47 protein-coding genes and 1 riboswitch are annotated in these 56328 nt (G+C 60.3%); of the genes, 29 read left to right on the forward strand and 18 right to left on the reverse strand.

All coding sequences use genetic code 11. From position 1 onward, the window contains the following. Positions 1-116: 116 nt before the first annotated feature. The 3 genes from ACFC20_RS12610 to ACFC20_RS12620 all read left to right on the forward strand — a co-directional run bounded on the left by ACFC20_RS12610 (position 117) and on the right by ACFC20_RS12620 (position 2088). Positions 117-881: a porin gene (locus ACFC20_RS12610; RefSeq protein ID WP_375193311.1), complete on the forward strand. Its 765-nt coding sequence runs from the start codon at positions 117-119 to the stop codon at positions 879-881. A 28-nt stretch (positions 882-909) separates the two neighbouring features. Beyond that, positions 910-1131, forward strand: a complete 222-nt coding sequence (locus ACFC20_RS12615) for a hypothetical protein (protein ID WP_375193312.1) — start codon at positions 910-912, stop codon at positions 1129-1131. Between the two features lie 90 nt (positions 1132-1221). Further along, a complete protein-coding gene (locus tag ACFC20_RS12620; RefSeq protein ID WP_375193313.1) occupies positions 1222-2088 on the forward strand; it encodes a CYTH domain-containing protein in 867 nt (288 codons plus the stop codon). Here ACFC20_RS12620 and ACFC20_RS12625 read toward each other — a convergent pair. Continuing rightward, positions 2079-3245, reverse strand: a complete 1167-nt coding sequence (locus tag ACFC20_RS12625; protein ID WP_375193314.1) for a potassium channel family protein — start codon at positions 3243-3245, stop codon at positions 2079-2081. The genes ACFC20_RS12620 and ACFC20_RS12625 overlap by 10 nt on opposite strands. An 80-nt stretch (positions 3246-3325) precedes the next feature. Here ACFC20_RS12625 and glnE point away from each other — a divergent pair, with 80 nt between their 5' ends. From glnE to ACFC20_RS12640, 3 genes are all read left to right on the forward strand, one after another. Continuing rightward, the gene (gene glnE, locus ACFC20_RS12630; RefSeq protein WP_375193315.1) at positions 3326-6232 is read left to right on the forward strand and encodes a bifunctional [glutamate--ammonia ligase]-adenylyl-L-tyrosine phosphorylase/[glutamate--ammonia-ligase] adenylyltransferase; all 2907 of its coding nucleotides are present in this window, start codon (positions 3326-3328) and stop codon (positions 6230-6232) included. Between the two features lie 76 nt (positions 6233-6308). Continuing rightward, a complete protein-coding gene (locus ACFC20_RS12635; RefSeq protein WP_375193316.1) occupies positions 6309-7235 on the forward strand; it encodes a branched-chain amino acid transaminase in 927 nt (308 codons plus the stop codon). An 87-nt stretch (positions 7236-7322) separates the two neighbouring features. After that, a complete protein-coding gene (locus ACFC20_RS12640) occupies positions 7323-7730 on the forward strand; it encodes a DUF6165 family protein (RefSeq protein ID WP_375193317.1) in 408 nt (135 codons plus the stop codon). An 87-nt stretch (positions 7731-7817) separates the two neighbouring features. Here the strand turns inward: ACFC20_RS12640 and ACFC20_RS12645 are convergent, their stop codons facing one another. Next, the gene (locus ACFC20_RS12645; protein ID WP_375193318.1) at positions 7818-8882 is read right to left on the reverse strand and encodes a glycosyltransferase family 9 protein; all 1065 of its coding nucleotides are present in this window, start codon (positions 8880-8882) and stop codon (positions 7818-7820) included. A gap of 153 nt (positions 8883-9035) precedes the next feature. Between ACFC20_RS12645 and ACFC20_RS12650 the strand changes: the two genes are divergently transcribed. From ACFC20_RS12650 to ACFC20_RS12665, 4 genes are read left to right on the forward strand one after another with little or no spacing between them, the layout of a single operon-like run. After that, a complete protein-coding gene (locus tag ACFC20_RS12650) occupies positions 9036-9752 on the forward strand; it encodes a 3-deoxy-D-manno-octulosonic acid kinase (RefSeq protein ID WP_375193319.1) in 717 nt (238 codons plus the stop codon). Further along, positions 9749-10867 (forward strand): glycosyltransferase family 4 protein, encoded by a 1119-nt coding sequence (locus ACFC20_RS12655; RefSeq protein ID WP_375193320.1) that lies wholly within the window; start codon positions 9749-9751, stop codon positions 10865-10867. The genes ACFC20_RS12650 and ACFC20_RS12655 overlap by 4 nt, the downstream gene beginning before the upstream one ends. After that, positions 10868-11938, forward strand: coding sequence for a CDP-glycerol glycerophosphotransferase family protein (locus ACFC20_RS12660; RefSeq protein ID WP_375193321.1), 1071 nt, complete (start codon positions 10868-10870; stop codon positions 11936-11938). Positions 11939-11945: 7 nt separating this feature from the next. Then, positions 11946-12956 (forward strand): hypothetical protein, encoded by a 1011-nt coding sequence (locus ACFC20_RS12665; protein WP_375193322.1) that lies wholly within the window; start codon positions 11946-11948, stop codon positions 12954-12956. Here ACFC20_RS12665 and ACFC20_RS12670 read toward each other — a convergent pair. From ACFC20_RS12670 to ACFC20_RS12680, 3 genes are read right to left on the reverse strand one after another with little or no spacing between them, the layout of a single operon-like run. After that, positions 12953-14974 carry an O-antigen ligase family protein gene (locus ACFC20_RS12670; RefSeq protein ID WP_375193323.1) on the reverse strand — a complete coding sequence of 674 codons (2022 nt, stop codon included), beginning with the start codon at positions 14972-14974 and terminating at the stop codon, positions 12953-12955. The genes ACFC20_RS12665 and ACFC20_RS12670 overlap by 4 nt on opposite strands. Next, positions 14968-15873: a lysophospholipid acyltransferase family protein gene (locus tag ACFC20_RS12675; protein WP_375193324.1), complete on the reverse strand. Its 906-nt coding sequence runs from the start codon at positions 15871-15873 to the stop codon at positions 14968-14970. The genes ACFC20_RS12670 and ACFC20_RS12675 overlap by 7 nt, the downstream gene beginning before the upstream one ends. Then, a complete protein-coding gene (locus ACFC20_RS12680) occupies positions 15870-17291 on the reverse strand; it encodes a mannose-1-phosphate guanylyltransferase/mannose-6-phosphate isomerase (RefSeq protein WP_375193325.1) in 1422 nt (473 codons plus the stop codon). Before ACFC20_RS12680 ends, ACFC20_RS12675 begins: the two co-directional genes overlap by 4 nt. Positions 17292-17422: 131 nt before the next feature. Between ACFC20_RS12680 and ACFC20_RS12685 the strand changes: the two genes are divergently transcribed. Beyond that, entirely contained in the window at positions 17423-18220 is a 798-nt protein-coding gene (locus ACFC20_RS12685) for a glycosyltransferase family 2 protein (RefSeq protein WP_375193326.1), read from the forward strand. Between the two features lie 21 nt (positions 18221-18241). On the opposite strand, the gene ACFC20_RS12690 is transcribed toward ACFC20_RS12685, so the two are convergent. From ACFC20_RS12690 to lpxL, 4 genes are read right to left on the reverse strand one after another with little or no spacing between them, the layout of a single operon-like run. Then, on the reverse strand, positions 18242-19285 hold the full coding sequence (locus ACFC20_RS12690) for a glycosyltransferase (RefSeq protein WP_375193327.1): 1044 nt from the start codon (positions 19283-19285) through the stop codon (positions 18242-18244). Continuing rightward, on the reverse strand, positions 19282-20400 hold the full coding sequence (locus tag ACFC20_RS12695) for a glycosyltransferase family 4 protein (RefSeq protein WP_375193328.1): 1119 nt from the start codon (positions 20398-20400) through the stop codon (positions 19282-19284). Before ACFC20_RS12695 ends, ACFC20_RS12690 begins: the two co-directional genes overlap by 4 nt. After that, positions 20397-21401, reverse strand: a complete 1005-nt coding sequence (locus tag ACFC20_RS12700; RefSeq protein WP_375193329.1) for an ELM1/GtrOC1 family putative glycosyltransferase — start codon at positions 21399-21401, stop codon at positions 20397-20399. The genes ACFC20_RS12695 and ACFC20_RS12700 overlap by 4 nt, the downstream gene beginning before the upstream one ends. 9 nt (positions 21402-21410) lie before the next feature. Beyond that, positions 21411-22358, reverse strand: a complete 948-nt coding sequence (gene lpxL, locus ACFC20_RS12705; protein ID WP_375193330.1) for an LpxL/LpxP family Kdo(2)-lipid IV(A) lauroyl/palmitoleoyl acyltransferase — start codon at positions 22356-22358, stop codon at positions 21411-21413. Between the two features lie 122 nt (positions 22359-22480). On the opposite strand from lpxL, the gene waaA reads away from it, so the two are divergent. Continuing rightward, positions 22481-23734, forward strand: coding sequence for a lipid IV(A) 3-deoxy-D-manno-octulosonic acid transferase (gene waaA, locus ACFC20_RS12710; protein WP_375193331.1), 1254 nt, complete (start codon positions 22481-22483; stop codon positions 23732-23734). A gap of 51 nt (positions 23735-23785) precedes the next feature. Here waaA and ACFC20_RS12715 read toward each other — a convergent pair whose 3' ends face one another. Continuing rightward, positions 23786-25165: a TolC family outer membrane protein gene (locus tag ACFC20_RS12715; RefSeq protein ID WP_375193332.1), complete on the reverse strand. Its 1380-nt coding sequence runs from the start codon at positions 25163-25165 to the stop codon at positions 23786-23788. Positions 25166-25352: 187 nt separating this feature from the next. Further along, positions 25353-25475: riboswitch (TPP riboswitch) on the forward strand. Between the two features lie 88 nt (positions 25476-25563). On the opposite strand from ACFC20_RS12715, the gene thiC reads away from it, so the two are divergent. The 4 genes from thiC (at position 25564) to cpdA (ending at position 29676) form a co-directional block, all read left to right on the forward strand. Beyond that, on the forward strand, positions 25564-27441 hold the full coding sequence (gene thiC / locus ACFC20_RS12720; protein WP_375193333.1) for a phosphomethylpyrimidine synthase ThiC: 1878 nt from the start codon (positions 25564-25566) through the stop codon (positions 27439-27441). A 61-nt stretch (positions 27442-27502) separates the two neighbouring features. Continuing rightward, a complete protein-coding gene (locus tag ACFC20_RS12725; protein ID WP_375193334.1) occupies positions 27503-28120 on the forward strand; it encodes an NUDIX domain-containing protein in 618 nt (205 codons plus the stop codon). Then, on the forward strand, positions 28120-28605 hold the full coding sequence (locus ACFC20_RS12730; protein ID WP_091992269.1) for a DUF1249 domain-containing protein: 486 nt from the start codon (positions 28120-28122) through the stop codon (positions 28603-28605). Before ACFC20_RS12725 ends, ACFC20_RS12730 begins: the two co-directional genes overlap by 1 nt. A 264-nt stretch (positions 28606-28869) precedes the next feature. Next, positions 28870-29676 (forward strand): 3',5'-cyclic-AMP phosphodiesterase, encoded by an 807-nt coding sequence (gene cpdA, locus ACFC20_RS12735; protein WP_375193335.1) that lies wholly within the window; start codon positions 28870-28872, stop codon positions 29674-29676. Here cpdA and metE read toward each other — a convergent pair. Next, positions 29670-31949 carry a 5-methyltetrahydropteroyltriglutamate--homocysteine S-methyltransferase gene (gene metE, locus ACFC20_RS12740; protein ID WP_375193336.1) on the reverse strand — a complete coding sequence of 760 codons (2280 nt, stop codon included), beginning with the start codon at positions 31947-31949 and terminating at the stop codon, positions 29670-29672. The genes cpdA and metE overlap by 7 nt on opposite strands. A gap of 131 nt (positions 31950-32080) precedes the next feature. On the opposite strand from metE, the gene ACFC20_RS12745 reads away from it, so the two are divergent. The 3 genes from ACFC20_RS12745 to ACFC20_RS12755 all read left to right on the forward strand — a co-directional run bounded on the left by ACFC20_RS12745 (position 32081) and on the right by ACFC20_RS12755 (position 34823). Continuing rightward, positions 32081-32995, forward strand: a complete 915-nt coding sequence (locus ACFC20_RS12745; protein WP_375193337.1) for a LysR family transcriptional regulator — start codon at positions 32081-32083, stop codon at positions 32993-32995. 33 nt (positions 32996-33028) lie between these two features. Continuing rightward, positions 33029-33421, forward strand: coding sequence for a glycine cleavage system protein GcvH (gene gcvH / locus ACFC20_RS12750; protein ID WP_375193338.1), 393 nt, complete (start codon positions 33029-33031; stop codon positions 33419-33421). Between the two features lie 205 nt (positions 33422-33626). Then, the gene (locus tag ACFC20_RS12755; protein WP_375193339.1) at positions 33627-34823 is read left to right on the forward strand and encodes a class I SAM-dependent rRNA methyltransferase; all 1197 of its coding nucleotides are present in this window, start codon (positions 33627-33629) and stop codon (positions 34821-34823) included. A gap of 8 nt (positions 34824-34831) precedes the next feature. Here ACFC20_RS12755 and ACFC20_RS12760 read toward each other — a convergent pair whose 3' ends face one another. Continuing rightward, on the reverse strand, positions 34832-35488 hold the full coding sequence (locus ACFC20_RS12760) for an HAD family hydrolase (protein WP_375193340.1): 657 nt from the start codon (positions 35486-35488) through the stop codon (positions 34832-34834). Between the two features lie 172 nt (positions 35489-35660). Between ACFC20_RS12760 and ACFC20_RS12765 the strand changes: the two genes are divergently transcribed. From ACFC20_RS12765 to ACFC20_RS12775, 3 genes are all read left to right on the forward strand, one after another. Next, positions 35661-36191, forward strand: coding sequence for an RNA pyrophosphohydrolase (locus tag ACFC20_RS12765; protein WP_091992276.1), 531 nt, complete (start codon positions 35661-35663; stop codon positions 36189-36191). A 15-nt stretch (positions 36192-36206) separates the two neighbouring features. After that, complete coding sequence (ptsP, locus tag ACFC20_RS12770; RefSeq protein ID WP_375193341.1) at positions 36207-38513, forward strand: phosphoenolpyruvate--protein phosphotransferase; 2307 nt, start codon at positions 36207-36209, stop codon at positions 38511-38513. Positions 38514-38634: 121 nt separating this feature from the next. Then, positions 38635-39876 carry a patatin-like phospholipase family protein gene (locus ACFC20_RS12775; RefSeq protein ID WP_375193342.1) on the forward strand — a complete coding sequence of 414 codons (1242 nt, stop codon included), beginning with the start codon at positions 38635-38637 and terminating at the stop codon, positions 39874-39876. Between the two features lie 67 nt (positions 39877-39943). Here the strand turns inward: ACFC20_RS12775 and hslU are convergent, their stop codons facing one another. The 5 genes from hslU to ACFC20_RS12800 form a co-directional block, all read right to left on the reverse strand. Next, entirely contained in the window at positions 39944-41272 is a 1329-nt protein-coding gene (hslU, locus tag ACFC20_RS12780; protein WP_375193343.1) for an ATP-dependent protease ATPase subunit HslU, read from the reverse strand. A 12-nt stretch (positions 41273-41284) separates the two neighbouring features. Then, positions 41285-41815 (reverse strand): ATP-dependent protease subunit HslV, encoded by a 531-nt coding sequence (gene hslV / locus ACFC20_RS12785; RefSeq protein WP_091992280.1) that lies wholly within the window; start codon positions 41813-41815, stop codon positions 41285-41287. A 91-nt stretch (positions 41816-41906) separates the two neighbouring features. Then, positions 41907-42542 carry an SPOR domain-containing protein gene (locus tag ACFC20_RS12790; protein WP_375193344.1) on the reverse strand — a complete coding sequence of 212 codons (636 nt, stop codon included), beginning with the start codon at positions 42540-42542 and terminating at the stop codon, positions 41907-41909. Positions 42543-42548: 6 nt separating this feature from the next. After that, a complete protein-coding gene (argS, locus tag ACFC20_RS12795) occupies positions 42549-44234 on the reverse strand; it encodes an arginine--tRNA ligase (protein WP_375193345.1) in 1686 nt (561 codons plus the stop codon). Between the two features lie 129 nt (positions 44235-44363). Then, entirely contained in the window at positions 44364-46541 is a 2178-nt protein-coding gene (locus ACFC20_RS12800; protein WP_375193346.1) for a primosomal protein N', read from the reverse strand. A gap of 262 nt (positions 46542-46803) precedes the next feature. Here ACFC20_RS12800 and rpmE point away from each other — a divergent pair, with 262 nt between their 5' ends. Both rpmE and ACFC20_RS12810 read left to right on the forward strand, forming a co-directional pair. Next, positions 46804-47025, forward strand: coding sequence for a 50S ribosomal protein L31 (gene rpmE / locus ACFC20_RS12805; protein ID WP_091992284.1), 222 nt, complete (start codon positions 46804-46806; stop codon positions 47023-47025). 230 nt (positions 47026-47255) lie between these two features. After that, on the forward strand, positions 47256-48521 hold the full coding sequence (locus ACFC20_RS12810; protein ID WP_375193347.1) for a malic enzyme-like NAD(P)-binding protein: 1266 nt from the start codon (positions 47256-47258) through the stop codon (positions 48519-48521). Positions 48522-48587: 66 nt separating this feature from the next. On the opposite strand, the gene ACFC20_RS12815 is transcribed toward ACFC20_RS12810, so the two are convergent. Continuing rightward, positions 48588-51116 carry a penicillin-binding protein 1A gene (locus ACFC20_RS12815; RefSeq protein ID WP_375193348.1) on the reverse strand — a complete coding sequence of 843 codons (2529 nt, stop codon included), beginning with the start codon at positions 51114-51116 and terminating at the stop codon, positions 48588-48590. Positions 51117-51313: 197 nt separating this feature from the next. Between ACFC20_RS12815 and ACFC20_RS12820 the strand changes: the two genes are divergently transcribed. The 5 genes from ACFC20_RS12820 (at position 51314) to pilQ (ending at position 56238) form a co-directional block, all read left to right on the forward strand. After that, positions 51314-52378, forward strand: a complete 1065-nt coding sequence (locus ACFC20_RS12820; RefSeq protein WP_375193349.1) for a pilus assembly protein PilM — start codon at positions 51314-51316, stop codon at positions 52376-52378. Further along, the gene (locus ACFC20_RS12825) at positions 52378-52941 is read left to right on the forward strand and encodes a PilN domain-containing protein (protein WP_375193350.1); all 564 of its coding nucleotides are present in this window, start codon (positions 52378-52380) and stop codon (positions 52939-52941) included. The genes ACFC20_RS12820 and ACFC20_RS12825 overlap by 1 nt, the downstream gene beginning before the upstream one ends. After that, complete coding sequence (locus ACFC20_RS12830) at positions 52941-53552, forward strand: type 4a pilus biogenesis protein PilO (RefSeq protein ID WP_375193351.1); 612 nt, start codon at positions 52941-52943, stop codon at positions 53550-53552. The genes ACFC20_RS12825 and ACFC20_RS12830 overlap by 1 nt, the downstream gene beginning before the upstream one ends. Before the next feature lie 2 nt (positions 53553-53554). Then, positions 53555-54103 (forward strand): pilus assembly protein PilP, encoded by a 549-nt coding sequence (locus tag ACFC20_RS12835; protein ID WP_091992290.1) that lies wholly within the window; start codon positions 53555-53557, stop codon positions 54101-54103. Between the two features lie 65 nt (positions 54104-54168). After that, complete coding sequence (pilQ, locus tag ACFC20_RS12840) at positions 54169-56238, forward strand: type IV pilus secretin PilQ (RefSeq protein WP_375193352.1); 2070 nt, start codon at positions 54169-54171, stop codon at positions 56236-56238. The last annotated feature ends 90 nt before the right edge of the window (positions 56239-56328 follow it).

The following is a 56328-nucleotide window of genomic DNA, read 5'->3' on the forward strand; positions in this document are numbered from 1 at the left end:
ACTAACCGGTTTTACCGCCGTCTCCTACTTTTTCACGCTTATCTGCGAAGAACCTAAAAAATCGGGATAAGAACCCGTCGCTAAAACCTGAGTTAACTCAAAAAGGAAGACGCAACATGAAAAAAACGCTCATCGCATCTGCTATTGCAGCCGCTACCTTCTCAGGTGCCGCTGCTGCCCAGGCCAATCTCTCCGCTTCAGAGCTGGCTGCCAAGATGGACTCCATGCCGCAGATCTACGGCAACATCCAGTACGTTGTTTATCACGCTGACGTAAAGGGTGGCGAAAACGGTATTGAGCACGCCGACAACGGCTCAACTCTGGGTGTCAAGCACGACCACGAGATTGCTCCCGGGATCACTGGCTTCTTCAAGCTGGAACTGGAAGGTCTTGCCGCAGACGACAAAGACCGTGAAACCGGTCTGGAAGACGTTGATGAGGCTTACATCGGTGTCAAGGGCGACAGCTTTGGTCAGATCTGGGTTGGTTCTGATGATTCCACCTACGAGAGCGCCATTGACAAGATCGCGAACTTCTACGAGTTTGCTGCCTACAACTTTGGCGGTGGCTACGAAACTGGCGAAGGCGACCTGGTCCAGTACATGAGCCCGTCATTCGGTGGCCTGACTGTCGGAGCCGCTGTACAGATTAACGGCGATCTCGACGACGCGACCCTGCCAGACAAGAGCGGCCAAAAGTCTTACCCGTATCAGTTGGCTGCCACTTACGCTGTGGACAACTTTGAAGTTGCGGTTGCAATGGACTCCAACGACGGCGCCGGTGGCGCTAACAACGAGAACACCTATGGTCTGCGCGCAACAGTTGGCCTGGACGCTCTGAGCCTGACTGGTCAGTATTCAGACTCGCAAAGACGTAGGTGACCGTTACGGCATTCACGCTGTTTACACCATGGGCGCAAACCAGTTCGCTGCTACCTACGAGCTGGACGTTGCTGACGATGCAAACGACACAGAGCGTGACACCATCACTGTACAGGCTCTGCACAACCTGTCTGACCACATGTACGTATACGTGGAAGGCTACCTGGGCAATGGCGACGATGGCGTTTACGGTGTTGCCAACGAAAGCGAGCGCTCAGCTCTGGCAGTAGGCGGTGTTTACTACTTCTGATCAGCTAATCAGCTAGTCTGGTAGTATGAAAACCGGCGACCTTCGGGTCGCCGGTTTTTGCGTTTATAAAACCCGCAACAGGCTTTAGCGATGGCGACCGAACTGGAAATCAAACTGAGTGTCTCTGAGCATGCCCAGGAGCAGGCCGTTCAGTGGCTCACCGGGCGGCCGGACGTGCATTCCGGTAAAACCATGGATCTGGTCAATCGGTATTTCGATACACCGGACGGACTGCTCAACCGCTCGAAAGCGGCGTTGCGTATTCGTAAGGCCGGCGATGCCTTTATCCAGACCCTGAAAACCCGGGGCGAGTTTGTTAACGGTGCCCATGCCCGTGAGGAGTGGGAATGGCCGCTGGCTGGCCCGGATCTCGATCTTGATCTGCTGGCTGACACGCCTTTGCATCGAACGCTGGACCTCAGCGAATTGGGCGTGGTGTTTGAAACCAATTTCCAGCGCCGGATCTTCTGGCTACAACAGGGTGCTGCAACCATCGAAGTGGCAGTGGACTCCGGTGTCGTAAAAGCGGGTGACAAACGCCTGCCACTGAACGAAATCGAGTTTGAACTGACATCCGGGGCCCCTGAAAGCCTGGTGAATGCGGCCCTGGCACTGGCGGACGAGGTGCCCGTATTTCTTAATCTCGTCAGCAAGGCCGAGCAGGGTTACTGGCTGGGTGGTTTGTATCATCCCCAACTGGAGGCCGGGCACGAGAGACTGTCGGTCACCGCCTACCTCAAGACGCTCGGGCATGGCTGGTTGCTGGAAAAACCAGTGCCAATCCAGATGCTGGACCTGTCGCGGGTAGCGGGTGCGGCAGACGCCGCAGGCTGTTCGGAGCTATGGCGCCAGGTAAACGATGAACTCTCCCGCGGCGTTCTGGTTCGGGAGTTTGCCGAGCGCGCCACGCTGCTCGGACGGCTTCAGCTGCAGTTGGCCGCTGCGGGTCAGGTTTGAGCGCTTTCTTCGTCCGCGTCTTTTCCGGTGTCGCTGTGGGCTTGCCATTGTTTCAGGAAGGCGCGATGACGCTCCAGCGCCTCCTCGACCGCCTCCACGTCGGGCGTCTCCGAGGATTTCACCAGCACGATTAAGCCCTTGCCTTCAATTTCACGATCGGTCGGTGGATGACAGATGACCTCGTTATCGTCATCGATATACGCGAGGGCCGTGCCGATGCCGTGACGCACCAGTGCGCTGACAATGTCGGCCCAGTTAAGATCGTCGAGGGTGAGATCGTACCGGTGCGGATGATCGTGCTCGTAGTTGAACATGTCTTCCAGCACTTTCTCTGAACCGGGTGCCATCACCGAGCGAACCATGATTTCCGGGTAGGTGCGGACGGGGCGGATAATGGTTCGTACGCCCAGGGTCTTGAACCGTCCACGGTTCTCGTCGTTGACGCATTCCACGATGGTGCGGTTGCCCAGATTCAGCTCGGTGAGTCGGTGGGCGATGTCAAAGGTCAGGCTGTCTGAGTAGGGATCTGACTCGTCGGCGGCCAGAACAATCACGTGTCTTGCGCTGCCGGCGTGAACCGCCTTCAGCGACTCTGGTTCAAAGCCGGCACCGTGATAGTGCACAACGCCAATGTCTGAAAGTTCCGTCGGGAGGCCGTTCGGGAACTGGCGCGTCAGAATCATGATCGGGATGGTCTGGTAATCCGGAATCGAGCGAATCTGCGTGGCAAATCGCATGAAGTACTGCTCGCCGCCGCTTCTTGGCGTGTTGATGATCACGATATGGTCATTCATTTTGTAGATCCACTTGCCCATCAGAATGCGTTCCCGGCGATAGAACCGGTACTCGATAAAGTCGCTGACAATCAATGTCAGCAGGGTGATCGCGCCCACGAACATGATCAGTATGGTGCTCAGCCGGCCTACTGTGGTCTTGGGAGCGAAGTCGCCATAGCCCACCGTGGACACCGTGGTCATGGTGATCCACACCGATTCGAAAAGGCTCAGGTCCTCGACCGCCCAGATCACCAGTATCTGCAGGGTGAGCAGCCCGGCAAGCAGCAGGAACAGGCGCTTCATGCGTTCACGGATCAGGCTGCCCATGGGCAGATGAGAGCCCTGATGTTCCGGATTGAGGGGGCGGCGGTTTCGCTGCATCCGTCTGTTCAGCCTGTTCAGTTGCGGTAGAGTAGGGTATAGAGTACCGGAAATATAACAGAGGAACAGGGGGTTGCATTATGTCCGAGCCATGGCAGGGCTTGCCGGAACGACTTTCGGACGACGTTGCCGGATGCTGGCACTCGGTGTTTCCAGAGGGCGTTCCGGACTGGCTTGTCTCGCCCGAGGGTATGAGCGAGACGGTGATTGCCACTGCAATCTCCCGAAGCGTGTTTCTGCGCCAGACGCTGCAGCGCCACCCGGAGCAGGTCAGGGCGCTCCTTGACTCGCGTCCCCTGACCGAGCCTACCACCCCGGATTACCTCGACAGTCGCTGGCAGGAGTTCCTGGGCACGGTGGAAGGAGAACCGGCGCTGCACACAGCCCTGAGACAGTTCCGGATGGAATCGCAGTTCCGGATTATCTGGCGGGATCTGATGCGCTGGGCCGACCTGGCCGAAACCATGGCAGCCACAAGTGCCTTCGCCGATACCTGCATTGATGGCGCCCTGGACTGGCTGTATCGGGATTCCTGTGAGCAGTACGGCACCCCGCGGGGCGCCGATCCGATAACCGGGCAGGAATCCGACCAGAAAATGGTGGTGCTCGGAATGGGCAAGCTCGGCGGGCGGGAGCTGAATGTTTCCTCTGACATCGACCTGATTTTTGCTTTTCCGGGCAAGGGCGAAACCGTGGGCGGTCGTCGTTCCCTGGATAACCAGCAGTTTTTTGTGCGTCTTGGCCAGCGCCTGATTCAGGCCCTCGACCAGATAACCGCCGATGGCTTTGTGTTTCGCGTCGATATGCGCCTGCGCCCCTACGGCCAGAGCGGAGCCCTCGCCCTGAGCTTTGCCGCCCTCGAAACCTACTACCAGGACCAGGGCCGCGACTGGGAGCGCTACGCCATGGTCAAGGCCCGCGTGGTGGCCGGCGATCAACGGGCGGGGCAGGTGCTGATGGACAGCCTGCGGCCCTTCGTCTACCGCAAGTACATCGACTTCAGCGCCTTTGAATCCCTGCGCAGCATGAAGGCGATGATCAGCCGGGAAGTAAGGCGCCAGGGCATGGAAAACAACATCAAGCTCGGCAGCGGCGGTATTCGCGAGATCGAATTCGTGGTGCAGGCGTTCCAGCTGATTCGCGGCGGTCGCGACCGTGAGCTCCAGCAGCGGGAACTGCTGGTGATCCTCAAGGAGCTGGAGGCCCTGGAGCTGCTGCCATCGTCGGTGGTGCAGGAATTGCGGGAGGCTTACATATTCCTGAGGAACCTTGAGCACGCGCTGCAGGGCATGGAAGACAAACAGACCCAGCTGTTGCCGGAAGATGCGCTGGCCCGGGCGCGGGTCGCTGCGATCATGGGCTTTGACAGCTGGGATGACTGCGACCAGGCGCTCCAGGCCCACCGCAAGCGCGTCGCCACCCACTTCGCCAATATCATTGCCACCGAAGATGATGACCAGGAAGATCGGGACGCACCGGAAGAAGGCTGGCAGGAGATCTGGCTCGCCGAAATGGAGGACGCCGCTGCTCTGGGCTGGCTGAAAGACCGCGGCTACGAGCATCCCGAGACCACCTTGGCAGAGCTGGGCGAATTGCGCTCCAATCGTACCGTGCAAACCCTCCAGACCCAGGGCCGGCGGCGGCTCAACCAGTTCATGCCGATGCTTCTGGCCAGGCTCACGGAGGTGGAGAATCCGTCGGAAACCCTGTCCCGGGTGCTGCAACTGGTGGAAGCGATCCTGCGTCGAACCGCCTACATGGTGCTGCTGCTGGAAAATCCCGGGGCCTGCACCCAGCTGGTCCGGCTGTGCAGTGAGAGCCCGTGGATTGCCCGGCAACTGGCGGAAACACCGTTGCTGCTCGACGAGCTGCTGAACGCAGAGAGCCTGTACCATCCGCCGGCGAAAGCCGAGCTCCAGGATGACCTGCGCCAGCAGATGCTCAGGATTCCATTCGAGGATCTGGAAGAACAGATGGAATCCCTGCGTCACTTCAAGAAGGCCCATATCCTGCGCGTCGCCGCTTCCGAACTCAAAGGTACCCTGCCGCTGATGAAGGTGAGCGACTACCTGACCTGGATTGCCGAGGTGGTGCTGGACCATGTGGTGGAGGTGGCGTTCGCCAACCTGGTGAGTCGTCACGGCTATCCGCGCCGTGCCGATGGCTCGGCCTGCGAGACGGACTTCGCCATCATTGGTTATGGAAAACTGGGGGGCATCGAGCTGGGCTATACCTCCGACCTGGACCTTGTGTTTGTGCACAAGGCCGATCCGGAACAGGTCACCGATGGTGAAAAATCCATCGATAATGCGGTTTTCTACACCCGGCTGGGGCAGCGTATTGTCCATATCCTCAGTACCCAGACACCCTCCGGGCAGCTTTATGAAGTGGACATGCGGCTGCGGCCTTCCGGCAACTCCGGCCTGCTGGTAAGCACGCTCCAGGCGTTCGAGAAATACCAGCGCGAGGATGCCTGGACCTGGGAGCATCAGGCCCTGGCCCGTGCCCGGGGGGTGGCCGGTTGCAAGGACACCCTCGAAGCGTTCGAAACCATCCGGCACGACATCCTCTGCCAGTCCAGAGACCGCGCCAAGCTGCGCGATGAAGTGGTCGAGATGCGGGAGAAAATGCGCGCCAGTCTCGGCACCCCGGAAAGCCAGCAGTCGGAGGTGTTCCACATCAAGCACGACACCGGTGGCATCGTGGATATCGAATTCCTGGTGCAATATCTGATGCTGGCCTGGTGCTCGGAGCACCCGGAACTGACCCAGTGGTCGGACAATATCCGACAGATGGAAGAGTTGGGCCGGGCCGGCGTGCTGGCGGTTGAAGATGCCGAAAAACTTCGGGAAACGTTCATTGCCTTGCGCTCGACCATTCACCGTCGCGCCTTGCAGAACCTGAACAGCCAGGTCGCCGGAGATGCATTTCCCGAGGAGCGTGACTACGTCCGTGCCATGTGGAAAAAAGTGATGATTGAGACCTGAGGCAAATTCAATTCGGGCGGACTTTCCTGCTAGAATGCCGGTTCCCCGAAAACGGCTTTTTTAGGAGCAACGTAGCATGTCGATGGCTGATCGCGATGGCCTTATCTGGCTGGATGGTGAAATGGTTCCCTGGCGGGAAGCCAAAACCCACGTCCTGACCCACACCCTGCATTACGGCCTCGGCTGTTTCGAGGGCGTGCGTGCCTATAACACCGCGAACGGCCCGGCGATTTTCCGCCTGAAAGAGCACACTGACCGGCTGTTCCGTTCCGCCCACATCCTGAACATGAAGATGCCGTTCAGCAAAGAAGAACTGAACGAGGCCCAGCGCGCAGCGGTTCGCGAGAACAATCTGGACGAAGCCTACCTTCGCCCGATGGCGTTCCTGGGATCCGAGGGCATGGGGCTGCGGGCCGACAACCTGAAGGTGCACGTGATGGTGGCGGCCTGGAGCTGGCCTTCCTACATGTCGCCGGAAGCCAAGGAAATGGGGATCAAGGTGCGCACGTCTTCCTACACGCGTCACCACGTCAATATCACCATGTGCAAGGCCAAGGCCAACGGTAACTACATCAACTCGATGCTGGCCCTGAACGAAGCCATTTCGGGCGGTGCCGAGGAGGCCTTGCTGCTGGACAACGAGGGCTATGTGGCCGAAGGTTCCGGCGAGAACATCTTCATTGTGCGCGATGGCGTGCTGCACACCCCGGAGCTGACCTCCTGCCTGGAAGGCATCACCCGGGCCACCATTATCGATTTTGCCCGTGATCTCGGCCTGACTGTGAAAGAGCGTCGCATCACCCGGGATGAAGTCTATGTGGCGGAAGAGGCCTTCTTCACCGGCACGGCTGCCGAAGTACTGCCGATTCGCGAGCTGGACGGCCGGGTCATCGGCGCCGGTAAGCGGGGCCCGGTCACCGAGAAGCTCCAGGGCATGTACTTTGATGCGGTGAAGGGCAAGCTGGCTCAGCACAGCAACTGGCTGACCCACGTCAAGGGTTGATCATACCCGGTATCGCGAGCCGCCGTTGACTGATACAGCCCGGCGGCTTTGTTGTTTCAGAATTCCCTCGAAAAGGCAGGATAAGCCATGACAGACGTAATCAAGGTTCCGGTATCTTTCGGCGAGGTGCTGGACAAGATCACCATCCTCGAAATCAAGTCCGAGCGTATCAAGGACGAAGCCAAACTGAAGAACGTACGCCTGGAGCTGGATGAACTGAGCGCGACCTGGGATGAGGCGGTGAAGGACAAGGCCTCGGAGATTGCAGACCTGCGCCGGCAGCTCAAGGCTGTGAACGAAGAGCTGTGGGTCATCGAGGACGATATCCGGGACCAGGAAGCGGCGCAGGATTTCGGCCCCCGTTTTATCGAACTGGCCCGGGCCGTTTATGTCACCAATGACAAGCGTGCCGCCATCAAGAAAGAAGTGAACCTGGCGCTGGGCTCGCGTTTTGTGGAAGAGAAGTCCTACCAGGATTACACCGCCAGAAAGTGAGGGGGCCTTTCTCTCTCCTGCGGAAAAACGAGGCCGGTAGGTCGGATTGGCAAAGCGTAATCCGACAAAATCCCAACGGCGCCCGAGTCAGTCAGCTCGTGGCGCCGTTGTTGTTTTTGGCGCAGGGTGCGCCTCAACCCATCGGTCCAGCATTGCCGTGGCATCCGCCATTGTAATCAGTTCCATCGCTCCCTCGAATTCGGCCTTCGCGCCCCAGCGCGCCTGCTCCACCGACTTTCCGGTAAATTTCTGCAAAGCCTCCGGGTAGCGGTTCACGCACCACTCAAGGGAATTATAGGGGCCGGAGCGGTAGGGATTGCTGGCGGCAAACAATCCCAGAACATCGGTGCCAACGGCGCTGGCAATATGGGCAGGACCAGTGTCCGGGGCCACGACAAGGTCGGCCCGGGCCAACAGCGCAGTCAGCTGTTTCAGAGTGTCCTTGCCGCAGATATTGTGGGCCTCTTCCTTCATGGCGGCTTCAATGGCCGCGCAGTATGCGTTCTCGAAGGGGGCGGGGCTGCCGACCAGTATGACCTTCATGCCATGCTTCTGAACCGCATGGTCGGCCAGCTGTGCGTAGCGCTCTGCTGGCCAGTTGCGCAGGGCATGGCTGGCACAGGGGCTGATCACCAGGTTCCGGCGGTCGCTTGCCAGTTGTTCCGCCGCGAACGCGTTGTCCTCATCACTGAGCGGAATCTGCCAGCGGGGCGGGGCGGGCTCAAGTCCCAGGGGCTCGAGGAAGCTGGCGAGGCAGTCCCGCACGTGCTGCTCCGGCGCCGGCTTGATGCGGCGGTTGATAAAGAGGCTGTGCAGGTCCTTGCTCCTGGCCCTGTCGTACCCGACTCTCAGCCTGGCTGGAATACAGGCCGACGCCAGATTGGCCCGAAACGCCACCTGCATGTGTAGCAGTGCGTCGAACCGCCGGCCTTTCAGTTTCTGGCGCAACTCGGCATAGCCCTTGCGACCGGATTTCTTGTCGAAAACGATGAATTCGACACCCGGCAGATCACCGATCAGTTTTGCCTCGATCTTGCCGATCACCCAGGTGATTGTAACGCCGGGGATTTGCTCCTGAAGGCTCAAGACAACCGGAATCACGTGGGTAACATCGCCGATGGCGGACAGGCGCAGAATGCAGATGGACTTCATCAGAACAGTATCCGTTTCAGGGTGGTGCCCGGTGCTGTGGAGCTTTGCTGGCAATCATTGCTAAACTGGCGCCATTCTATCGCACTCGTGCCCACGCGTCTCAATGGTGGGGCGCGTGTTTCCGTCATTATTCCGAGGATCGGGTAGCCCTTCATGGTGGAGTCTGAAATCTGTCTCCGGAACAAAGGCTCGGCCATGCTGGTTCATCCAGACTACCGGGGCCGGGTCAGCGAGGACTGGTTTCAGCCGGCATTCTGGGGCGACATGGCCAGGCCGGTCAGCAGTGGTGGCCGGGGCGCGGCCTGGTTTGTTGAAGCCGGGGACAACCGGCTGGTGCTTCGGGAGTACCGCCGGGGCGGTTTGATGGCGAAGCTGGCCAGGCACACCTACCTGTTCAGTCGCGAATCAGAGGTTCGGTCGTTTGCAGAGTTCAGGCTGCTGTACCAGCTTGAGGCCATGTCGCTGCCCGTACCCCGACCGGTGGCCGCCTGGTACCACAAGCAGTCACCCATCCAGTATCGGGCGGCAATTCTGATTGAACGGTTGCAAGGGGTGGTCCCGCTGGCGGACCAAATCGCCGAGACATCACCCGAGGGTTGGAAGCAGCTCGGGGCGACCATCCGTCGGTTTCACGATGCCGGTGTCATGCATGCCGACCTCAACTGTTACAACGTGCTGGTGCGCGATGATCAGTATTTCCTGATCGATTTCGACAAGAGCCGCCTGATGGGCCAGGGCAGTCCGGCCAGTTGGCAGCAGGCGAACCTCGACCGCTTTGCCCGCTCGCTGGTGAAGGTCGCCGGCGAGGAAACCCGCAGGCGGGTCTGGGATTCATTCATGAACGGTTACAACAAGGGAAAGGCCTCTTGACCAATCCACAGCCAGACGGATCGCTTCCGTCCATACTCTGTCTCACCGACGCCTGCGATCGTCCCGAGACTGAACTGTTTATCGGCCTGCGGAATGCGGGCTTCAACGTTGATGTCATGTGTAACCCCAAGGGCCGGAATTATCAGCGCCTGCTGGATGAGGGCATGGTCGCCAGACCCATGGCGCTCAGGAACCGGTTCGACAAGGAAGGCACTGCGGCGATTCGTGAGCAACTATCCCAGAAAGCCTACGATGTGATTCACGCCTACAACCCGCGAGCCCTGGCCTGTGGCCTGCGAGCCTCCCGGGGCACCGACATCAAGGTGGTGGCCTATCGGGGCGTGATCGGCAACATCAGTTTTTTCAATCCGGAATCCTGGATTACCTTCCTGCACCCGCGGGTAAGCCGCATTGTCTGCGTGGCCGACGCCATCAAAGATTATCTCGCGGGTCTGCGATGCCTGTGGATGCGCATTCCCGATCACAAGCTCCAACGCATCTACAAGGGCCATGATCTGGCGTGGTATCAGGCCGAGCCTGCGGATCTTGCCGAATTCGATGTTCCCGAGGGTGCTTTCGTGGTCTGCTGTACCGGCCGCAACAGCCCTCGAAAGGGTTTTGATGTACTGATCCGCGCCATGGACGAGTTGCCGGACGATATCGAGGCGCATCTGCTGCTTGTGGGCGACGTGGACAAGAACGAGGAACTCAGGTCCCTGGCCGGCCAGACCGCCCACCCCGAAAGGATTCACTTCACCGGATTCCGGACGGACGCGCCGGCCATCGCCGCGGCCAGCAGCGTTTTCGTATTGCCGTCTACGGTGCGCGAAGGCCTGCCCCGCGCTGTTATAGAGGCCATGGTTTACGGAGTGCCACCGGTGGTGACCCGGGTTGGAGGTATGCCCGAGCTCGTCGAGGAAGGTGTCAGTGGTCTTGTAGTGGCGCCCAAGAGCACCGGTGAGTTGGCATCTGCCATCGAGCGACTCTACCGCGATCGTGAGCTGGCGGCTTCTCTGGGCCGGGCCGCGCGGGAACGGATCGCCCGGGATTTCCATACGTCACAAACGGTCCGGGAAACCGGAGACCTATACAAGACACTGACGGGCAAGGGCTGAATGCGCCGGTATCTGTTTTTCGTAAACCAACCCTATTCCTATTCCATCCTGCGTCCCCTGCAGGAGGAGATTCGCCGGCGCGGCGATGAAGCCGCCTGGTTTGTGGCCGGCTGCTCGACCGCGCCCCTGCGCCCGGATGAACGTCGTCTGCGAAACGTCAAGGAGGTGATGGATTACCAGGCAGACGCCACCTTTGTGCCGGGAGACTGGGTTCCCTATTTTTTTCCGGGTATCAAGGTGGAAGTCTTTCATGGCATGGCCAGGAACAAGCGTGGTCACAGCAGCGAGGACGAAAGCGATCACTACCGGATTCGCGGCTGGTTTGACCTGTACTGCACCCATGCCCTGAAGGACACGGAAAAGTTCAGTGAGCTGGCGGAACAGCATGGCCATTTTGCCGTTACCCACACCGGTTGGCCGAAACTTGATCCACTGCTTTCGGCGAACCTTCCGGGCCGGCGGCCACTGCCTGCACCCGAGTTGCCCGTGGTTTTCTACGCGTCAACGTTCAGCCGCTCGGTCACCTCCGCACCCCAGCTGGTGGAAAAGATCGGTGAGCTTGCCCGGAGTGGCCACTACAAGTTCATCGTAACCCTGCACCCCAAGATGGACCGCGAAATTGTCGATCAGTATCGGGCCCTGGCTGGCGAGCACCTGCGTTTCGTGGAGAGTGACGAGGATTTACTGCCGCTGCTGCCGCAGGCAGATGTGATGCTGTGCGACACTTCGTCGATCATGTTCGAATTCATGTTCCTGGACAGACCGGTAGTAACCTTCCGCACGAAAATGCCCGGCCCCTACCTGATTGATGCCCAGGAGGTTGACGAAGTTGAACCGGCGCTGGAACGTGCCCTCGAGTATCCCCGCGATCTTATGGAGGAAACCCGTTCGCTGTGCGACCAGCTCCACAGCTTCCGGGATGGCCGTTCCAGTGCGCGAGTGCTCGATGCCGTTGAAGATTTCCTGACCACCAAACGCGACAAACTGAAACCCAAACCACTTAATCTTCTGAGAAAACTCAAGGTCAGAAGGCGTTTGCGAAAGGAGCTGGCCAGGATGACTCCGGAGTAACGATGCCTTGACGGACGCGTCGGCCCCTATCAGCGTATTTGTTGCCAGCACGCCCTTGCAGTTGATCAGCTGCGCGGAGGCCAGGCACGCCTATGGGTGCAGGCCGGAGGATACGCTTCTGGTGATTGCCCGGCCAGATAATCGCGAGACCGAACGGCAAATGGCCATGCTGATAAGTGCCCTGGGCTGGCGAGGGTGCGAGATCAGCTATCTCACCAAGCGTACGTTCTACGTCCGTCTTGCCGGTCTGGCGAGACGCCTGTCTGGTTGCCGAATTGAACGACTGTTCATTGGCAACAAGGCCAGCTGGATTCACGAGGTGTTCTATCGGAGCTTCGAGAGCAGTCAGGTGATTTTTGTCGATGACGGCCTGGCGACAGTGAAGTACTACCACGCGATCCATCGCGAAGGTATGCCATCGCGGATATCGGTGTCCAAGCGACGGTTGCTCAGAACCCTGGGCATCCGAACGCATCGGGTGATTTCTCAAGGCCTTGTTTTTTTCACTTTTTTCCCGTTACCCACTACCGATCGGATAAACGTTCGCCATCACGATTTTCCGGTGTTCCGGCAGTGTTTCCGGACGACGGTCCGGGACAGTCGCCTGGAGCCGCTGGTGGGTTTTCTGGGGCAACCATTCGGCGGTAAGGATCGTCTGCAAAGGCTCGCGTTACAAATGCAGCACATCGTGAGCAGCTATCCCGGGAGACGAATCGTTTATTTTATGCACCGGAAGGAAAGTCGCGACGAACTGCAAAAGGCGCTGGCAGAATACCCCGTGGATATTCGCCAGGCCGGGCGGCCCATTGAGGTGGAAGTGGCGCTGTCAGGACACCGTTATCTGGCTTTCTTCAGCTTTGCCTCAACCGCGCTGTTCACCCTCAAAACCATGTTTCCGGACATTCGTGTTGTCCAGATCGACGATCCCGCCCTGGCCTCAAAGCTGGTCTATTACGATGAAATGCTTGATCTGTTCAGGGCGGCCGGGGTTGAGAGTGTCCGTCTGAGCCAGGGCTAAGGCTCCCGGTCGCGTGACGGCCGCTCCAATGTCCAAAGCCCCGCGTACTTGTTGAAAGTGACCTGGGCGTAGGTGACCGCCGTGAGATAGCCCACCGCACCATCCAGAAAACCGAACCGGATGAAATACACCTGAACGAAGGTCAGCAGCCCTCGCAGGGTGGGGTAAATCATTGTGCGGGTTTTCTTGCCCTTTCGGTGTTTTTCCAGCGAGCCAAGCCAGGCGTACTTCGCGCTTTTCTCAAGGGAATGCCCGAAGTCCCGGTGGGTGTAATGGGTGAGGCGCCCCCGAAGCGTTCGAACCTTCCTGCCGGCAGGTATCAGTATCCGCTCGTGGACCAGAGCGTCGGAAAACCGGACGCCCTCCCGCCGGAACAGCCGCAAGGGAGCGCGGCCACTCCGGCCAAAGTCCAGGCGGCTGCCGTAGATGGTCACGGCCCAGGGCAGCTTGTAGGCGTCGGCATCCGGGTCGGCCAGGTGGTGGTTGATTTCCCGCGCCAGCCCCGGGGTGATCCGCTCATCGGCATCCAGGGAGAGCACCCACTCGCCTGTGGCTTTTTCGAGCGCCCGTTGCTTCTGGATGCCGAACCCCGGCCAGTCAGTCACCTCAACCACGTCGGCCAGTTCCCGTGCCAGTTCCACCGTGCGGTCGGTGCTGCCGCTGTCCAGGACAATGATCTCATCGGCCACCAGTCTCGCAGAACGGAGGCAGTCGGCAATATGGTCTTCCTCGTTCTTGGTGATGATGGTGGCCGACACCTTGCGGGTGCGGTTGCGCACGTAAGAACGGCTGAGTTCCGTGAACATCGCCGAGGCAATGGAGGCCACCAGCAGCAGGTAGAAGGTCAGGAACAGCGACCGGTTGAAGGTGGCCTCGGTCAGCCCGAAGAGCAGATAGCCCGTGCAGACCATGACGCCTGCGGCAGCCAGGTGGGCAGTGGGAACATGGGTGACGAACAGGTTTCGGCCAAACACCGCAAACGGGATGAACAGCAGCAGAGCCCAGCTCAGCACGCCGATGACGCCGCTGGTGGCCGCCGTGTTGAGCAGGTCGTTGTGGGCATGCCCCGTGCAACACTCAAGAAAGGACTCGGGCAGTTCACCGGCTGCGACCTGGGACTGGATGTGGCGGCTGAAGCCGCCCAGGCCCGCACCCATAACCGGATGTTCGGTGAACAGCTCCCAGGCCTCTTCCCATACCGCAACCCGGATTTCCATGCCGTTATCGAGCTTGCCATCGCTCAGGAACCCTTCCAGTGAACTGGACATCCGGTCGCTGGTGATGGCTGCGGCAGCCACGAGGATTGGAATGGCAACGAGGCCCGCAATACGGGCCCGCTTACCCACCAGCGGAATCAGTGCCAACAGCAGGAAGGGCAGGGCAACGAGGTTGCTTCGGGTTTCCGAGAGCATGGAAATGACGATGGCCGTCAATCCGAACAGGAACACCGGAATAGCAAACAGCCGACGCCCGTCGCGGTAGAAGAACAGCGAGCCGACAATGGTCAGCATGCCCCCGAGCAGGGCGAGGTTGCCGAAGCTGATCGGATTGATGCCGCCGCCAAAGCGGGAGTTGAGCACGTGATGCAAGGCGCCCTGGCGGGCTGCAATGGTAACCAGGAAAACCGCCAGAACGGACACCGAAATCAGCGTGATCGCGGTAAACGTCACCCGCGCACCGATGGCGGCCCGGGTCAGTATCAGAATCAGGGGCCAGAACAGGATAAAGCGCGCGTGGGTCCCCAGGGTCTTGCCACCCTCGTAATCGAACCCCTCGAGGACCCAGGAAACCGCGCTGATCAGTACAAAAAACCAGAAAGCAAAATGCAGGAGCCTGAGCTCCTTGGGTTTCTCCCAGCCGTCGCGGTAAAGGGATTTCTGGAAACTGACGACCATGCCGCCGATGGCCAGGAGCAGTGTAGCCCCTGCCAGGACGCTGGACGACAGCAGGGCGCCGCCGAGGCCGGCCATCAATAGCGCTGCGGGGAGGATTCGGGTCATGGCGTTCATGGCTAGCATACGCGATCCGGGTTGTAGGGGTTGATCTCCCCCGGCGGCCTGTGCCGCATGCGTTTGTATTCCCACTGGTATTGCGCCGGAATTTCCCGAACGCAGTGCTCAATGGCCTGGTTCATGGCGGTGGTGGCCGCCACCGGATCACTGTCTCCGAGTCCCGGACCGGTGTCGCGAACCACAATCCGGAAGCCTGCCGCGTCTGGCAGGCGTTCGGCGTAGGTGATCAGCACATTGGCGCCGGTGCGCTGGATCAGCTTGGAGACGAGGGTCATGGTTTTCACCTCCATGCCGAAGAAGGGGGCAAACGCGTTGCCTTTGCCCCGGGGCGACTGGTCCGGAAGGATGCCGGCAACGCCGCCTTCGCGCAGGATCGCCGCGAGGCGTGCCAGCCCCCGTCGATCGCCCCGAACCAGTTCCGAGCCCAGGCGCCCGCGAACCTTGATCATGTAATCCTCGAATTCGGGCATGTTGGGCGGGCTGTACAGTGCCGCCATTTTGTAACGGGATGAGAAGAACAGGCCGGCCAGTTCCCAGTTGCCCAGGTGCGGTGCCAGCAGAATCAGGCCCTTGCCGCCGGCCATGGCCTCGTCGATCAACTCCAGGCCCTCGGTTTCCCGAACCAGGCCCAGGCATTTGTCCACGGGCCATTCCCACATCAGCGGCACTTCCAGCATGGTCATGCCGGTCTGGCGCAGGGATTCCCGGGACATGGTCGCTCGCTCGGGCTCTGTCAGCTCCGGAAGGCAGATATCCAGGTTTACGTCAGTAACCTGTCGGGACTTGGTGGGCAGGCGCCACACCAGGTAGCCGACAAACCGGCCAATTCGCTGGGCCCCGGCAAGGGAAAGCCCGCCGGCGATCCTGAGCAGGCCGGCAATCAGAAAGTATTTGATCTTGCTCATTTGCGGCCGTACCGGTCCTCGTACCGAACAATGTCGTCCTCGCCCAGGTAGGAGCCGGACTGTACCTCAATGAGTTCCAGGTTGATCACCCCGGGGTTTTCCAGCGAATGCACCTGGCCCACCGGAATGTAGGTGGACTGGTTTTCGGTCACCAGATAGGTTTTGTCGCCGTTGGTCACCCGGGCGGTACCGCTGACCACGATCCAGTGCTCGGCGCGGTGGTGGTGCATCTGCACCGACAGCTTGGCGCCGGGCTTCACGGTGATGCGCTTGACCTGGTAACGGGCGCCGTTATCGATGGAGTCGTACACGCCCCAGGGCCGGTAGACCTCCCGGTGATTCATGTGCTCGTGGCGGCCGTCGTTGCGAATTTTCTCCACCACGGTCTTGACGTCCTGCACGCTGTCCTTGTGGGCCACGAGCAGGGCATCCTTGGTTTCGATCACAACCAGGTTGTCCACACCCACGGTGGCCACCAGACGGCTGTCCGCACGCACCAGGGTGTTGGCAGTGTTGTGGGTGATCACATCGCCGGTCAGGCTGTTGCCATTGTCGTCCTTGTCGCTGACTTCCCAGAGCGCGGACCAGGAGCCGATATCACTCCAGCCGGCATCCAGGGAGACCACGGCGGCCCGGTCGGTTTTCTCCATAACCGCATAGTCGACGGAGTCGGACGGGCATTCGGCAAAGCGTTCGGCGTTGACCCGGGTGAAATGCAGGTCGTCTGCGGTGTCGGCAATGGCGGCCTGGCAGGCAGACAGGATGTCCGGCCGGTGGGCTTCCAGCTCTTTCAGGTATTCACGGGCGCCGAACAGGAACATGCCGCTGTTCCAGAGGTACTCGCCGGAGTCCAGATAGGCGTTCGCGGTGGCCAGGTCCGGCTTTTCCACGAAGCGGTCCACGGCAAAGCTGTCCGGCCCCAGTTCCGAACCCCGGTGGATGTACCCATAACCGGTTTCCGGCTGGTCGGGCACAATGCCGAATGTCACCAGCTTGCCTTCCCGGGCCAGGGGGATGGCCTTCTTCACACCTTCCTGAAACGCCGCCACGTCCTTGATCAGGTGGTCGGCTGCAAGCACCAGCATCAGCGGATCGTCCGCATCCGGCGCAACGGTTTCCTTCAGTTGCAGGGCGGCCAGTGCAATGGCCGGTGCCGTATTGCGTCCACATGGCTCTAGGATGATCCGGGAGTCCTCGTGACCGGACTGTCGCATCTGCTCGGCAGCGAGGAAGCGGTGCTCCTCGTTGCAGATCAGCAGTGGGTTGGCTGCGTCCATGCCCTCAAGCCTGGCAACGGTGGCCTGTAACATCGACAGGGGGCCACTGGTCAGTTTCAGGAACTGTTTCGGGTTCAACTGGCGTGACATCGGCCAAAGTCTTGAGCCTGTGCCGCCGGCCATAATGACGGGGTGAATCATCTGTGCACTCCGGGCTTGAGTTATAGAATGCCGTGGAAATCGTCCAAATCAGGGGCGCCATCTTACCACAAGGCGGTTGTGGTATTGTTCTGAACCGGCCCTGAATTGCTTGCCTCAAAACGGAAATTCCGATGAAGCTACCGCTGTCCGTGTATTACATCACCCAGAACGAAGAACTCCGCTTACCCGAGTCCCTGGCCAAGCTGTCCGGCTGGGTGGATGAAATTATCGTAGTCGATTCTGGCAGCACGGACCGAACGCAGGACATTGCCGAGGCGGCGGGCGCCCGATTCGTGCACAACGACTGGCAGGGCTTTGCCTGCCAGAAGGCCTTTGCAGCCAGCCTGTGCCGAAATGACTGGGTACTGGATCTGGACGCCGACGAGGTCCTCTCGGACCGGCTGGTCGGCAACATCCAGGCCTTGTTCTCACGTCCTGTTGCCGACGATATTGCCGGGTTCCGGATGCGCTGGGTGTTGTCCCAGCCGGATGCCCGCCATCCTTTTCGCCACGACAAAAGCAAGTGGATTCTGCGGCTTTATCACCGCAAGCGAGCCGCCATACAGCCGGAACAGGACAGCAATGACGATCGCCCCAGAGTAACGGCCGGGCGGGTGATGAACCTGAAAGGCGACGTTCTGCACCGCACGCTGATCTCGCTGGAGCAGATGGAGCGCAAGTACTGCCAGCTGTCGAGCGAGCAGGCACGGTTCCTGGCCAAAAAGGGTCGAAAAATCTCCAGTGCCCGGCTGTTCGTCGAGTTTCCGCTGAAGTTCCTGAAGTATTACTTCATTCACCGGCAGATCCTGAACGGCTGGTTTGGCCTGAGCGTGGCCATTACCGCCGCCAACCGGAATTTCATGCGTCTGGCCAAGGCGCGGGAACTGCAGATGCTGGCCAGCTTTGAGGGTGAGGCCAAGGAACCGTAGCGGACCGGTCGGTTCGGGGGATCAGTCTGGAAGGGCTTCCCGATAAAGTGCCTCGGTTTTCGCCGCCATGGCCTCAACGGTAAGGTTGGCCCGGGCGAACGCCATGGCCGTAGCCTCGCGCTCGGCAAGTCCCTCCAGGTTGGCCAGGGCACGGGTCAGTGCGCGGGCAATGGCGTCCGGCTCGTGACCCCCACTGATGGCTTCCGGAGGAAGCAGCTCCATTGGCCCGGAAACCGGGGTCGAGACCACCGGGCAGCCGCACAGCAAGGACTCGATCAGGACATAGGGAAAACCTTCGCGATCGGAGCTGATCACGCTCATTCGGGCCTGTCGATAGTGTCGGGCCAGGTCAGGGCTGTAGCCGGGCAGGGATATGGTGTTTTCCAGGCCCAGGCCACGAATCTGCTGCGCCAGCGCCGAGCGCTGGCTACCTTCGCCGTAAATCGTCAGATGGCAGCCGTCAGCGGCCGGACCAAGCAGGGACCAGGCGTGAATCAGCCGGTCGAAACCCTTCACCGGCTCCAGTCGGCCGGCGGCAATCACATGGGTGGTCCCTGGCGACAAATCCACTTCCGATGGCGATAGCCCGGAGTCTTCGCCAACGTGGGCGCCGTTGTATATCAGGTGACAGCGCGGATGAGTGAGGGCACGTTTGATCGCCGGGCTCACGGCGATTACGCGGTCCATCCGGTCAAAGGCTGTGTGGCTGGACTTGATGCCATGGACCGTGCCGATTCGCACGGTATTCGGCCCGCCGACTTTGCCAGCCAGCTGGGCCGCCTTGTTGCCCTGGGAGTGCAGGATATCCGGTGCAATCTGGCGGATATTGCGGCGAAGCAGGAAGTGCAGCAAAGGGTTGTGACGACTTAACTGAACCGGCAGCGGGTGAAAACGCACGGGCGCCGGGAACCGGGCTTCGTAGGCCCGATGGCCCAGCACATGCACCCGGTGCCCCATGGCCGCCAGCGCATGGGCCAGATCGGCCGTGTGTTGTTCCATGCCGCCCCAGCCGCTGCCGGGGGTGGCCAGGAGCAGTGCAATGGTCAGGGGGCGCCCGGAGGTCATGTGGATTTGCCGGAGCGCCGGTTGAGGAGATTCTCGTAGACGTTCAGGGAGGCCTCGGTCTGGGCTTCCAGGCGGAACCGATAGGGAATCTCGATGGTCGGTTTCGGCGAATCCAGCATCCGCGCGATCACTCCGGTGAACGCGCCGATATCGTCCGGCGGCACCAGGCCCTGGGGAAAGCAGGCCTCCAGGGTTTCCGCTGCGCCACCGCGATTGTAGGCAACCACCGGCGTTCCCGAGGCCAGGGCTTCGGTGACAGTGCGGCCAAAAGGTTCCGGTTTGGTGCTCATATGGCACACCACGTCAGCCAGCAGATACAGGTTGGTCATGTCATTGCGCTGGCCCAGGAAGCTGACGTGCTCTGTGAGTCCCTGGCGATCCCTTGCCCGTTCCAGCTCCTCCAGGAAATGTTCCTTGCCGGGTTCGGCGCCCCCGGCGATCACCCCATGGCAGTCCGGGCGGGCCTGCACCAGTCGGGCCATCATGGCGAGGAAATCCAGCTGGCCTTTCCAGCGCGATATACGCCCCGGCATCATGATGATCCTTTTGCCGGCAAGTTGTGGATACTGCCGAAACCAGCGCTCAAGCCATTGCGGAGGTAGCTCGCGCTGGCGGAAGGCCTCGATATCGACACCGCGCTGGATAACCGTGAGCTTGTCGGGTGGCACCTGGTAATTCTTCAGAACATAGTCCTGCACGCATCGGGACACCGCGATCATGTGATCTGCCCGGGTCATGATGGCGCTGTAGGGCGTGACCGAATACATGCCGTGGAAAGTGGAGACCACGGCGGGGTGCTGGTTCCTCGGGATGGTTTTCAGGGCCAGGAAGATGATCCAGGCAGGCATGCGCGAACGCACATGGATGATGTCCGGCTTGAGATCCAGAATCAGCTTTCGCATGGGCAATATCTGCCCGAAGGAGGCAGGGGACTTTCGGTGAATCGGCATATACACGTGCCTGGAGCCCTGGCCGCGGAGTTGTTCCGCCATGGGGCCACCCTTGGAAACCACCCAGGACTCGTGCCCCCGTTTGACAAGATCCGCGGCAAACTCCACCGTGCCGCGCTCAACACCTCCACTGTAAAGTGCCGGCAGTGCCTGCAGAATTCTCACGGTGCGGATCCCCTCTCGCCGTGTGCGGAGCTTTTGCGATTGTCGCCTGATGGGGCCGGGATCAGTTTCTGGTCGATAATCCAGCGGGCGGCACGATCGGCCTCCCAGAGGGTCCGGTTGCCCGGGTTTCGGCCGGCCATGACGATCGCGTGGTCGGGCCAGCGCGCCACATAACCCTGCTGTACCAGGCGTTCCACGCCTTCGGCGACGCGGCTGCCGGTTCGGTTGGCCAGCTCGAAAACCCCGGTGGGCACGGCCGAGGTGGCGGCTTCACAAACCATGGACATGCTGTCCGGCGTGACCCAGGCGGCTCTTGAACCGGCCAGTTGGTGACTCAGCCAGTTCTCGTGGGTTTGCTCGGGGTGTACCACCGACACACGCAGCCCGGACAGATCCTCCAGGCGCGCCTGTAAAGGTCCCGGTGTGCGACGGGAGGTGGCGATGGTCCAGCGCCAGTCCGGGTATTGGCCAATCAGATGGTTAATCTGGCCGAGCAGGACATCGTCGTCCCAGTCGAAATGCGGAGATGGGCCACCAATAAGTAGCAGTGCCTCCCGCTTTTCGGTAATCCGGGCCAGGGGCGTGAGTGCGTTAACCACTCCCTCGGTGACCAGGGTACGGGTTCCGGGCGGCACGCGGTCGTGTGCGGGAATCACCGCGCCATTCACCAGCGACAGGGGAAAGCCAGGTTTCATAATCACCAGAGTTTTCACCCCGCGCAGTCGGCGTAGCGACAGCAGCAGTCGGTGGGTGCCGGTGCCTGCGGCCACCACCAGGTCCGGGTGCGGCAGCTCCGGGTGCATCCGCGGGGCAGCGCCCAGCACCGCGCGCCATAATGAAATCGACTGGGTGGTGGCGTCCACCCAGTGTGTGGCGGCGCCGGTCAACACCCGTAGCCGATTACCAATCCCCTTGAGCTGGTTGCGATGGCCGGGCTTGTTGTCGGTCAGAAGCCAGACGACGGGTGCTTCCTTTCTGGCCTGTTTCGGGTGATCCGTCATGCCGCTCTGTTACCTGCGTTTGTAGAAACCCGGATCCGACTCGTCCGGACGGGTCTTGAACCGTCGATGCATCCACAAGTACTGGTCCGGGGCACGCCGGACTTCACGCTCGATGGTCTGGTTGATCAGGGTTGCGTCCTGGAGGTCGTCCCCGCTCGGGAAGTTCTCCAGGGCTGGATGGAAGTAGATATCGTAGCCCGGGCCATCCTCCCGCCGGAAGTGGCTGAACGGCACTACCTGGCAGCCACTGCGTTCCACAATCCGGGACGTTGCGGTAATGGTGCCCGCCTCAATGCCGAAAAACGGCGCAAAGACAATGTCCTTGCGTCCGTAGTCCTGATCGGTGGCGTACCAGACCGCCCGGTTCTGTTTCAGGCTGCGAAACAGCCCGCGCAGGTCGCGGGCGCCCAGGACCGTGCCGTAGCGGCGCTCCCGGGCCCGGGTCATCACCGCGTTCATCAGCGGGTTGTTGTGGTCCCGCTGCATGACATCGGCTTCTATGTACTGGGTTACCAGGCTGCCGCCCAGGTCGAGGGTGCTGTAATGGCCGCCCAGCAGCAACACGCCTTTACCGTGTTTCAGCGCCGCTTCAAAATGCTCGAGCCCGTGAACGCGGGTAATGCCGGTCAGTTTGGCCGGATTGCGGAACCAGGCAATGCCCAGCTCCAGAAGACCGATGCCGTTGGCGATAAAGGCCTTGCGCACCAGCGCCTGCTGTTGGGGCGCTGTCAGTTCGGGAAAGCACAGGCGAATGTTCACCTCGGTGATATGGCGCCGACTCCCGGCCAGTCGGTAGGCAAGCAGACCGGCGATCCTGCCAAGCCACCATTGCAGCCGGATAGGCAGTTGCGAAACCAGCCACATCAGGGCAATACCCAGCCAGGTGGGCCACCACCGGGGATGCCGGTAGGCGGAATAGTCGGTGTTTCGCGGGAGCTTACGGTATTTCCTGTTCACGTGGAGCGGGTCCTGCAAGATGTCGGTTTCCGGGCCGGACGCGCCTGGTCGCCCGGCGGCAATCGGAAGCAAATCAATAGGTTTTGCGCTATCATAACGCACTGTTTTGCCCGGAGTCCCCTGTGCTGCAATTTATCTACTCCCAGTTGATCCGGCTGATTCTGCCGTTTATTCTCCTGCGCTTATGGTGGCATGGCCGCAAGGCTCCGGAGCTCAGACGTAACTGGTACCAGCGCCTCGGTATAGTGCCACGGGCCAGCGGTACGGTGGTCTGGGTGCACGCGGTCTCCGTGGGCGAGACCATCGCCGCTGCGCCGATGGTGCGACGCTTGCTCGCCCGCAATCCGGGCATCACCATCCTGATGACTGCCATGACCGACACCGGGCTGGCCCAGGCGCGCAAGATGTTCGGCGATCAGGTGCGTTACGCTTACGCACCGTACGACACGCCGGGAAGCATCCGCAGGTTTCTCGACCGGGTCGGGCCCCGGATTCTGGTGATCATGGAAACCGAAATCTGGCCCAACATGATCCGCCAGAGCAGGAACCGCCGGGTGCCGGTGTTTCTGATCAACGCCCGTTTGTCCGAGCGCTCGGCCCGCGGCTATGAGCGTGTCCGCAGTCTGGCCCGTCCGATCATGCAGAGTATCAGCTGGGTAGCGGCCCAGGCCGAAAAAGACGCCGAGCGATTCCGCCGGATTGGCGTGGTGCCGGCCAAGGTGGCGGTAACCGGTAGTGTCAAATTCGACGTGGACATCCCCGAGCTGGTGCGCGAAGCCTCGCAATCACTGAGGCAATCCCTGGCTGGCCGGCCGGTATGGATTGCCGGCAGCACCCACGGCGTCGAGAACGACCAGCTGCTGGCGGCCCACTGCAAGGTTCTGGAGAAGCACCCGGGCGCATTGCTGATCCTCGTGCCCCGTCATCCGGACCGGTTCGGGCCGGTGGCCGAGCGTACCGGAAAGATGGGGCTGAGCCTGGCCCGCCGGTCACTTTCTGAAGATCCCGCCGGGGCGCAGGTATACCTGGGCGACACCATGGGCGAGTTGATGATGCTGTACGGTGCCAGCGATCTGGCGTTCGTAGGCGGCTCTCTGATCGAGCGGGGTGGCCACAACCCGCTGGAGCCTGCCGCATGGGGCATCCCGGTGTTTTCCGGCCCGCATATTTTCAACTTCGAGACCATCTACCAGCGTTTGCTGGACGACCATGGCGTAAAACTGGTCGACGATGGTGACGACCTCGCCAGCCATATTTGCCATCTGTTCAGTGACGATGAGGAAAGGCTGGCCATCGGGCGCCGGGCCCTTGAAGTCGTCAATCGCAATCGTGGAGCACTCGATCGCGTCGTGGACGGCATCATCGAGCGGGTCTGATACCGGGCGGACTGCCAGGCTGCGGCCCGCCTCCGTGGCTGTGTGGCGTGGTTAGCGGGTCGGGTCGTCGAGGGTTTCTTCCTCGTGGGCCAGTGCCTCGATCCCCGGGGCGGCCGCGCTCAGCCAGTTGTTGAGTTCAAGCAGGTCCTGGGGGCTCAGGGTGCCGGCGGCCTGTTTCAGCTGCAGGGTGTTGATGACGTAATCATAGCGCGCGTTGGCATAATCCCTCAGTGCGACCTGGTAAGCCCGTTCGGCGTCCAGAACTTCCACAATATTACGGGTGCCAACTTCATACCCGGCGCGGGTCGCTTCCAGGCCGCTGCGGCGAGACACAATGGTCTGCTTCAGTGCATTGGCGGTTTCAATATTGTTATTGACTGTCAGGAACAGGCTTCGGGTGTTTACCCGAACGTCGCGCCTGGTGGTTTTCAGATCTTGCTCGGCGGCGATCGCCAATGATCGCTGCTGTCTTACATCGGCCTGGGTGCCTCCGCCGGAGTAGAGCGGCACATTGAGGGAGAGCCCGATAACGCCCTGAACGCCCTCGCTCAGGCTGAAATTCCTGCCTTCAAAATCATTCTTGCTGTAAGAGGCAGAAAGATCCAGGGTCGGCAGATGGCCCGATTTGGCAACCTTCAAATTGGCCTCGCTGGCATTGAGCTCAGACAGGGCTGCCTGTATGGACCAGTTCTGCTGGATGGCTGTTTCCTCCCATGCACTCGGGTTCATCGGTTCAGGCGGTGCAAGCGGGAAGTTTTGCCGAAGGTTTTCCAGATCTTCCGCGTACTCACCGGTAAGTCGCGCCAGTTTTTCCCTGGCCACATTCAGCTGGTTTTTCGCTGCAAGGTGCTGGCTTTTTGCATCATCATAAATGGCACGGGCTTCATAGACTTCGTTGATGGCGATCAGGCCCACATCAAAGCGTTCCTGGGCTTGCTCATACTGTCGTTGAATAGCGGATTCTGTTGCCCGGGCGGTCGTTACGGTAGCCTGTGCCCGAAGCACGTTGAAATAGGCCGTTGAAACGTCCAGCATCAGTTGCTGCTGCGCGAGGTTGTACTGGGCCTCTGCCGCTTCTGACTGGAACTGGCTGGCGTCGAGCTTGAACCAGTCTCCCGCACGAAACAGAGGTTGTGTTAACTGGATGCCGTAATTAAATGATTTGTAGCTATCACTGGTATTGAAAATGCTCGTTGAGCCCTGGCCGGTGTCAAGGTCGGTGTGGCTCGCCTCTCCGAATGCAGAAACCTGGGGGAGCAGGGCGCTCTTGCTGATATCGATGGCCGCTCGCTGGGCATCCAGCTGCGCCTTGGCGGAGGCAATTCCAGAGTCGTAAGTCAGCGCCTGTTCGTAGGTTTCCATCAGATCCAGGGAAAAAGCAGGTTGGGCTGCCAGCAGGGTGATCAATCCTGGAAGTAAACGTTTTTTCATTGTTGCTCCTGAAAACTGTCTTCCGGCATCCGTCATCTGGACGCAGGTATCGGCAGGTCATCGATTGGACGGCAGGGCTACGCCGACAGCGACCCCAAAGTATTGGTCGGTCATTATGGACAATAATCGCTTCCGTCTCTACACTTAGCATGTTCATGTAGTTTGTGAGCAGATAAAGAGAATTTATCGCGTCTTGACGGGGTGCTGGTCTGTCTTCCGGTTAACGGCAGGCAGACGGCTGAGATTGCATCGCAGAACCCGCGACCTGATCCGGATAATACCGGCGTAGGGATTTAAGACCACAGCGCTGAAAGACCAGTGTTTCCCCAAGGGAAAATCCGTGTCCAAGGCTCCGTCATACGCGACCCGACATCCAACAATTGTTCCGGGAGCGAATGATGACCAACTTGCCCGATTACCTCAGTGACTCTGCCAGGGTGGATTCCGCCGCCATACAGCCCCTGCCAAGTTCACGTAAAATTTACGTACAGGGTAGCCGACCCGATCTGCGCGTGCCCATGCGGGAAATTACCGTGCAGGACACGCCTACCGAGATGGGCGGCGAAAAAAATCCACCAGTGGTGGTCTATGACACCTCCGGCCCCTACACCGATCCCGAAGCGACCATCGATCTGCGCAAGGGTCTCAAGCCGGTGCGTGCTGCATGGATAGCCGAGCGTGGGGATGTGGAGCAGCTCAGTGGCTACTCTTCCGAGTTTACCCGTCGGCGCATGAACGACCCCCAGCTCGACCCGCTGCGATTCATGGACGAACGCAAGCCATTGCGCGCCAGGCCCGGCTGCAACGTATCCCAGATGCACTACGCCCGCCGGGGCATCATCACCCCGGAGATGGAATACATCGCCATCCGCGAAAACATGAAGCTGCAGGAAGCGCGGGCCCAGGGCCTGCTCGACCAGCAGCACCCTGGCCAGTCGTTTGGTGCCAATCTGCCGCGCGAAATTACCCCGGAGTTCGTCAGGGACGAGGTGGCGCGGGGCCGGGCGATCATACCCGCCAACATTAACCACCCCGAGATCGAACCGATGATCATCGGCCGTAACTTCCTGGTGAAGATCAACGGCAACATTGGCAACTCGGCGGTAACTTCCTCCATTGAGGAAGAGGTGGAGAAGCTGACCTGGGGCATTCGCTGGGGCGCGGACACCATCATGGACCTCTCCACCGGCAGGAACATCCACGAGACCCGGGAGTGGATCATTCGCAATTCCCCGGTGCCCATCGGCACCGTGCCCATTTACCAGGCCCTGGAAAAAGTTGGTGGCGTGGCCGAGGACCTGACCTGGGAAATCTTCCGGGACACCCTGATTGAGCAGGCCGAGCAGGGCGTGGACTACTTCACCATCCATGCCGGCGTGCGACTGCACCATGTGCCGCTGACCGCCAACCGGGTCACCGGCATCGTCTCCCGTGGCGGCTCGATCATGGCCAAGTGGTGCCTGGCCCATCACAAGGAAAGCTTCCTGTACGAGCACTTCGAGGACATCTGCGAGATCATGAAGGCCTACGACGTGTCCTTCAGCCTCGGTGATGGCCTACGCCCGGGCTCTATTGCCGATGCCAACGACGCCGCCCAGTTCGGCGAACTGGAAACCCTTGGTGAGCTCACCAAGATTGCCTGGAAGCACGATGTGCAGTGCATGATCGAAGGCCCTGGCCATGTGCCCATGCATCTGGTGAAGGAAAACATGGACAAGCAGCTGGAATGCTGCGATGGGGCGCCGTTCTATACCCTCGGGCCACTGATTACCGACATTGCACCGGGTTATGATCACATCACCTCGGGCATCGGTGCTGCCATGATCGGCTGGTACGGCTGCGCCATGCTCTGTTACGTCACGCCCAAGGAGCACCTGGGCCTGCCCAACAAGGACGATGTGAAAACCGGCATCATCACCTACAAGATTGCCGCCCATGCAGCGGATCTGGCCAAGGGACACCCGGGTGCCCAGATTCGCGACAACGCCCTGTCCAAGGCCCGTTTCGAATTCCGCTGGGAGGATCAGTTCAACCTGGGCCTGGATCCGGACACCGCCCGCGCCTACCACGATGAGACCCTGCCCAAGGAGTCAGCGAAGGTGGCCCACTTCTGCTCCATGTGCGGCCCCAAGTTCTGCTCCATGCAGATCTCCCAGGAGGTGCGGGACTATGCCAGAGAGCACGGACTGGACGAGGTGTCGGCGGTGGATGCGGGCATGCAGGAGAAGTCCCGGGAATTCCTGGAATCGGGGAGCAAACTCTACGACAAGGTTTGAGCTTGAAGTCATGGCCGACTAGAGGCTATCGTTCAAAGTCGATTCAACGACCGGACGAAAAATGACCAAGCCGTTCCAGTTCACCGCCGACGACGTCAAAGTCGAAAAACGCGAGACCGTCTTCCAGGGCTTCTTCCGCATGGACAAGCTCTGGTTGACGCATCGACGTTTTGATGGCGAAGACATGCCCACCTTCACCCGGGAGCTGTTCATCCGGGGCGACGCCACCTGCGTGCTGCCCTACGATCCACAGCGGGACGAGGTGGTTCTGCTCGAACAGTTCCGCCTCGGCGCGTTGGGTAGGAAGCAGTCGCCCTGGCTGCTCGAGCTGGTGGCCGGCATGAACGAGGACGGCGAGAGCCCGGAGGAGGTGGCCCAGCGGGAAGGGCAGGAAGAGGCCGGGCTCACCTTTGAACCGCTGGAGAAGATCTGCGATTACCTGGTCTCACCGGGCGGCAGCACCGAAATGATCCATCTCTACTGCGGGCGCGTCAGCACGGAGAATGCGGGCGGCCTGTACGGCATGGAGCATGAGCACGAGGACATCCGCGCCCACGTGGTGTCGGCGGAGGACGCCATAGCGATGATCCACGATGGTCGTATCAACAACGCCGCCGCCATCATTGCGCTGCAGTGGCTCGAGCTCAATCGGGCCCGTCTCAGGAAAGGATGGCAGTGATGGGCGAGTGGACCATGAAACCCAGGCGCTATGTTCCGGATCTCCGGCAGCTCGGTGCCCTGTGTGATGGCAATTACCAGCGGCTGGCAAAGCTTCGCCAGCTGGAGGTGGACGGCAAGCCGGTGTGCGAGTTCGAGCTGCACCGTGAAAACCACTATCTGGGCCGCGTGCGCATCGAAGTGCTGCAAACCGCAAAGTTCACCGAAACCCTCCTGCTTGAGCAGGTCCACAATTCCGGACGCTGGCTCAATAACCCGCAGATGACCGTGCGGGTCTACCACGATGCCAGCATGGCAGAGGTCATCAGCTGTTACCGGGATCGGCAGATCGCGCCGGTGAACGATTACCCCAACCGCTTCATGCACCACCCCGATGAGAAGGTCCAGGTCAACGGCTTTCTGGCCGACTGGCTGGACTACTGTCTGCGTTTCGGCCACCTGCCCATGGAGCATGCGGCCTGGTCGGCCGGTGAAGGTGTCGACTGACGTTTTCGCTGCTGTCACGGATTCGCCGTTGTCATGGAAAGCCCCGTGAAAGCCCCGTTATGCCATCCCGCGCGGGTGCGGGTGGTGTACTAAAGTGGTGTGGCTATGGGCGACGGATGTGCCATAGTTGTCAAAAATTGCAATAAATTGCCATGGGCTGGCCAGAATGTGACTCGGGTTCGATTCACGGGTGATAAATCCGGGAACCTGCGTCGTACACTGGTGTCCAGACAGGGAATTGCCAGCGAGTAGATCCAGACATCCATGACCGCCAAGGAATCAACCCGGCCGTTCCGGGTACTTCAACTGACTGATCCGCATCTGATGGCCCGGGCCGACGGTGACCTCCTTGGCGTCCGGACCCTGGACAGCCTGCGGGCGGTGATCAGTGAGGTTCTCAAGACGCACGGTCAGCCGGATCTCATCCTGGCCACTGGCGATCTCGCCCAGGACGGCTCGGAGGAGGCGTACCGGGTGTTTGGTGATTGCCTGCGGGCGTTCTCCTGCCCCTCACTCTGGATTGCCGGTAATCACGATCACGCCGATAACCTCAGCCGGGTCGCGGCGAAATTCCATGCCGGTGCGCGGCACGCCGTTGAAGGCGGATGGCAGTTTGTGATGCTCGATTCCTCGGTACCCGGCAAGGTGTATGGTGCCCTGGCTGACTCGGAGCTGGCGTTTCTCGCCGACACTCTCGAGAAGCATCCGGATCTGCCGGCTGTGGTGGCGCTGCACCATCACCCGGTAGACATCGGTTCTGACTGGATGGAAAAAATCGGACTCACGAATCGGGATGCATTCTGGCAGGTTGTCGACCGGTTTCCGCAAGTAAAAGTGGTGCTCTGGGGCCACATCCATCAGGAGCATGAGCGCGACCGAAACGGCGTGACACTTCTGGCCACGCCCTCCACCTGTATTCAGTTCACGGCCGGCTCCAGCCGGTTCGCCGTTGAGGACCGTCCGCCCGGTTATCGCTGGTTTGAGTTCCATGACACCGGGCACTTCACCACAGAAGTGCGCCGGGCCACAGAGTTCCAGTTCCAGCTAGACCAGAACAGCACCGGTTACTGAATCGTCTCCCGCAATGTCCGGGCAGCTGCCACCATGTGCTGCAGAGCCGGAACCACTTCCTCCCACTGTCGCGTCTTCAAACCGCAATCCGGGTTCACCCAGAGCCGCTCGGCGGGGATCCGTTCTGCCGCTTTCTGCATCAGGGAGTGGATCTGCTCGCTGTCGGGGATGTTGGGGGAGTGAATGTCGTAAACGCCGGGGCCGATGTCGTTCGGATACTGGAAGTCCTGGAAGGCGTCCAGCAACTCCATGTCCGAGCGCGAGGTCTCAATGGTAATGACATCGGCGTCCATGCGTGCAATGGCTTCAATGATGTCGTTGAACTCTGAATAGCACATGTGGGTATGGATCTGGGTTTCGTCCCTTACGCCATTGGCTGCCACACGGAAGGCTTCGATGGCCCAGTCCAGGTAGTCTTTCCAGTCGGATTTTCGCAGCGGCAGGCCCTCGCGCAGGGCTGCCTCGTCAATCTGGATGATGCCAACACCGGCGGCCTCCAGGTCCAGGACCTCGTCCCGGATGGCCAGGGCCAGCTGCCGACAGCTTTCCCGGCGAGGCTGATCGTCGCGTACAAACGACCAGTTGAGGATGGTGACCGGGCCCGTCAGCATGCCTTTGAGCGGCTTGTCGGTCAGGGACTGAGCATAGCGGATCCAGTCCACGGTCATGGCACTGGGGCGCGAGATGTCACCAAACAGAATGGGCGGCTTCACGCAACGGGAGCCGTAGGACTGAACCCAGCCAAACTGGCTGAAGGTGTAGCCGTCGAGCTGCTCGCCAAAGTACTCCACCATGTCGTTGCGCTCTGCTTCGCCGTGTACCAGCACATCAAGGCCCAGTGCTTCCTGTTCGGTCACGCAGCGGCGGATTTCCTCGCGAATGCGTGCGGTGTAGTCCGCTTCGCTCAGTTCGCCCCGGCGGAACTGCAGGCGTGTCTGTCGAATATCCCAGGTCTGGGGAAAGGATCCGATGGTGGTGGTCGGAAAGCGCGGCAGACCGAGGCGCTTCTGCTGGGCAACGATGCGTTGGGTGTACGGGCTCTGGCGTTGCCCCAGTGAACGGGTAATGCTCTCAGTGCGGCTACGCACGTCGGGGTTGCACACCCGGCTTGACGTTTTCCGACTGAGGGCGGCGCTGGCCGAGGCTTTCAGTGCCTCGGAAACCGCGGCTCTGCCCTGGTTCAGGGCAGTGGCAAGAGTCGCCAGTTCCTCAAGCTTCTGTACGGCAAAGGCCAGCCAGTTTCGGATTTCCGGGTCCAGCTTCTGCTCACCGGCAAGATCGACGGGCACGTGAAGCAGCGAACAGGAGGGCGCAAGCCAGAGGCGGTCGCCCAGCTTTTCGTGAATCGGTTCCAGCCAGTCGAGGGTGTGTTCCAGGTTGGTTCGCCAGATGTTGCGACCGTTGATAACCCCCAGTGAAAGTTGCTTGTGGGGCGGCAGCCAGTCAACAACCCGCGCCACTTCCTGGGGAGCACTGACGGCGTCCAGATGCAACCCTGCGACCGGCAGCTCGCAGGCCAGTTGCAGGTTGTCCCTCAGTTCCCCGAAGTAAGTGGTCAGCAGCAGCTTCGGCCTGGCGGTTTTCAGGTGGTGGTAGGCCAGGCTGTAGGCGTGGCGCCAGTCAGCATCCAGGTCGGTCACCAGGGCGGGTTCGTCCACCTGCACCCAGTCAATGCCCTGGTCAGCCAGGCGTTCCAGAAGCTCCGAGTAGAGTGGCAGGAGGGTGTGCAGCAGGTCGAGGCGGTTGCTACCGTCTTTGGACTTACCAAGCCAGAGGTAGGTCACGGGGCCGATGATCACAGGCTTGGGTGTCTGTCCCTGGGCGCGGGCTTCGGCAATCTCTCCGAGCAGTCGGTTGGCGTTGAGGCTAAAACGGGTGTTGCGGGAAAACTCCGGCACAATGTAGTGGTAGTTGGTGTCGAACCACTTGGTCATTTCCCCGGCCTGCACGCCACAACAGGCGGACTCCTGGCCGGAGCGGCCGCGGGCCACGCGAAAATACCGTTCAAGCTCGGTGCCGCCGGATTCTGAAGCGCGTTCAGGCAGGTTCCCGAGGGTGGCGCTCATGTCCAGCACCTGATCATAAAAGGAAAAGTCACCCACCGGCACCCGGTCGAGACGCTGTTGTGCCTGCCAGTGCTTCCGGCGCAGGTCGGCGCCGGTTACCTGAAGTTCCTGTTCGCTCAGCTGGCCTTTCCAGAAGGCCTCCTGGGCGAATTTCAGTTCGCGACGGGCGCCAATGCGCGGAAAGCCGAGATTGTGTGTGGTTACCATGGGTTGCCCTCTGCTTGATGTGTGATGGGAATCGAATAAGTGAAGAAAGGGCAGGGTATCGGTCTTCATTGATGAAGAATAATGGTATTATTTCACCATTCCATGAAAATAGCTCATTAATAGGGCGTACGATGATCGAGCGTAACCATCTCGAAATCCTCCGTGCGGTGCAGGGGCAGGGCTCATTGACGGCGGCTGCCCAGCACCTTCACCTTACCCAGTCCGCTCTGAGCCATTCGATCAGGAAGCTGGAGCAGCAACTGGGCACCGATCTCTGGGTGAGGGAGGGGCGACAGCTCCGGTTGACCCAGTCTGGTGAGTACTTACTCTCGCTGGCTAACCGGCTATTGCCACAGCTTGAGCACGCCGAAATGCTGATTGGCCAGTTTGCCAGTGGCCAGCGGGGTACCTTGCGGATCGGTATGGAGTGCCATCCCTGCTACCAATGGCTACTGAAAGTCGTGGGGCCGTATCTGGAGCGCTGGCCGGGCGTGGATGTGGACGTAAAACAGAAATTCCAGTTTGGTGGCATTGGTGCGCTCTTCGGTCATGATATCGACATGCTCGTCACCCCTGATCCCTTGCACCGCCCGGGGTTGGTCTTCGAGCCAGTGTTTGACTACGAGCAGGTACTGGTCGTGGGCCAAGACCACTGCCTGGCCGGCAAGGCCTGGGCCGAGCCGGAGGATCTGGAAAAAGAAACCCTGATCACTTATCCGGTGGAGGTGGAGCGCCTCGATATCTATACACGGTTCCTGTTGCCGGCCCACACCAGCCCAGCCCGGCACAAGACCATCGAGACCACCGACATCATGCTGCAGATGGTCGCTGCTGGCCGGGGGGTGGCGGCCCTGCCTCGCTGGCTGGTGGCGGATTATGCCAGTCGCATTCCGGTGGTGCCGGTGCAACTCGGGGCGTCCGGCATTCCCAAGCAGATCTTCCTGGGCCTTCGTGAGAGGGACCGGGAGGTGGATTACCTCGAGGCGTTCATGGAACTGGCCCGCGGAACCGTTCAGGGGTTCGCTGGAAACGATGTCTTCGGGTAAACTGCGCAGAAAATTCTTTCAGGAAACCGGACCATGAGTGAGATTCCCGCAGATCTGAAATACATCGAAACCCACCAGTGGGTTCGTGTCGCCGATGACGGCACGGCCACGGTCGGCATTACCGATTTCGCCCAGGAGCAGCTGGGTGATGTAGTGTACATCGGCGTGCCGGATGTGGGTGCCACGGTCAATGGTGGCGAGGAGGCCGGCGTGGCCGAGTCGGTGAAGTCGGCGTCGGATGTGTTCAGTCCGGTAACCGGCGAGGTCATCGAGGTGAATGAGAGCCTGGAGGATGAGCCGGAGAAGGTGAACGAGGATCCTTACGGCGATGGCTGGATGTTCAAGGTGAAGCTGGCCGACCTCGGGGAGCTTGACGGCCTGATGGATGCGACGGCCTATTCGGAGCATGTGGCTGCCGAGGAGTAGGTTCTCGCTCTGATTTTGGTGCAGGAGCGGTCGGGCAGGGCCTTCGAAAACACGCTCCTTGCGGCACATCCCTGTGACGCTTGGGCTCCGCCATCCATGGCTCCGCACAGTTTTCGAAGGCCCTGCCCGACCGCTCCCGTACTTGGCAGTGGTCGCCAACAAGCGCTTCTATCCTGATTCCAATTTCTTCGGGTTGAGTCACATCATGAATTTTCCGGTTCTGTATCTCCGTAAAGGCGCCGAGCGCCGTCTCCGTGCTGGCCATCTCTGGGTTTACAGCAACGAGGTGGACACCCGTCGCAGCCCACTGACCAATTTTGAGGCCGGGGTGCAGGCGGAGCTTCGGGCATCCAATGACAAGGCATTGGGCACGGTGTTTGTGAACCCCCATGCCCTGATCTGTGGCCGGCTGATCAGCCGGGAAGCGGGACATGGTATGACGCCGCAGCGGCTGACCCAGCGGATGGAAGCGGCGCTGGCAATGCGTGAGCGGCTGTTTGACCGGCCCTTTTATCGGTGGGTCTACGGTGACAGCGATGGGCTGTCGGGGCTTGTGATTGACCGGTTCGATACCACGGTGGTGGTGCAGATTTCCACGGCCGGTATGGAGCTGATGAAGGACGCCATCGTGCGGGCGGTGCAGCGGCTGGTGCATCCCCAGGCGATCATTCTCAAGAACGATGGCAAGATGCGTAAGGTTGAGGGCCTGGATACCTATGTGGAGCTGGCCCATGGCTCCGAGGTCAGTCTGCTGGAGGTGGAGGAGAATGGGGTTCGGTTCCAGGTGCCACTGGAAGGTGGCCAGAAGACCGGCTGGTTCTACGATCACCGGATGAACCGGGCCCGTCTGCAGGCCTACGCACCCGGCAAGCGGGTGCTGGACGTGTTCAGTTACGTGGGCGGCTGGGGCATTCAGGCCGCGTGTGCAGGCGCGACCCAGGTGACCTGTGTGGACAGCTCAGCCGGTGCTATTGATTCGGTCCACCACAATGCCCGGCTGAATGGCCTGGACAATGTGGAAACCATCGAGGGCGATGCCTTCGACGCGCTGAAGGCGTTGGCGGAGGAGAAAGAGAAATACGATATTGTGGTCCTGGATCCGCCGGCACTGATTCCCCGGCGCCGGGACCAGAAGGCCGGCGAGGAGGCCTACGCCCGCCTGAACCAGTTGGGGCTCCGGCTGCTGGAGCGGGATGGCATTCTGGTCTCCGCCTCCTGCTCCATGCATCTTTCCCAGGAGAAGCTGGTGGACATCATCCGTGCCAGTGGCCGGAAGATCGACCGCTTTGTCCAGTTGCTGGAGCAGGGGCACCAGGCTCCGGACCATCCGGTGATTCCAGGTATCCCCGAGACGGATTACATCAAATCCTGCTTTGTGCGTTCGCTCACCGGATTTTTCTAGGCGGGCCGTCAGTCTCTCAGGGACATCACCTTCCAGCCCTGATCCCGGGCGAACTTCTCCAGTCTGGGGTCGGGGTCAACTGCCACCGGGTTGTCGACTTTCTGGAGCAGCGGCAGGTCGTTGTGGGAGTCGCTGTAGAACCAGGCGCCGTCGAGGGTCTTGCGGTGAGCTTCCAGCCAGTCGTCCAGCCTCGTTACCTTGCCGTCCTGGAAGCTGGGGGTGCCTGCCACTTCCCCGGTGAACTGGCCGTTAATCAGTTCCGGATCAGTCGCAATCAGGTGCTCAATCCCCAGGGCTTCGGCGATGGGTTCGGTTACGAAGCGGTTGGTGGCGGTAATGATCATCAGGGTGTGGCCCTGGGCCCGGTGGCTGTCCAGTAGGGCGCTGGCGCTGGCCAGCATCATTGGCTGCACTTTTTTCTCCATGAAGCGCTCACGCCAGACCAGGAGGTCGTCCATGCGGTTGCGGGCCAGCGGCTGCAGGGCAAAGCCGAGATAGTGACGGATATCGAGCTCGCCGTTCAGGTACTCCTGGTAGAACCGGTCGTTGGCCAACCGGTATTCCTCGGCATCCACAATGCCTTCCTCCACGAGAAACTCGCCCCAGGCGTGGTCGCTGTCGCCTGCCAGAAGGGTGTTGTCCAGATCAAAAATTGCGAGCGTCAAGCGGGTACCTCCAGCGGTCACGGGGGTTGCAAAGAAAAGCCAAGTCTACCACGACCTGTCCTCATCGGCTGCGTTTGCCGAACCCTTGGGATTCTGTAAGAATGAGAGCAACTTGGATAAATCCGACCGGTGAAATTTTGACCGGTCCACCGACTTTTAAGAGGACTGTGCCGTGATCGATTCAGACGGTTTCAGACCCAACGTCGGAATCATTCTGGCCAACCACAGAGGCGAAGTGCTCTGGGCTCGGCGAATAGGGCAGGACTCCTGGCAGTTCCCTCAGGGTGGCATCAAGCACGACGAATCCCCCGAGGATGCACTGTACCGGGAGCTTGGAGAAGAGGTCGGCCTGAGTGCCAGCGATGTGGAAATCATCAGCTGCACCCGGGGCTGGCTCAGGTATCGACTCCCCAGGAGGATGGTACGCCAGAACTCCCACCCCGTTTGTGTGGGCCAAAAACAGAAATGGTTCCTGCTGAGGATGTTATCGCCAGACGCGCGGGTATGCGTGGATGGCACCGATTCACCGGAGTTCGACGGATGGCAGTGGGTCAGCTACTGGTATCCGTTGGGTCAGGTGGTTTCATTCAAGCGTGAAGTGTATCGACGCGCGCTGAGAGAGCTTGCGCCGCGACTGTTCTATAACATGGACCAGTGGCACCGTGCCGAGCAGAACCAGCGCTTAAAGGAACACCAGAAATGACGGACTGACACCGCCATGCTGAGCATTCTGCGAAGTCTTGTACAAGAGGTAAACAGCGCCCGCGATCTGCAGGAGGCGCTGGATATCATTGTATCGCGGGTGCAGAAAGCCATGGGCACGGAAGTCTGTTCCGTTTATCTGCTGGATCCGGCCACCAACCGTTACATCCTCATGGCCACCGAGGGCCTCTACCGCAAGGCGGTGGGCCAGGTCAGCCTCGCTTACTCCGAGGGCCTGGTGGGTCTGGTGGGCTCCCGGGAGGAGCCCATCAACCTCGAAGATGCGCCCTCCCATCCCCGGTACCGCTATTTCCCCGAGACCGGGGAGGAACGATTCCGATCTTTCCTCGGTGTTCCCATTATTCACCATCGTCGTGTTCTGGGTGTGCTGGTGGTGCAGCAGCGGGAGAGTTCCCGCTGCTTTGATGAGGGCGAAGAGGCCTTCCTGGTCACCGTTTCTGCCCAACTGGCCGGGGTGATTGCCCACAGTGAAGCCACCGGCGCCATCAGCGGCCTGTCCCTGACTGGCGAAGAGGCTCACGATGTCAGCTTTAACGGCGTTCCAGGCGCTCCGGGGGTGGCGATCGGCCAGAGCGTGGTGGTCTATCCCGCCGCCGACCTTGATGTGGTTCCCGAGAAGCCGACCGAGGACGTAGACCAGGAACTGGAGCTGTTCCGTGCTGCGGTCACTGCGGTGCGCGAGGACATCGAGCGCGTTGCCAAGCGCCTGGCGTCGCAGCTGCGGCCGGAAGAGCAGGCGCTGTTTGATGTCTACCTGAGGATGCTCGGTGACGACGCCTTGCCTGGCGAGGTGGCCAACAAGATCCGCGAGGGGATCTGGGCCCAGGGCGCCCTGAAACAGGTGGTCCAGCAGTACGTGCGCCATTTCGAGATGATGGACGACCATTACCTGCAGGAGCGGGCCGTGGATATCCGCGACCTGGGCCGCCGCCTGCTGTCGCACCTGCAGGAAGGTGAGCAGAAGCACCTGAATTATCCGGAACGGACGGTTCTGGTCAGCGAGGAGCTGACGCCGGCCATGCTGGGTGAAGTGCCCAAGGGGCAACTGGTGGGCCTGGTCTCGGTGAAGGGCTCCAGCAACTCGCATGTGGCGATCCTCGCAAGGGCCATGGGTGTGCCTACGGTCATGGGACTGGTCGATATTCCGGTGAACCAGCTCGATGGCAAGGAGCTGATTGTTGACGGCTTCGAGGGCCAGATTTTTGCCTCGCCTTCGGCGGATCTGCGCTCCTTTTACCAGGCGATCTGCGATGAAGAGGATGAGCTGATCCGTGGCCTGGAAGTGCTCAAGGACAAACCCTGCGAAACCACGGATCACCACAGGGTCTCGTTGCTGGTGAACACCGGCCTGATGACCGATGTGGTCCGCTCGCTCTCCAACGGTGCCGAGGGCATTGGCCTGTACCGGACCGAAGTGCCGTTCATGATCAAGGATCGCTTTCCGTCGGAGCAGGAGCAGCGGGAGTATTACCGGGAGCAGCTGGAGGCGTTTGCCCCCAATCCCGTGACCATGCGTACCCTGGACATCGGCGGCGACAAGGCGCTCACCTACTTCCCGATCCAGGAGGAAAACCCGTTCCTCGGCTGGCGGGGCATTCGTGTGACCCTCGACCACCCGGAGATCTTCCTGGTGCAGGTGCGGGCCATGCTCAAGGCCAGCGAGGGCCTGAACAACCTGCAGATCATGCTGCCGATGATTTCCAACATCTCCGAGGTGGAGGAGTCACTGCACCTGATTTACCGGGTGTATCACGAGGTCCGGGAAGAAGGCTATGACATCCACATGCCGAAAGTCGGTGTGATGGTGGAAATTCCGGCGGCGGTCTATCAGATTCGTGAACTTGCTGATCGGGTGGATTTCCTGTCGGTGGGCTCCAACGACCTTACCCAGTACCTGCTCGCCGTGGACCGGAACAATCCGCGAGTGGCACAGCTGTATCACTCCTACCATCCGGCCGTGCTTCAGGCCCTGGTGCGCATTGCCCAGGACGCCCATTCGGTGGGCAAGCCGGTGGGCATTTGTGGCGAGCTGGCCGGCGACCCCGGTGGCGCCCTGTTGCTGATGGCGATGGGCTACGACTCGCTTTCGATGAACGCGGCCAGCCTGCCGAAGGTCAAGTCGGTGATTCGCAGCGTGAGCCGGGAGTGGGCCATGCAGCTGCTCGAGGACGTACTCCTGCTGGATTCCCCCCACGTGATCAAGAGTTGTGTCGATCTGGCCTTGCGAAATGCCGGTTTTGGCCGCTATCTGCGCCCCGGCAAATCCACGGCCATGGCGGTGTCGGAAGCAGCGGTTTCCTGATTGTCGACGGATTTTCCGGCAATATAGGGTGTGAACTCTAAAACCGGTTGTTATCGTGTTACCTGCAGTATCCGGTGGCCCTCGGTAGGGGCCCGCACTTTCATCCGGAAAAAGGAAGGCTATGACATCGCCAACTGATCCTCAATCTGCTCCCCGCATCGGGCTGGCCCTGGGCGGCGGCGGACCCCTGGGAGGTATCTACGAGATCGGAGCCCTGCGGGCCCTCGATGAGGCCCTGGACGGCCTCGATTTCAACAACATCGATGTCTACGTTGGCGTCAATGCCGGGTCTTTTGTGGCTGCCAACCTGGCCAACCAGATGACTACGGCGCAGCTCTGCCGCATTTTCGTGCGTAACGAAGCCGAGGTGCATCCATTCCACCCGGAAGTGTTCTATCGTCCGGCGTTTCGTGAGATAGGCAGCCGGTTGCTGGCGGTGCCAGGCCTGCTCGCCACTGCCATGAGCCGCTTCATCAACAACCCTTACGACCAGAGCCTGCTCGAGGCAATGACCATTCTGGCCCAGGCGGCGCCGGCAGGTCTGTTCGATAATGAGGGGCTGCACGAGTACCTCAAGCGGGCCTTTACCATGCTCGGTCGTACCAACGATTTTCGCCAGCTCAAGCGCAGCCTCTACATTGTGGCGGCGGATGTCGAAAGTACAGAAGCCGTCTGTTTCGGTGCGCCGGGCTTTGATCATGTGCCCATTTCCAGGGCCATCCAGGCCAGCACCTCCTCGCCCGGGCTCTATGTACCGGTGGATATCGACGGTCGTTACTACGTGGACGGAACCTTGCGCAAGGGCTTGCACGCCTCCGTGGCCTTCGAGGATGGCGCGGACCTGGTGTTTGCGGTCAACCCGCAGGTGCCGATAGACGCCAGTGCGGCCGTGCGGGCCGGTTCCATGAAGCCCGGGGAGCTTACCCGTTCAGGCATGCCGAACCTGCTGTCGCAGACGTTCCGGACCATGGTGTATTCCAGAATGCAGTCGGGCATTGCCCAGTATGCGCGGGACTATCCGGACAAGGATATACTGCTGTTCGAGCCGACCCGGGATGACGCCAAGCTGTTCTTCTCCAACGTGTTCAGCTTCCAGTCCAGACGGATGGTGTGTGAACATGCCTACCAGATGACCCGCCGGGATCTGTTGGAGCGTGCCGATCAGTTGGAGCCCAAGCTGGCGAAATACGGCATTACACTGAGACGGGATCGCCTGGAAGACGAGCAGCGAACCATCAGTACCAGCCTCTATGGTGAAATGCTGCCGCTCTATGTCGCCAAGGGGCGGAAGAAAAAGGCCGACAAGGGCAAGCTGGCCTCGGGGCTGGAGAACGTGACCCACCTGTTTTCAAAGGCCGAATAACGTCGGCACAACACCGGCAAAACAGGGGGCAGAGCCGGTTTAACTCCGGCCCCCCCCCCCCTTTCGTTCAGAGAATGTAGCGGCTCAGGTCCTCGTCCTCGGACAGCTCGCCCAGCTTCTCATCCACGTAGTCGGCAGTCACCTCGAAGGTCTCGGTAACCTTGTCGCCGGCATCGAATGACAGGGTCTCGAGAAGCCGCTCCAGTACCGTATGAAGGCGCCGCGCCCCGATGTTCTCGGTACTCTCGTTCACCTTCCAGGCCACTTCGGCAATCCGGGCAATGGCATCCTCACCAAAGGTCAGCTTCACGCCCTCGGTGGCCAGCAGTGCCTCGTACTGTTGAACCAGTGAGGCGTCCGGTTCGGTCAGAATGCGTTTGAAATCTTCGGGTGTCAGGGCCTGCAGTTCCACGCGAATCGGCAAACGGCCCTGCAGTTCCGGAATCAGGTCTGACGGCTTGGACAGGTGGAAGGCACCCGAGGCGATAAACAGAATGTGGTCCGTGCGCACAGCGCCGTACTTGGTGCTCACCGTGCTGCCCTCAATCAGGGGCAGCAGGTCCCGCTGTACGCCCTCCCGGGAGACGTCCGAGGAGGTGTTTTCCGAACGCTTGGCCACCTTGTCGATCTCGTCGATAAACACGATGCCATTCTGTTCCACAGCCTGGATGGCCTTCTGTTTGATCTCTTCCTCGTTGACCAGCTTCGCGGCTTCTTCTTCCTTGACCCGCTTGAGCGCGTCCGCCACTTTCATCTTGCGGGTCTTGCGCTTGTCCGAGGACAGGCTGGAGAACATGTTCTGCAACTGGCTGGTCATCTCCTCCATGCCCGGTGGCGCCATGATCTCGACGCCGGCGCCGGAGTTGCGCAGGTCGATCTCGATCTCCTTGTCGTCCAGTTCGCCTTCCCGGAGTTTTTTCCGGAACAGCTGGCGTGTCGAGGAGTCGGAGCCGCGCTGGCTGTCCTCGTTGAAGTCCCTGGGCGGAGGTATCAGGGCATCGAGAATGCGTTCTTCAGCAGCATCCAGCGCCCGGTTCTCATGCCGCTTCATTTCCGCTTCGCGCAGCATCTTGATGGCCATGTCGGCGAGATCCCGAACGATGGATTCCACATCACGGCCAACGTAGCCTACCTCGGTGAATTTGGTGGCTTCCACCTTCAGGAAGGGCGCATCGGCCAATTTGGCCAGGCGCCGGGCGATTTCGGTCTTGCCGACACCGGTGGGGCCGATCATCAGGATGTTCTTGGGGGTGATTTCTTCGCGCAGGCTGCTGTCGAGCTGCATCCGGCGCCAGCGGTTACGCAGGGCGATGGCCACCGCACGTTTGGCTTCTTCCTGGCCCACGATGTGTTTGTTGAGCTCGTGGACAATCTCACGGGGAGTCATTGCAGACATGGTCGCTCCGGATCACTCGTTGGCAGAGAGCACTTCAAGGGTGCGATTGTGGTTGGTGTAGATGCAGATGTCGGCAGCGATATCGAGGCCCTTCTCGACAATCTCGTGGGCAGACAGGTCGGTATTCTCCAGCAGCGCCCGTGCGGATGCCTGGGCAAAGGGCCCGCCGGAACCAATGGCAATCAGGCCCTGTTCCGGCTCAATGACATCTCCGTTGCCTGTGATGATCAGGGATGCGGTCTTGTCGGCCACTGCCAACAGGGCCTCGAGTCTGCGAAGGGCGCGGTCGGTGCGCCAGTCTTTCGCCAGCTCCACGGCGGCCCGGGTCAGGTTGCCCTGGTGTTTTTCCAGCTGGGCCTCGAAGCGCTCAAACAGGGTGAAGGCGTCCGCCGTGCCGCCGGCAAAGCCGGCAATTACCTTGCCGTTGTATAGGCGGCGTACCTTTCGGGCATTGCCCTTCATCACGGTGTTGCCCAGGGAAACCTGGCCGTCGCCACCCATGGCAACTTCGTCATCACGTCGGACCGACAGAATGGTAGTCATTTGGGCTCCAATTGCCTGATTGAAATTGGTATCCCGTTGTTATGGAGGCGGGTGGTGCGAATTCAAGGTGGTTTGATTCGAGCTAGTTGAATCATCCGTCTTTGGGGATTTTCCGGACCAGTGGCTGAATATTCAGGGACACCAGCTTGTCGATGGCGGAGTTCATCTGGCTTCGCGAGGTAAACGGACCGACGTTCACCCGGTACCAGACCGAGCCGCTGTCCAGGTCGATCCGCTGTATGTTTGCCCGCAGGCCCTGGAAGGCGATCTGGGCGCGCTGGCGTTCGGCGTCTTCCTGGCTGCGGAAAGAGCCGGACTGGACCAGATAGTTGAACTCCTGCTGCGCTGGCCCGGGCGTATACTCCTCTACCTTCGGGGGCACCACCTCGGATTCGGGCAGCATCTCGTAAAAACGGAACCCCGGTTTGTCTTCCCTGGCGGTCGCTCCGGGAGACTTTTCGGCCGGTTTCGGGGCCGGTTGGGTCACTGACGGCTGCTGGGGGCCAGAGGTGGTGGGCAGCGAGTTGAGATAGACAATGAACCCGACAAAGCCACCGACCGCCGCCAGCGACAGAATCCATTTCAGGGACAGCCCGCCGTGCTGCGCCCGGGCAGACGGCGCAGGCCTTGCGCGGGCGGTCTTCGGCTTCGCCGCTTTCGCGGGTTTGCTGCGGGGCGTGGCCGAGGCCTTGGCAGGCCTGTCCTTGCGGGCATAATCTCGGGACATTGGCGGTTACATCTCTTCCGGAGCGCTGACGCCCAGCAGGTCGAGCCCGTTGGCGATGACCTGCCTGATTGCCAGATAAAGACTTACTCGGGCGTCGCGCAGAGCCTTGTCCTCAATCAGCACCTTGTGGGCGTTGTAGTATGTGTGGAACTGGCCAGCCAGTTCCCGCAAATAATGCGTGAGGTGATGGGGCTCACGCTGGGCCGCGGAGTTGGCAATCAGTTCCGGGTACTTGGCCAACTGATTGGCCAGGTCCTTTTCCTCATCCAGGGTCAGCAGCGACAGATCGCCGATGCACTCGTTACGGCCCCGGGTTTCACCTTCCTCTGCCAGTTTGCGCAGTACGCTGCAGATGCGGGCATGGGCATACTGAATGTAGTAGACCGGGTTTTCATTGGTCTGGGAGCGGGCCAGATCGATATCAAAGGTCAACTGGGAGTCCACCCGACGGGCCGCCAGGAAGAAACGGGTGGCGTCGCGGCCCACTTCGTCGATCAGATCACGAACGGTCACGTAGCTGCCGGCCCGCTTTGAGATTTTCACCTCCTGGCCGGAGCGGGTGACCATCACCATCTGGTGCAGAACGTAGTCGGGCCAGCCTTGCGGGATGCCGGCGTTCAGGGCCTGCAACCCCGCGCGCACCCGGGTAACCGTGGAGTGATGGTCGGCGCCCTGCTCGTTGATCACGGTGGTATAGCCGCGCTGCCATTTGTCCAGGTGGTAGGCCACATCCGGCAGGAAATAGGTGTAGCCACCATCCTTCTTGCGCATCACCCGGTCCTTGTCGTCGCCGAATTCGGTGGTTTTCAGCCACATGGCGCCGTCCTGCTCGTAGGTGTAGCCGTTGTCCTGCAAGCGCTTGACCGTGGCCTCCACCTTGCCGTCCTGGTAGAGCGAGGATTCCAGGAAGTACACATCAAACTGAACGCCGAAGGCTTTCAGGTCCAGGTCCTGCTCCCGGCGCAGATAGGCGACAGCGAACTCACGGATCGCGTCCTGATCTTCCGGGTCGGCTTTGGCCGTCACTGCACGGTCGTCTGCGGTGACGGTTTCGCCAGCAAGGTAAGCCCTGGCCACGTCTACAATGTAATCACCCCGGTAGCCGTCCGCTGGCCAGCTGTCGTCCTCTGGCGTCAGGCCTTTCACCCTGGCCTGGACCGACAGTGCCAGGTTGTTGATCTGGGCTCCGGCGTCGTTGTAGTAGAACTCCCGGGTAACGTTGTAACCATTGGCTTCCAGCAGCCGGCAGAGGCAGTCACCAATGGCCGCGCCCCGTCCGTGGCCCACATGCAGAGGCCCCGTCGGGTTGGCAGAGACAAATTCCACCTGCACTTTCTCACCCTTGCCCTGATTGTTGCGACCGAATCGCTCCGCCTGGTCGAGGATGGTTTCGACAACTTCGAAGGCGCTCGCCGTGCTCATGAAAAAGTTGATGAAGCCCGGCCCGGCGATCTCCACCTTGTCCACTGCCTTGCTGGCCGGCAGGTTTGCCACCAGCGCCTCTGCCAGTTGGCGCGGTGCGCAGCCCGCAGCCTTGGAGGCCACCAGGGCAATGTTACAGGCGTAGTCGCCGTGGGATTTGTCCTTGGTGTTGCCTACCTGCGGCGTGAAGGTCTGGTCCGCGGGCAGGGTGCCATCGGATTGGAGGGCCGCCAGTGCAGACTGGAGCAGTTCGGAAACGGTCTCTTTCATGCTGTCAGATGACTCGGTTTGCAGGGAAATTGGTATCGGGCAGGGCGCCCGTTGAACGTGAAAGGCCGCTATTATCGCGGAAAGTTGGGCTGCAAGCAAAAGCCGGGTAGCGCCCGTGGGGTGCAGGGTTCATCCGGTTTCCTGCGGGTCTACGTCAATCATCCAGCGTGCGCCGGCTGGCAATTTTTGCTGGTCCAGTTGCTGGCAGATCAGCGTGAGCCGTCGATTCAGGACGCTGCGGTTGTTGGCGTTCAGGATCAGTTGGGCCCGGTGCCGGTCAGCACGACGGGCAATGATGGCCGGTAGCGGGCCCCAGACATCAATGCCCGGCGCGTTGGCCAGAGATTTGATGTTGTCGAGCACCTGGAGGCTGTTGGCCATGGTGTCCGCTTCCGCGCGAAAGATGGCCATGGCCCGGAACGGGGGAAACCGGCCTTCTTCCCGTTCCCCAAGTAACTGGTCGGCCATGTCCAGATAGCGGCCCTGGCACAGGGTTTTCAACAGGGGGTGATCGCTGTGGCAGGTCTGTACCAGCACCTTGCCCGGCTTCGAGCCCCGTCCTGCGCGGCCGCTGACCTGGAGCAGTGTCTGGATCAGCTGTTCTGGTGCGCGAAAATCGACGCTGAAAAGCCCCCCGTCTGCGTTCACCACCACCACCAGCGTAACGTTGGGAAAGTCATGACCCTTGGCGAGCATCTGGGTGCCCACGAGGACGCAGGGCTTGCCGCTGTTGACAGTGTTGAGGATGCCCTGGATGCTGCCCTTGCGCTGGGTACTGTCCCGATCCACTCGAACCACGGGTGTTTCCGGGAACGCGGCAGCCAGAATGTCCTCGGTTCGCTCGGTTCCCTGGCCGACCGGCTTGAACGCCTCGCTCTGGCACTTCGGGCAATGGTCCGTGGCCGCGGTCTGGTAGTCGCAATGATGGCAGCGCATGGCCCGATCGCGGCGGTGATAGGTAAGCCGGCTGTCGCAGCGGGGGCAATCGCTGATGTGGCCGCAGTCAAAACACATCATCACCGGCGCAAAGCCCCTGCGGTTGACGAACACCAGCGCCTGTTCGCCCCGCGCCAGGGTCTGTTCAATGGCATTGAGCGCGGGGCGTGACAGTCCGCCTTCAAGGGGACGGCTACGGATGTCGAGGAGATTGATGGCCGGAGGGGTGGCGTTGTTCGCCCGGGTTTCCAGTCGCACCAGCCGGTATTTGCCCTGACGGGCATTGTGGACAGACTCCAGCGACGGAGTGGCGGAACCCAGGATGATGGGGCAGTGATTCAGATGCGCGCGATAAACGGCCATGTCCCGCCCGGAATAGCGAAAGCCCTCGCCCTGTTTGTAGGAGCTGTCGTGCTCTTCATCAACAATGATGGCGCGCAGATTGGTGAATGGCAGCAGGACGGCTGAGCGGGTGCCGATCAGGATCACCGGCTCGCCGTTGCGAATTTTCAGCCAGGTGCTCAGGCGTTCGCCATCGTTGAGTGCCGAGTGCCAGACGCGGATCCGAGCGCCGAAGTAGTGCTCGAAGCGGGCAACGGTCTGAGGGGTCAGGTTGATCTCCGGCACCAGTACCAGGGCCTGGTCTGAGTCCTCGAGCTTGTTCTTCAGGTAATGCAGATAGAGCTCGGTTTTGCCGCTACCGGTGATGCCATATAGAAGGAAGGCGCTGAATCTGTCTCGTGTGCTGCTTTCAAGCTCCGAAGCCGCCGCGCTTTGCGCATCGGAAAGAACTGGCTGTCGGCTCGGGGATTCGCTCGGGGTTGCCCGATGGCTGTTGGCTGGAGGTGCAACCATCCTGGCCAGTTGCCGTTCAAGGAGCGCTTTCAGCTGGGCGCGGGTAAAACCGGCCTGAACAATACGGCTTTCAGGCGCCCCCTCGGGGTGGGTGGCCAGCCAATCCACCAGGGCTCGCTGGCGATGGGCGTTGCCGGGCAGGGTGGCCGAGCTGCTGCAGGCGCACCACCACTGTTCGGTTTTCTCTTGCGCCTTTCGCCCCCGTCTCAGGGAGGGCGGCAGTGAGGTGAACAGGCACTCCCCCAGGGGGTGCTGATAATAGTCGCTGGCCCAGCTCAGCAGGCGAAACGTTTCTTCCGGTAGGGCTGGCCAGGGCTCCAGAATCCCGGCAATCGGTTTGAGGGTGATGCCTTCGGGGGGATTGACTCCGGTTTCAACCACCAGCCCGGTAGCCTGCTGTCGACCGAACGGGATTGTGACTCGCTGGCCCGGCTTCAAATCCATTCCGACCGGAATACGGTAGTCAAATAATCGGCGCAGGGGGCGGTTGAGGGCAATACGCGCTGTCAGGGGCACTGGGCTCTCCAAAGAAAAACGGACATTACGGTATTTCCCTATCCTGTGCAGGCGCTGGCCTGTCGGTTGATCCCTGGAGGTGGTGCGGAAAATCCGAGTGGCGCTTGCCTGGATTGGCAATTGCAAGTAAGATTCGCGGTCTGTTTCCGGCAGGGCATGATTGTGCCCCGTCTTCACACTTGATTCAAACATGCGGTGCCTGGCGCCAGGGTAGTTCAGATACCCCGTGACCTGGTAGCGGCATGACCTAACGAGGTTCGTCATGAAAGAAGGTATCCATCCCAAGTACGAAGAAATCACCGCCACCTGTTCCTGCGGTAATTCCTTCAAGACCCGGTCTACCTACACCCAGGATCTGCAGCTGGACGTGTGCTCACAGTGCCACCCGTTCTACACCGGCAAGCAGAAGGTTATGGATACCGGTGGTCGTATCGACCGCTTCCAGAAGCGTTTCGGCGGTCGTATCGGTGGCAAGAAAGACTGATCACCAGAGATCTGAAAAAAGCGCCTTCGGGCGCTTTTTTATTTTCTCAGGGCCGCTGTGTAGGTAAACAGTACATACGCAATTCGCCTTATTGACTGCTCATAAATTGTCCGGGAGCCACTTGTCGTTTCGGGTCTGGCGGGCCATAATGTCGCGCTCTGCCGGTTAGGGGCATGGCCCTCTGCCAGCGGTTCATTACCTTTATAAACGTGACAAACGGAACAGTGGCAATGTCTCAAGATCTGAAAGAAGCAGCCCTTGAATATCACGCCAAGCCGCGGCCTGGGAAGCTGAGTGTTGAAATCACCAAGCCGACCAAAACCTCCCGCGATCTCTCCCTGGCGTATAGCCCCGGGGTTGCCGAACCGGTCCGCGAGATCGCAAAGGACCCAGAGAATGCGTACAAGTACACTGCCAAGGGCAACCTGGTAGCTGTTATCTCTGACGGTTCCGCAATTCTTGGTCTGGGGAATCTGGGTCCTCTGGCGAGCAAGCCGGTTATGGAAGGCAAAGGCGTACTGTTCAAGCGCTTTGCCGGGATTGACGTCTTTGATATTGAGGTCAATTCCGAGAGCCCGCAGGCGTTTATCGAAACGGTTGAGCGTATCGCCGATACCTTTGGCGGCATCAACCTGGAAGACATCAAGGCGCCCGAGTGTTTTGAGGTTGAGCGGGCCCTGATTGAAAAGTGCAACGTGCCCATCTTCCACGATGATCAGCACGGCACAGCCATCGTTACTGCGGCCGGCATGATCAATGCCCTTGAGCTGCAGGGCAAGAAAATTGAAGAGGCGACCGTGGTCTGTCTGGGTGCGGGTGCTGCCGCTATCGCCTGCATGAAGCTGCTGATCAGCTGCGGTATTCGCTCTGAGAACATCTTCATGCTCGACCGCAAGGGTGTGATCCACTCTGGTCGGGATGATCTGAACCAATACAAGGCCATGTTCGCTAACGACACCGACAAGCGCACTCTTGACGACGCTATCGACGGCGCGGACGTGTTCCTCGGCCTGTCCGGCCCGGACCTGTTGACTGCAGAACAGCTCAAGAAGATGGCGCCGAATCCGATCGTGTTTGCCTGCTCCAACCCGGATCCGGAGATCAGCCCGGAAGTTGCCCTGGCTACCCGTGATGACCTGATCATGGCGACCGGTCGTTCCGATTACCCGAACCAGGTCAACAACGTTCTGGGCTTCCCCTTCATCTTCCGCGGCGCGCTCGACGTTCGGGCCACTGCCATTAACGAGGAAATGAAGGTTGCGGCTGTCAACGCCATTCGCGAACTGGCCAAAGAGCCGGTGCCTCAGGAGATCTGTGAGGCCTACGGCGTGGAGAGCTTCGAGTTTGGCAGGGAATACATCATTCCCAAGCCCATGGATGTTCGGCTGCTTGAGGTGGTTCCGGCTGCTGTTGCCCGTGCCGCTGTTGATTCGGGTGTTGCGCGCAACCCCTACCCGGCGCACTACCCCCTGAAGTCCATGGATGACATCATCTGATCCTGGTGCTCAGTCAAAAAAACCGGCGGTGATCCCGCCGGTTTTTTTATGGCTGAGCGTCCGTACTCAGAAGATCCTGCGGGACAGATCGTCCTCCTCGGCACCGCCGCCCCCATTGCCGTCGTCCTGAGCGGAGAGGGGGGGTGGTGCGTCCTCTTCACGGAATATCTCGAAAATCCCTTCCTCGCCTGGGCGTACGCGTTGCCCGGTCTCCGGGTTGATGCGAATGTTGACGATGCCATTGGGGCGCGGCATCACCGCCGGCTCGGTGCCTTCGAGCGCCACCTCCATGTAGTCCAGCCAGATGGGTAGAGCGGTGCTGGCACCGAATTCGCGGCGGCCGAGGGGCGCCGGCTGATCAAAGCCCACCCAGGTGGTTGTCGCAATCTTGTGGTTAAAGCCGGCGAACCAGGTGTCTTTCTGTTCATTGGTGGTGCCGGTCTTGCCCGCGATGTCATCCCGGCCAAGCGCAAGCGCTCTGCGCCCGGTGCCCAGGCGAATCACATCCCGCATCATGGAGTGCAGAATGTAGACCGCCCGTTCGTCCGCGAGGCGTTGCATCACCCGGATCTTTGTCTCTTTGTCGCCGCTGTTGTCCTGCGCTTGCGTGTCTGTTCCCTGCGCGGAAGGGGGCTGGTCAATGGCAGTGGCGGGCGCTGCCTGTGCCAGCAGTTCGTCGCAGTTGGTGTCGCAGAGTATGGTGTCAGGTGCCTTGTAGATCGTCTTGCCCTGGATGTCCTGAATGCTTTCAATCAGGTAGGGCTGCACGTCATAGCCGCCATTGGCAATGACGGCGAGTGCTCGGGCCAGTTCCATCGGTGTCAGCTGGCCGCTGCCCAATGACAGGGAAAGGTTGTCTGGCATGTTGGCGGTGGGAATCTTCAGCTGCTTCAGGTAGTCCAGGGTGTTCTGGATTCCCAGGTCCCTCAGCAGGCGGATGGATACCAGGTTGCGGGAGCGATACAGGGCTTCCCGAAGCCGTGTGGGGCCATAGAACTGGCCCGAAGAGTTCTGGGGGCGCCAGGCGGTTTCAAGTTCGGAGTCGTCGAACACAATCGGAGCGTCGTTGTAGATAGTGGCCGGGGTAATCCCTTTCTCCAGAGCGCTCAGGTAAAGGAAGGGCTTGAATGTGGAGCCAGGCTGGCGGCGGGCCTGGGTGGCCCGGTTGTACTTGCTCTGGCTGAAACTGTAGCCGCCGCTCAGGGCTTCGATGGCTCCGGTCTCGGTGCGCAGGGAAATCAGTGCCCCTTCAACCCGTGGGATCTGCGCGAGCGCCACGCTTGCCGGTGCCTGCTCCCGATTGTCAATCTCGGCTTCCTGCTCGCCGGCATCTGGAGTCGGAGGCGTCTCCGGGTGTACGTAGACCACGTCGCCCGGGGCGACGACATCCGACGACTTTTCCGGCTCCGGACCGGTCAGGTTTTCCGTTTTGTAGCGTTGGGCCCAGGTCATGGTATCGAACGGCATGACGCTTGGTCCCAACTCGCGAACGTGGACTCGGGCCAGGCCTTCCTCGTCATTGACCTCCGTTACCACGGCGGGTAACAGAGAGGCCACTTTCGGATAGTTGAGCATAAGGTTGCTCAGGTCGCGCTCGGCGAGGCTGTCGGCATCCAGCTGACCAATCGGTCCCCGGTAGCCGTGTCGGCGATCGTAGGCTACGAGTCCGTCGCGAAGGGCTTCGGTGGCCGCCTGTTGCTTGCGGCTGTCCACGGTAAGCGTCACCGTGTAGCCATCGGTGTAGGCGTCCTCCCCGAAGCGACGGACCATTTCAGAGCGCGCCATCTCCGCCACGTAATCGGCATCGACCTCGGTCTCGGTGGCGTTGTAGCTTGCGGTCAGAGGCGCTGCAACGGCCAGGTCGCGGGCATCCTTGGTAATGAAACCGAGTGAGTGCATGCGGCCCAGAATCCAGTTTCTCCGGATCATGGCGCGTTCCGGGTTTGCCAGCGGGTTGAATGCCGACGGCGCTTTTGGCAGACCTGCCAGCATGGCCATTTGCGCAAGCGAGAGTTGGGCGACCGGTTTGTCGTAGTAGACCTGTGCTGCGGCGGCAATGCCGTAAGCCCGGTTGCCGAGATAGATCTTGTTCAGGTAGAGCTCAAGAATCCGGTCTTTTTCCAGTTCACGTTCAATCTGAAGAGCCAGAAGTATCTCGTTGAACTTCCGGATAAAGGTTCGGTCGCGTGACAAAAAGTAATTTTTTGCAACCTGCATAGTGATGGTACTGCCCCCGGACTGAATCTCGCCGGTGGAGACCAGTTCGATGGCAGCCCGCGCCAGGCCTTTGATGTCGACTCCGAAGTGCTCGTAAAAACGCGCGTCTTCCGCGGCCATAAAGGCTTGTAACTGAATTGTTGGGATCTGTTCGATTGTGATCGGTGCCCTTCTCTTTTCACCGAATTCTGCTATTAATCTGTTGTCTTTGCTATATACCCGCAACGGCGTCTGGAGCTTGATGTCCAGCAGTTGTGAGACGGGAGGAAGTCCCGGGCGAAGATAAAGATAAAAGCCTGAGGTAACGATTACGGCGACACTCAGTCCGGTAAGAAACAACCAGGCAAGAAGGCGAGATGCACGCAACAAATGAGACATTTTTTTCTGACAACTGTTGGATATAGGTCTATCATTTGAGAAATTGCTTTAGGAAGGATGAGACGCTTCACCGCTGCAATGGTTCTCGAGAATAAATAAGAACACGCATTGTAGACGGAATAATGAAGAAATTCTCTTAAAGAAAAATCACATAAGTTACGTAACCGGGTGCATCTAACCAGGTATAGGGTGAGCGCGTGTTCGGATTGTTTGGAAAGAAATCCAGTGCAGTGCTGGGCTTGGATATAAGCTCCAGTTCGGTCAAGCTTCTGGAGCTATCGAAGCAGGGTGACCGGTACAAGGTCGAGAGCTACGCCGTTGAGCCGTTGCCGGCCAACGCCGTGGTCGAGAAAAATATCACGGACGTCGAGGCTGTGGGCGAGGTGCTCAAGCGGGTGGCGTCCAAGTCCCGTTCCGGTGTCAAGCAGGTAGCCGTGGCTGTGTCCGGTTCTGCCGTCATCACCAAGGTCATCCAGATGGATGGCGGGCTGAACGAGTTCGAGATGGAAGACCAGATCGCACTCGAAGCAGACCAGTACATTCCTTACCCCCTGGACGAAGTGGCCATCGATTTTGAAGTGCAGGGTCCGTCGGAGAGTAATCCGGACCAGGTTGACGTGCTGTTGGCCGCCTGCCGCAAAGAAAACGTCGACATTCGCGAAGACGCCCTCGAGATTGCCTCGCTGACCACCAAGGTGGTGGATGTTGAAGCCTACGCGCTGGAGCGGGCCTACGCCCTGATCGAGCCCCAGCTCGATTCCCAGGGCGAGGAGCTGGTGGTCGCGATTGTGGATATTGGCGCCACCATGACCACGCTGAGCGTTCTGGCCGGAGGCAAGACCGTATATACCCGCGAGCAGATCTTCGGAGGCAAGCAACTGACCGAAGAGATCCAGCGCCGGTACGGGTTGTCCCTGGAGGAAGCCGGCCTGGCCAAGAAGCAGGGCGGACTGCCCGACGACTACGAGACCGAAGTGCTCATGCCTTTCCGGGAGGCGGTGGTCCAGCAGGTCGCGCGGGCACTGCAGTTCTTCTTCGGTGCCAGCCAGTACAACGCCGTTGACTATGTGGTTCTGGCCGGCGGAACTGCGTCGATTCAGGGACTCACAGAAATGGTCGAGGAAAAAACAGGTACGCCGACTCTGGTGGCCAATCCCTTTGCGGATATGGCGGTGGGGTCAAAGGTCAATGCATCAGCCCTGAGCAATGACGCGCCCTCATTGATGATTGCCTGCGGCCTGGCGATGAGGAGCTTCGACTGATGGCAAAGATCAACCTCCGACCGTGGCGCGAGGAGCTTCGCGCCGAGAAGCAGAAACAGTTTGTGGTCATGATTCTGGGCGCGGCGATTATTGCCGGCGGTCTGGTGTTTCTCTGGAAATCGGACATGGACAGCCGGATTGCCTACCAGCAGTCCCGCAATGCCTACATTGAAACCGCGACCAAGAAACTGGACCAGCAGATCAAGGAGATCGAGAACCTCAAGCGCCAGCGCGACGAGCTGCTTGCCCGGATGCAGGTTATCCAGGATCTCCAGGGCAAACGTCCGGTGATTGTCCGGGTGTTTGACGAGCTGGTCAGAACGCTGCCGGACGGCCTGTACTACACCGACCTCAAGCGCACAGGCGACCGGCTCGACATCGTGGGCATGGCAGAATCCAACAGCCGGATCTCCAACCTGATGCGTCAGTTCGAGGAGTCTGACTGGTTCACCAACCCCAATCTCTCCAACGTATCCGCCGCCGACAGTCGTCGGGCCGGATACAGCCAGTTCAACCTGTCGGTGCAGCAAAAAACACCTGAGCCCGAAGGGGAGGGTAAGTAATGAGCCTCGCGGACTCACTCAAAAGTCTTAATGAATTCGACATCAATGATCTGGATGTCAACAACGCGGGTATCTGGCCTGCACCGGTCAAGGCCATCGTTGTCCTGATCATTTTTGGTCTGATTGCCGGTGGTGGCTACTGGTTCTTCATCAAGGACCAGTATGCGCAGCTCGAGCGGGTGGAGAAGACCGAACAGGAACTTCGCAAGAAATACGAGGAAAAGGCCTATCAGGTGGCAAACCTGGAGGTGTTCAAGGCCCAGATGGCAGAGATGGAAGAGACCTTCGGCGCGCTGGTGCGGCAGTTGCCCAGTGAAACCGAGGTTCCGGGCCTGCTGGAAGACATCACCAACACGGCGCTGGGCAATGGCCTGTCGCTTCAGGAGGTGAAGCTTCAGCCAGAGCAGCGCCGCGATTTCTATTCCGAGCTGCCCATCAATATCCGGGTGTCCGGTTCCTACCATGAGCTGGCGTCCTTTGTCAGCAGTGTCGCAAGCCTTCCTCGGATCGTGACCCTGCACGACTTGACCATCAAACCAACTGGCGGAGACGGAGAGCGGCTTGATATGCAGGTTGTGGCCCGTACCTACCGCTACCGGGCTGGAGAATGAGCATGGCAGGAAAACATGCGGTAAAAGCCTGGCTGGGACTCTGTGCGGCGTCGCTTCTGACGGCCTGCTCCCAGGGCGGTGGCTTTTCGGATCTTGATAAATTCATGGCGGAAACCCGTGCCAAGCCCCGCGGATATGTGGAGCCGCTGCCGGAGTTCAAGGCCTATGAGGCGTTCAGCTATTCGGCAGCCGACCGTCGGGCGCCCTTCGAGCCACCGATCGATGTTCAACTGACCATGGTAGACGAACAGCCGGTGAGCAATGTTGAGCCGGATCTGGATCGGCCCCGGGAAGTGCTGGAGAATTTCGACCTCAAGACGCTGCAAATGGTCGGCACCCTGCAGGGCGCGTCCGGTAACCTGTTTGCACTGGTTGAAGACAGCACCGGGGGTATTCACCGGGTCCGGACGGGCAACTACATGGGGCAGAACTACGGCCGCATTGTCGGCGTCAGTGAAACCCGAATCGAACTGATCGAAATCGTTCCCAATGGCCGGGGTGGCTGGGTTGAGCGTCCTCGCTCCCTGACCCTGGAAGAAGACGCGGGCTAAGGAGCGGCTGGATGAAAGATGAAAGAACCATGCACGTACAAAAAAGTTTAGGGTCGAGGCTAGCGATGTTCAGAAAACTCAATGTATACGTCAGCGTGATTGCTCTTGGGTTGTTCTCCGGCCTGGCCAACGCGGTCACGCTGGAAGACGTGTCGTTTTCGTCGCTACCGGGCGAGCGGCTTGAGGTCAAGCTCCAGTTTGATGGTACACCCCCGGAACCAACGGGTTACACCATCGAGCGGCCGGCTCGCATTGCGGTCGACCTCCGGGATACCACCAGTGGTCTGGACAGCCGGAGTATTCCGCTGGGCTCGGGCAACGCCCAGAGCATGACGGTGGTGGAAACCAAGGACCGCACCCGGCTGATTTTCAACCTGGTGGAGCTGGTGCCCTACGACACGACCCGTTCTGGCAACTCCCTGGTCATGACCATTGGTGGCGACGGTGCCGTGGCCAGCACGGCCGGCTCGTCAAGCGCCACCTCTGCTTCCTCGTCGTCTGCCAGTGGGGCTGCGAATGCCCTGTCTGGCGTTGACTTCCGTCGAGGCAAAGACGGTGAGGGCCGTGTGATTGTGGATCTTGGCAGCTCCAGTACCCCGGTCGATCTGACCGAGAGGGCCGGCAAGATCCGCCTCACCATGGAAGATCTGACAGTGCCCAGCAACCTGCGTCGTCGGCTGGATGTCACGGACTTCGCGACACCGGTAACCCGGATCGATACGTTCGTGGAAGACGGCAACGCCGTGGTGGAGATCAGTCCGCAGGGTAACTACGACTACATCGCCTACCAGTCTGGCAGCCAGTTTACTGTCAGCGTAGAGGAACTGACCCAGGAAGAGGCCGAGTCGCGCCGTGAAGAGAAGTTCCCGTACACCGGCGACAAACTCTCCCTGAACTTCCAGGACATCGAAGTGCGTTCGGTTCTCCAGCTGATTGCGGATTTCACCGGGCTGAACCTGGTGGCCAGTGATACCGTGGGTGGCAGCATCACCCTTCGCCTGCAGAACGTGCCCTGGGATCAGGCCCTGGATCTGATTCTCAAGACCAAGGGTCTGGACAAGCGCCAGATCGGCAACGTGCTGCTGGTAGCGCCGGCGGACGAAATTGCCGCCCGGGAAAAGCTCGAGCTGGAAACCAACAAGCAGATCGCCGAACTGGCCCCGGTTCGCCTGGATATTATTCAGGTCAACTACGCCAAGGCAGCGGACATCGTGTCGTTGATCAAGGAAGACGAAGAGCTGATCTCTGACCGCGGCTTCGTGTCTTCCGATGTTCGCACCAATACCATCAGTGTCCGGGAGACAGCGGAGAAGCTCGAAGAGATCCGTCGCCTCGTCTCCACCTGGGACGTGCCCGTGCGTCAGGTTTCCATTGAAGCGCGGATTGTTCGTGCCCAGACCAACGTTGCCGAGAACCTCGGAGTTCGCTGGGGCGGCGCGGCCTATGACATTAACGGTGACAACATCGTATCTATCGGTGGTGGCCTTGATGGCGTGCAGGATGCACGGGATTCCGCTGCTACCCCCGGTTCTTTCCAGACCTCGTTCCCGGGCGCTCTGGCCGTGGATCTGGGTGTGTCCGGTGAGGGCGCGTCGTCCTTCGCCATCGGCTGGGGCAGCGACGACTTCCTGGTTGATCTGGAACTGTCTGCCCTGGAAAGCGACGGTCAGGCGGAAGTGGTTTCCCAGCCGCGGGTCGTGACTGCGGATCGCCAGACCGCGTCCATCAAGTCCGGTGAGGAGATTCCGTACCAGCAGGCCTCCTCCAGTGGTGCGACCTCGGTTTCGTTCAAGGAGGCGGTGCTGTCTCTGGAAGTCACCCCGCAGATCACGCCGGACGACAAGATCATCATGGATCTGGTGGTGAATCAGGATTCCCGTGGTGAAGTGACGGCCGGCATCCCGTCCATCAACACCAATGAAGTGACCACGCAGGTGCTGGTGGGTAACGGCGAAACCGTGGTTCTCGGTGGTATTTTCCAGTCCGAAGTTGCCACCCAGACCACCAAGACCCCGTTCCTCGGAGACATCCCCTACATCGGGCGTATCTTCAAGCGCACCGAGCACATCGATGAGCGCAGTGAGCTGCTGATCTTTATCACGCCAAAGATCATCAAGAACGACCTCATTCGATAATCAGGGGTGCAGAAAAAGCCGCCGCGTGACACCGGCGGCTTTTTTGGTGCGCCCGGCACGGGCGCACTCCTGGAGGTGCAAGTCCTCCCG

Source organism: Marinobacter sp., assembly GCF_041984545.1.
Classification (GTDB): Bacteria; Pseudomonadota; Gammaproteobacteria; order Pseudomonadales; family Oleiphilaceae; genus Marinobacter.

Coding starts and splice junctions, on each gene's coding strand:
- ACFC20_RS12610 (WP_375193311.1), top strand. CDS start 117: ATGAAAAAAACGCTCATCGCATCTGCTATTGCAGCCGCTACCTTCTCA.
- ACFC20_RS12615 (WP_375193312.1), top strand. CDS start 910: ATGGGCGCAAACCAGTTCGCTGCTACCTACGAGCTGGACGTTGCTGAC.
- ACFC20_RS12620 (WP_375193313.1), top strand. CDS start 1,222: ATGGCGACCGAACTGGAAATCAAACTGAGTGTCTCTGAGCATGCCCAG.
- ACFC20_RS12625 (WP_375193314.1), bottom strand. CDS start 3,245: ATGCAGCGAAACCGCCGCCCCCTCAATCCGGAACATCAGGGCTCTCAT.
- glnE (WP_375193315.1), top strand. CDS start 3,326: ATGTCCGAGCCATGGCAGGGCTTGCCGGAACGACTTTCGGACGACGTT.
- ACFC20_RS12635 (WP_375193316.1), top strand. CDS start 6,309: ATGTCGATGGCTGATCGCGATGGCCTTATCTGGCTGGATGGTGAAATG.
- ACFC20_RS12640 (WP_375193317.1), top strand. CDS start 7,323: ATGACAGACGTAATCAAGGTTCCGGTATCTTTCGGCGAGGTGCTGGAC.
- ACFC20_RS12645 (WP_375193318.1), bottom strand. CDS start 8,882: ATGAAGTCCATCTGCATTCTGCGCCTGTCCGCCATCGGCGATGTTACC.
- ACFC20_RS12650 (WP_375193319.1), top strand. CDS start 9,036: ATGGTGGAGTCTGAAATCTGTCTCCGGAACAAAGGCTCGGCCATGCTG.
- ACFC20_RS12660 (WP_375193321.1), top strand. CDS start 10,868: ATGCGCCGGTATCTGTTTTTCGTAAACCAACCCTATTCCTATTCCATC.
- ACFC20_RS12670 (WP_375193323.1), bottom strand. CDS start 14,974: ATGCTAGCCATGAACGCCATGACCCGAATCCTCCCCGCAGCGCTATTG.
- ACFC20_RS12675 (WP_375193324.1), bottom strand. CDS start 15,873: ATGAGCAAGATCAAATACTTTCTGATTGCCGGCCTGCTCAGGATCGCC.
- ACFC20_RS12680 (WP_375193325.1), bottom strand. CDS start 17,291: ATGATTCACCCCGTCATTATGGCCGGCGGCACAGGCTCAAGACTTTGG.
- ACFC20_RS12685 (WP_375193326.1), top strand. CDS start 17,423: ATGAAGCTACCGCTGTCCGTGTATTACATCACCCAGAACGAAGAACTC.
- ACFC20_RS12690 (WP_375193327.1), bottom strand. CDS start 19,285: ATGACCTCCGGGCGCCCCCTGACCATTGCACTGCTCCTGGCCACCCCC.
- ACFC20_RS12700 (WP_375193329.1), bottom strand. CDS start 21,401: ATGACGGATCACCCGAAACAGGCCAGAAAGGAAGCACCCGTCGTCTGG.
- ACFC20_RS12715 (WP_375193332.1), bottom strand. CDS start 25,165: ATGAAAAAACGTTTACTTCCAGGATTGATCACCCTGCTGGCAGCCCAA.
- thiC (WP_375193333.1), top strand. CDS start 25,564: ATGACCAACTTGCCCGATTACCTCAGTGACTCTGCCAGGGTGGATTCC.
- ACFC20_RS12725 (WP_375193334.1), top strand. CDS start 27,503: ATGACCAAGCCGTTCCAGTTCACCGCCGACGACGTCAAAGTCGAAAAA.
- ACFC20_RS12730 (WP_091992269.1), top strand. CDS start 28,120: ATGGGCGAGTGGACCATGAAACCCAGGCGCTATGTTCCGGATCTCCGG.
- cpdA (WP_375193335.1), top strand. CDS start 28,870: ATGACCGCCAAGGAATCAACCCGGCCGTTCCGGGTACTTCAACTGACT.
- metE (WP_375193336.1), bottom strand. CDS start 31,949: ATGGTAACCACACACAATCTCGGCTTTCCGCGCATTGGCGCCCGTCGC.
- ACFC20_RS12745 (WP_375193337.1), top strand. CDS start 32,081: ATGATCGAGCGTAACCATCTCGAAATCCTCCGTGCGGTGCAGGGGCAG.
- gcvH (WP_375193338.1), top strand. CDS start 33,029: ATGAGTGAGATTCCCGCAGATCTGAAATACATCGAAACCCACCAGTGG.
- ACFC20_RS12755 (WP_375193339.1), top strand. CDS start 33,627: ATGAATTTTCCGGTTCTGTATCTCCGTAAAGGCGCCGAGCGCCGTCTC.
- ptsP (WP_375193341.1), top strand. CDS start 36,207: ATGCTGAGCATTCTGCGAAGTCTTGTACAAGAGGTAAACAGCGCCCGC.
- ACFC20_RS12775 (WP_375193342.1), top strand. CDS start 38,635: ATGACATCGCCAACTGATCCTCAATCTGCTCCCCGCATCGGGCTGGCC.
- hslU (WP_375193343.1), bottom strand. CDS start 41,272: ATGTCTGCAATGACTCCCCGTGAGATTGTCCACGAGCTCAACAAACAC.
- hslV (WP_091992280.1), bottom strand. CDS start 41,815: ATGACTACCATTCTGTCGGTCCGACGTGATGACGAAGTTGCCATGGGT.
- ACFC20_RS12790 (WP_375193344.1), bottom strand. CDS start 42,542: ATGTCCCGAGATTATGCCCGCAAGGACAGGCCTGCCAAGGCCTCGGCC.
- argS (WP_375193345.1), bottom strand. CDS start 44,234: ATGAAAGAGACCGTTTCCGAACTGCTCCAGTCTGCACTGGCGGCCCTC.
- rpmE (WP_091992284.1), top strand. CDS start 46,804: ATGAAAGAAGGTATCCATCCCAAGTACGAAGAAATCACCGCCACCTGT.
- ACFC20_RS12810 (WP_375193347.1), top strand. CDS start 47,256: ATGTCTCAAGATCTGAAAGAAGCAGCCCTTGAATATCACGCCAAGCCG.
- ACFC20_RS12815 (WP_375193348.1), bottom strand. CDS start 51,116: ATGTCTCATTTGTTGCGTGCATCTCGCCTTCTTGCCTGGTTGTTTCTT.
- ACFC20_RS12825 (WP_375193350.1), top strand. CDS start 52,378: ATGGCAAAGATCAACCTCCGACCGTGGCGCGAGGAGCTTCGCGCCGAG.
- ACFC20_RS12830 (WP_375193351.1), top strand. CDS start 52,941: ATGAGCCTCGCGGACTCACTCAAAAGTCTTAATGAATTCGACATCAAT.
- ACFC20_RS12835 (WP_091992290.1), top strand. CDS start 53,555: ATGGCAGGAAAACATGCGGTAAAAGCCTGGCTGGGACTCTGTGCGGCG.
- pilQ (WP_375193352.1), top strand. CDS start 54,169: ATGTTCAGAAAACTCAATGTATACGTCAGCGTGATTGCTCTTGGGTTG.